The sequence below is a fragment of the Acinetobacter sp. SA01 genome (assembly GCF_011319235.1).
Taxonomy (GTDB): domain Bacteria; phylum Pseudomonadota; class Gammaproteobacteria; order Pseudomonadales; family Moraxellaceae; genus Acinetobacter.
Genome location: NZ_WXXM01000015.1, coordinates 1 through 57,671, shown reverse-complemented (window position 1 = coordinate 57,671; position 57,671 = coordinate 1). Strand labels below are relative to the sequence as shown.

The 57,671-nt window shown below is 42.0% G+C and carries 53 protein-coding genes, 2 rRNA genes and 2 pseudogenes (1 of these 57 running past the window's edge); 12 read left to right on the top strand and 45 right to left on the bottom strand.

The window, feature by feature from the left end:
• A protein-coding gene (locus GTU69_RS13100) for a hypothetical protein (protein ID WP_086196073.1) crosses the window boundary here: on the top strand, positions 1-22 show its end. Its footprint begins 266 nt before the window's first position; the window shows 22 of its 288 coding nt (coding positions 267-288); its start codon lies beyond the left edge, outside the window; its stop codon occupies positions 20-22.
• Between the two features lie 11 nt (positions 23-33).
• On the opposite strand, the gene GTU69_RS13095 is transcribed toward GTU69_RS13100, so the two are convergent.
• Positions 34-750: a GNAT family protein gene (locus tag GTU69_RS13095; protein ID WP_166171098.1), complete on the bottom strand. Its 717-nt coding sequence runs from the start codon at positions 748-750 to the stop codon at positions 34-36.
• Positions 751-1,128: 378 nt separating this feature from the next.
• Here GTU69_RS13095 and GTU69_RS13090 point away from each other — a divergent pair, with 378 nt between their 5' ends.
• The 3 genes and pseudogenes from GTU69_RS13090 to rluB form a co-directional block, all read left to right on the top strand.
• Complete coding sequence (locus tag GTU69_RS13090; protein ID WP_205683527.1) at positions 1,129-1,923, top strand: segregation/condensation protein A; 795 nt, start codon at positions 1,129-1,131, stop codon at positions 1,921-1,923.
• Positions 1,923-2,513, top strand: coding sequence for an SMC-Scp complex subunit ScpB (gene scpB, locus GTU69_RS13085; protein WP_166171096.1), 591 nt, complete (start codon positions 1,923-1,925; stop codon positions 2,511-2,513). Before GTU69_RS13090 ends, scpB begins: the two co-directional genes overlap by 1 nt.
• A 41-nt stretch (positions 2,514-2,554) precedes the next feature.
• Positions 2,555-3,409 (top strand): annotated as a pseudogene (rluB, locus tag GTU69_RS13080) (23S rRNA pseudouridine(2605) synthase RluB); the annotation flags it as partial.
• Between the two features lie 400 nt (positions 3,410-3,809).
• Here the strand turns inward: rluB and bioD are convergent.
• From bioD to GTU69_RS13055, 5 genes are all read right to left on the bottom strand, one after another.
• Complete coding sequence (bioD, locus tag GTU69_RS13075) at positions 3,810-4,454, bottom strand: dethiobiotin synthase (protein WP_166171092.1); 645 nt, start codon at positions 4,452-4,454, stop codon at positions 3,810-3,812.
• Complete coding sequence (gene bioC / locus GTU69_RS13070; protein WP_166171090.1) at positions 4,451-5,221, bottom strand: malonyl-ACP O-methyltransferase BioC; 771 nt, start codon at positions 5,219-5,221, stop codon at positions 4,451-4,453. Before bioC ends, bioD begins: the two co-directional genes overlap by 4 nt.
• Before the next feature lie 9 nt (positions 5,222-5,230).
• Positions 5,231-6,418, bottom strand: coding sequence for an 8-amino-7-oxononanoate synthase (locus GTU69_RS13065; protein ID WP_166171088.1), 1,188 nt, complete (start codon positions 6,416-6,418; stop codon positions 5,231-5,233).
• Positions 6,415-7,710 (bottom strand): adenosylmethionine--8-amino-7-oxononanoate transaminase, encoded by a 1,296-nt coding sequence (gene bioA, locus GTU69_RS13060; protein ID WP_166171086.1) that lies wholly within the window; start codon positions 7,708-7,710, stop codon positions 6,415-6,417. Before bioA ends, GTU69_RS13065 begins: the two co-directional genes overlap by 4 nt.
• Before the next feature lie 84 nt (positions 7,711-7,794).
• Positions 7,795-8,526 (bottom strand): hydrolase, encoded by a 732-nt coding sequence (locus GTU69_RS13055; RefSeq protein WP_166171084.1) that lies wholly within the window; start codon positions 8,524-8,526, stop codon positions 7,795-7,797.
• A 326-nt stretch (positions 8,527-8,852) separates the two neighbouring features.
• Here GTU69_RS13055 and GTU69_RS13050 point away from each other — a divergent pair, with 326 nt between their 5' ends.
• Entirely contained in the window at positions 8,853-9,422 is a 570-nt protein-coding gene (locus GTU69_RS13050; protein WP_166171082.1) for a peroxiredoxin, read from the top strand.
• An 83-nt stretch (positions 9,423-9,505) separates the two neighbouring features.
• On the opposite strand, the gene bfr is transcribed toward GTU69_RS13050, so the two are convergent.
• From bfr to GTU69_RS13015, 7 genes are all read right to left on the bottom strand, one after another.
• Positions 9,506-9,970, bottom strand: a complete 465-nt coding sequence (gene bfr / locus GTU69_RS13045) for a bacterioferritin (RefSeq protein WP_166171081.1) — start codon at positions 9,968-9,970, stop codon at positions 9,506-9,508.
• 402 nt (positions 9,971-10,372) lie between these two features.
• Positions 10,373-11,347 carry a 23S rRNA (adenine(1618)-N(6))-methyltransferase RlmF gene (rlmF, locus tag GTU69_RS13040; protein ID WP_166171080.1) on the bottom strand — a complete coding sequence of 325 codons (975 nt, stop codon included), beginning with the start codon at positions 11,345-11,347 and terminating at the stop codon, positions 10,373-10,375.
• A gap of 169 nt (positions 11,348-11,516) precedes the next feature.
• Complete coding sequence (ligA, locus tag GTU69_RS13035; protein WP_166171078.1) at positions 11,517-13,556, bottom strand: NAD-dependent DNA ligase LigA; 2,040 nt, start codon at positions 13,554-13,556, stop codon at positions 11,517-11,519.
• 91 nt (positions 13,557-13,647) lie between these two features.
• Positions 13,648-14,598: a cell division protein ZipA C-terminal FtsZ-binding domain-containing protein gene (locus GTU69_RS13030; RefSeq protein WP_166171076.1), complete on the bottom strand. Its 951-nt coding sequence runs from the start codon at positions 14,596-14,598 to the stop codon at positions 13,648-13,650.
• Position 14,599: 1 nt separating this feature from the next.
• Positions 14,600-18,052 (bottom strand): chromosome segregation protein SMC, encoded by a 3,453-nt coding sequence (gene smc / locus GTU69_RS13025; protein WP_166171116.1) that lies wholly within the window; start codon positions 18,050-18,052, stop codon positions 14,600-14,602.
• A gap of 10 nt (positions 18,053-18,062) precedes the next feature.
• Entirely contained in the window at positions 18,063-18,758 is a 696-nt protein-coding gene (locus tag GTU69_RS13020; protein WP_166171074.1) for a GntR family transcriptional regulator, read from the bottom strand.
• Positions 18,759-19,118: 360 nt separating this feature from the next.
• Complete coding sequence (locus GTU69_RS13015; protein WP_166171072.1) at positions 19,119-19,928, bottom strand: sulfite exporter TauE/SafE family protein; 810 nt, start codon at positions 19,926-19,928, stop codon at positions 19,119-19,121.
• Between the two features lie 30 nt (positions 19,929-19,958).
• On the opposite strand from GTU69_RS13015, the gene GTU69_RS13010 reads away from it, so the two are divergent.
• A complete protein-coding gene (locus tag GTU69_RS13010; protein WP_166171070.1) occupies positions 19,959-20,717 on the top strand; it encodes a biotin--[acetyl-CoA-carboxylase] ligase in 759 nt (252 codons plus the stop codon).
• 9 nt (positions 20,718-20,726) lie between these two features.
• A complete protein-coding gene (locus tag GTU69_RS13005; RefSeq protein WP_166171068.1) occupies positions 20,727-21,464 on the top strand; it encodes a type III pantothenate kinase in 738 nt (245 codons plus the stop codon).
• Positions 21,465-21,607: 143 nt separating this feature from the next.
• On the opposite strand, the gene GTU69_RS13000 is transcribed toward GTU69_RS13005, so the two are convergent.
• Positions 21,608-21,745: a hypothetical protein gene (locus GTU69_RS13000; protein ID WP_166171066.1), complete on the bottom strand. Its 138-nt coding sequence runs from the start codon at positions 21,743-21,745 to the stop codon at positions 21,608-21,610.
• A gap of 124 nt (positions 21,746-21,869) precedes the next feature.
• Entirely contained in the window at positions 21,870-23,273 is a 1,404-nt protein-coding gene (gene ffh, locus GTU69_RS12995) for a signal recognition particle protein (protein WP_166171064.1), read from the bottom strand.
• 138 nt (positions 23,274-23,411) lie between these two features.
• On the opposite strand from ffh, the gene ccsA reads away from it, so the two are divergent.
• The gene (ccsA, locus tag GTU69_RS12990) at positions 23,412-24,218 is read left to right on the top strand and encodes a cytochrome c biogenesis protein CcsA (RefSeq protein ID WP_086196095.1); all 807 of its coding nucleotides are present in this window, start codon (positions 23,412-23,414) and stop codon (positions 24,216-24,218) included.
• Between the two features lie 167 nt (positions 24,219-24,385).
• On the opposite strand, the gene GTU69_RS12985 is transcribed toward ccsA, so the two are convergent.
• On the bottom strand, positions 24,386-24,925 hold the full coding sequence (locus tag GTU69_RS12985) for a TetR/AcrR family transcriptional regulator (protein ID WP_166171062.1): 540 nt from the start codon (positions 24,923-24,925) through the stop codon (positions 24,386-24,388).
• Between the two features lie 94 nt (positions 24,926-25,019).
• Here GTU69_RS12985 and GTU69_RS12980 point away from each other — a divergent pair.
• A pseudogene (locus tag GTU69_RS12980) lies at positions 25,020-25,546 on the top strand (HPP family protein).
• A 357-nt stretch (positions 25,547-25,903) separates the two neighbouring features.
• Positions 25,904-26,839: a tRNA-dihydrouridine synthase gene (locus tag GTU69_RS12975; RefSeq protein WP_346764488.1), complete on the top strand. Its 936-nt coding sequence runs from the start codon at positions 25,904-25,906 to the stop codon at positions 26,837-26,839.
• Positions 26,840-26,875: 36 nt separating this feature from the next.
• Here GTU69_RS12975 and GTU69_RS12970 read toward each other — a convergent pair whose 3' ends face one another.
• The 14 genes from GTU69_RS12970 to GTU69_RS12905 all read right to left on the bottom strand — a co-directional run bounded on the left by GTU69_RS12970 (position 26,876) and on the right by GTU69_RS12905 (position 39,205).
• Entirely contained in the window at positions 26,876-27,535 is a 660-nt protein-coding gene (locus GTU69_RS12970) for a nuclease-related domain-containing protein (protein ID WP_166171060.1), read from the bottom strand.
• Positions 27,536-27,581: 46 nt separating this feature from the next.
• Complete coding sequence (locus GTU69_RS12965; protein ID WP_166171058.1) at positions 27,582-28,067, bottom strand: methylated-DNA--[protein]-cysteine S-methyltransferase; 486 nt, start codon at positions 28,065-28,067, stop codon at positions 27,582-27,584.
• 49 nt (positions 28,068-28,116) lie between these two features.
• Positions 28,117-28,434: a quaternary ammonium compound efflux SMR transporter SugE gene (gene sugE / locus GTU69_RS12960; RefSeq protein ID WP_166171056.1), complete on the bottom strand. Its 318-nt coding sequence runs from the start codon at positions 28,432-28,434 to the stop codon at positions 28,117-28,119.
• A gap of 236 nt (positions 28,435-28,670) precedes the next feature.
• Complete coding sequence (locus tag GTU69_RS12955) at positions 28,671-29,585, bottom strand: copper resistance protein B (protein WP_166171054.1); 915 nt, start codon at positions 29,583-29,585, stop codon at positions 28,671-28,673.
• Positions 29,572-31,479, bottom strand: a complete 1,908-nt coding sequence (locus GTU69_RS12950) for a copper resistance system multicopper oxidase (protein ID WP_166171052.1) — start codon at positions 31,477-31,479, stop codon at positions 29,572-29,574. The genes GTU69_RS12955 and GTU69_RS12950 overlap by 14 nt, the downstream gene beginning before the upstream one ends.
• 38 nt (positions 31,480-31,517) lie before the next feature.
• Positions 31,518-31,979, bottom strand: a complete 462-nt coding sequence (locus tag GTU69_RS12945) for a hypothetical protein (RefSeq protein ID WP_166171050.1) — start codon at positions 31,977-31,979, stop codon at positions 31,518-31,520.
• A gap of 394 nt (positions 31,980-32,373) precedes the next feature.
• The gene (gene rpe / locus GTU69_RS12940; RefSeq protein ID WP_166171048.1) at positions 32,374-33,060 is read right to left on the bottom strand and encodes a ribulose-phosphate 3-epimerase; all 687 of its coding nucleotides are present in this window, start codon (positions 33,058-33,060) and stop codon (positions 32,374-32,376) included.
• A gap of 163 nt (positions 33,061-33,223) precedes the next feature.
• A complete protein-coding gene (gene fghA, locus GTU69_RS12935) occupies positions 33,224-34,060 on the bottom strand; it encodes an S-formylglutathione hydrolase (protein ID WP_086197688.1) in 837 nt (278 codons plus the stop codon).
• A gap of 11 nt (positions 34,061-34,071) precedes the next feature.
• The gene (locus GTU69_RS12930; protein WP_086197689.1) at positions 34,072-35,484 is read right to left on the bottom strand and encodes a C13 family peptidase; all 1,413 of its coding nucleotides are present in this window, start codon (positions 35,482-35,484) and stop codon (positions 34,072-34,074) included.
• 123 nt (positions 35,485-35,607) lie between these two features.
• The gene (locus tag GTU69_RS12925; protein ID WP_166171046.1) at positions 35,608-36,414 is read right to left on the bottom strand and encodes a class I SAM-dependent methyltransferase; all 807 of its coding nucleotides are present in this window, start codon (positions 36,412-36,414) and stop codon (positions 35,608-35,610) included.
• A complete protein-coding gene (locus GTU69_RS12920; protein WP_086197691.1) occupies positions 36,414-37,235 on the bottom strand; it encodes an undecaprenyl-diphosphate phosphatase in 822 nt (273 codons plus the stop codon). The genes GTU69_RS12925 and GTU69_RS12920 overlap by 1 nt, the downstream gene beginning before the upstream one ends.
• 8 nt (positions 37,236-37,243) lie before the next feature.
• Entirely contained in the window at positions 37,244-37,912 is a 669-nt protein-coding gene (gene tsaB / locus GTU69_RS12915) for a tRNA (adenosine(37)-N6)-threonylcarbamoyltransferase complex dimerization subunit type 1 TsaB (RefSeq protein ID WP_086197692.1), read from the bottom strand.
• A gap of 131 nt (positions 37,913-38,043) precedes the next feature.
• Positions 38,044-38,574, bottom strand: coding sequence for a gamma carbonic anhydrase family protein (locus GTU69_RS12910; protein ID WP_166171044.1), 531 nt, complete (start codon positions 38,572-38,574; stop codon positions 38,044-38,046).
• A gap of 13 nt (positions 38,575-38,587) precedes the next feature.
• Positions 38,588-39,205: a CoA pyrophosphatase gene (locus tag GTU69_RS12905; RefSeq protein WP_166171042.1), complete on the bottom strand. Its 618-nt coding sequence runs from the start codon at positions 39,203-39,205 to the stop codon at positions 38,588-38,590.
• Positions 39,206-39,330: 125 nt separating this feature from the next.
• Between GTU69_RS12905 and GTU69_RS12900 the strand changes: the two genes are divergently transcribed.
• Positions 39,331-39,879: an NUDIX hydrolase gene (locus GTU69_RS12900; protein WP_086197695.1), complete on the top strand. Its 549-nt coding sequence runs from the start codon at positions 39,331-39,333 to the stop codon at positions 39,877-39,879.
• A gap of 61 nt (positions 39,880-39,940) precedes the next feature.
• Here the strand turns inward: GTU69_RS12900 and GTU69_RS12895 are convergent, their stop codons facing one another.
• The 6 genes from GTU69_RS12895 to GTU69_RS12870 all read right to left on the bottom strand — a co-directional run bounded on the left by GTU69_RS12895 (position 39,941) and on the right by GTU69_RS12870 (position 48,088).
• Positions 39,941-41,899, bottom strand: coding sequence for a hypothetical protein (locus tag GTU69_RS12895; RefSeq protein WP_166171040.1), 1,959 nt, complete (start codon positions 41,897-41,899; stop codon positions 39,941-39,943).
• 21 nt (positions 41,900-41,920) lie between these two features.
• Complete coding sequence (gene filE / locus GTU69_RS12890) at positions 41,921-43,090, bottom strand: putative pilus assembly protein FilE (protein ID WP_346764487.1); 1,170 nt, start codon at positions 43,088-43,090, stop codon at positions 41,921-41,923.
• Positions 43,091-43,122: 32 nt separating this feature from the next.
• The gene (locus GTU69_RS12885) at positions 43,123-44,787 is read right to left on the bottom strand and encodes an outer membrane protein transport protein (RefSeq protein ID WP_086197698.1); all 1,665 of its coding nucleotides are present in this window, start codon (positions 44,785-44,787) and stop codon (positions 43,123-43,125) included.
• A 12-nt stretch (positions 44,788-44,799) separates the two neighbouring features.
• Positions 44,800-46,035 (bottom strand): hypothetical protein, encoded by a 1,236-nt coding sequence (locus GTU69_RS12880; RefSeq protein ID WP_086197699.1) that lies wholly within the window; start codon positions 46,033-46,035, stop codon positions 44,800-44,802.
• Between the two features lie 47 nt (positions 46,036-46,082).
• Entirely contained in the window at positions 46,083-46,922 is an 840-nt protein-coding gene (locus GTU69_RS12875; RefSeq protein ID WP_086197700.1) for a C39 family peptidase, read from the bottom strand.
• 197 nt (positions 46,923-47,119) lie between these two features.
• Complete coding sequence (locus GTU69_RS12870; protein WP_086197701.1) at positions 47,120-48,088, bottom strand: DUF6160 family protein; 969 nt, start codon at positions 48,086-48,088, stop codon at positions 47,120-47,122.
• A 256-nt stretch (positions 48,089-48,344) separates the two neighbouring features.
• Between GTU69_RS12870 and pabB the strand changes: the two genes are divergently transcribed.
• A complete protein-coding gene (pabB, locus tag GTU69_RS12865) occupies positions 48,345-49,715 on the top strand; it encodes an aminodeoxychorismate synthase component I (protein ID WP_086197702.1) in 1,371 nt (456 codons plus the stop codon).
• A gap of 77 nt (positions 49,716-49,792) precedes the next feature.
• Here pabB and hisC read toward each other — a convergent pair whose 3' ends face one another.
• The 9 genes from hisC to GTU69_RS12820 form a co-directional block, all read right to left on the bottom strand.
• Positions 49,793-50,884, bottom strand: a complete 1,092-nt coding sequence (gene hisC, locus GTU69_RS12860; protein WP_166171036.1) for a histidinol-phosphate transaminase — start codon at positions 50,882-50,884, stop codon at positions 49,793-49,795.
• A gap of 218 nt (positions 50,885-51,102) precedes the next feature.
• The gene (gene hisD / locus GTU69_RS12855) at positions 51,103-52,404 is read right to left on the bottom strand and encodes a histidinol dehydrogenase (RefSeq protein ID WP_166171034.1); all 1,302 of its coding nucleotides are present in this window, start codon (positions 52,402-52,404) and stop codon (positions 51,103-51,105) included.
• 198 nt (positions 52,405-52,602) lie between these two features.
• Positions 52,603-53,298: an ATP phosphoribosyltransferase gene (gene hisG / locus GTU69_RS12850; RefSeq protein ID WP_086197705.1), complete on the bottom strand. Its 696-nt coding sequence runs from the start codon at positions 53,296-53,298 to the stop codon at positions 52,603-52,605.
• Positions 53,298-54,554, bottom strand: a complete 1,257-nt coding sequence (gene murA / locus GTU69_RS12845; RefSeq protein WP_166171032.1) for a UDP-N-acetylglucosamine 1-carboxyvinyltransferase — start codon at positions 54,552-54,554, stop codon at positions 53,298-53,300. Before murA ends, hisG begins: the two co-directional genes overlap by 1 nt.
• Positions 54,555-54,560: 6 nt before the next feature.
• Positions 54,561-54,812 carry a BolA family iron metabolism protein IbaG gene (gene ibaG, locus GTU69_RS12840; protein WP_004650949.1) on the bottom strand — a complete coding sequence of 84 codons (252 nt, stop codon included), beginning with the start codon at positions 54,810-54,812 and terminating at the stop codon, positions 54,561-54,563.
• Positions 54,813-54,949: 137 nt separating this feature from the next.
• A complete protein-coding gene (gene raiA / locus GTU69_RS12835; protein WP_086197707.1) occupies positions 54,950-55,282 on the bottom strand; it encodes a ribosome-associated translation inhibitor RaiA in 333 nt (110 codons plus the stop codon).
• Positions 55,283-55,454: 172 nt separating this feature from the next.
• Entirely contained in the window at positions 55,455-56,909 is a 1,455-nt protein-coding gene (locus tag GTU69_RS12830) for an RNA polymerase factor sigma-54 (RefSeq protein WP_166171030.1), read from the bottom strand.
• A 333-nt stretch (positions 56,910-57,242) separates the two neighbouring features.
• Positions 57,243-57,357, bottom strand: a 5S ribosomal RNA gene (rrf, locus tag GTU69_RS12825).
• A 177-nt stretch (positions 57,358-57,534) separates the two neighbouring features.
• Positions 57,535-57,671, bottom strand: a 23S ribosomal RNA gene (locus GTU69_RS12820); the annotation flags it as partial.

Sequence of the window (57,671 nt, the reverse complement as noted above, 5' to 3'; positions counted from 1 at the left end):
ATCCACCGCAACAGATCATTAAGCACAGTAAAGTTAAAGAACATCACGCAAGCGCATTTTTTGTTGCCCATTCTGATCAAAATTATCTGCTCTTAACCAGGCCCGATAGGCTTTTTCCAGTTCAGGCCACTCTTGATCCAAAATTGAAAACCAGGCGGTATTGCGGTTACGACCTTTGGCAATACGGTCTTGGCGAAAAGTGCCTTCATAATGAAAGCCAAAGCGCAAGGCTGCGCGTTTAGACGGCAGATTTAAGTCATCGCATTTCCATTCCACACGGCGAAAGCCCTGTTCAAAACACGCCTTTAATAATAAATAGATGACTTCTGTCGATGCTGTAGACTGTTTCAGTTGATGTGAAAAATAAACATTACCGATTTCAATAACATGATCGGCAGAACGCTGGTTCAGCAGGCCTACCCATCCTACAATTGCATGATTGGCTTCAACCAGATAATGGATTGAATTTTTGAACTTAAAGTTATTTTCAAGAGCAGTTTGCAATTCCGCTGCATTTTCAAAACCCGAATAAGGTAAATAAGTCCAGCAGCTGCGATCTATTTCACCATTTACACATTGCCAAACTTGCTTCAGCTGATCTTCACTCATGGCTGCTGAAGATAAGACATGCAGGGTGGCATATTTACCATAAAGGGTTTCAGCTAAAAAATGGGTCGGCAAAGGATGAGATACGGGAAGTCCAATAAACTGCCCATATTCATTTTCTTGTACTTTTTCATGATCTTTCATGACACAGGGAATCTCTTTTTTATTGGCATTCATATTGCCGAAAAATTTTGCTTTATTCTATATTCAGAATCTTCTTTTACTCTATTCACAATATGGGGCCTACTGCTATGCCCCATTTTTTTATACAAATCCAAAATCCAATCGGTTCGGTCAAAAAAATTAAAACCATACTCCCCTATGCATTTCACCTCATCAAGCCAGTTAAAAACCTTACTGAATTTCAGGTTTTTTTGTATTTGTTGACTTAACTAATTTATTTGAAGTCAAATTTCCATTACACTAGCGCTTACTAATTTACGTGCTTTTTCTTTCGATGCGAGATCGAGGCAAAAGCATCATCCTGCATGCCTTTGAAAATTCGCGTGGCCTAAAACTGCAATGAATCAACCTATCCATAATCCTATGGAGCCAAGCTCACATATCCGTGTTATGGATGAGTGGCAAGATACGATTCCAGAGGATTTATATATTCCTCCTGCTGCATTTGAAATTCTGCTAGAGCATTTCGAAGGTCCACTCGACTTCCTGATTTACCTGATTCAAAAAAACGGTTTCGACTTATTACAACTGGATATCGCTCCCATTGCCGCGCAGTATCTATCTTATATGGATGCCATGAAGTCGCTGAATATTGAGCTGACGGCAGATTATATGGTGATGGCTGCCTTATTGGCCGATCTTAAATCACGACTGCTACTGCCAAAGCCAAGCTCCAGCGTTATTATTGAAAAAGATCCCAAACAGCAACTGATCGACCGGCTGGAAACCTATTTACGGGTCAAACAGGCGGCAGAACGTTTAGGACACATGTCGGTACTGGAACGCGATACCTTCCCGGCCAATATTAGTCTGGGTCAGGCAGTGCAAATCAATCAAGGTTATGATGTCAGCCAGCTACGTGATGCGCTGTTTTGTGTGTTTAACCGTCCCGAACCGGTGATTCATCAAATTCAGCAAGAACCGGTGTTGCTTGAAGAACGCATCGCCTTTATTGAAAGCCGTTTACAGTCCGGTGAAGTGCTGCATTTTGAAGCCCTGCTTAAACCCAGCCAGGGGCGCATGGGCATGGTGGTTACATTTATGGCCATTTTAGAACTCACACGGCAACAAAAAGTAGCTATTATTGCCAGCGGTATTGAAGCACCACTTGCAATTCAAGGAGTAGCTGCATAATGGATCATCAGACGACAACATCTCTATCTGTTGCCGAGAATCAACATGAAGTGCTGATGCAACTGGAAGCCATTATTTTTGCCAGTGAAACAGCTGTTTCGCTTGCACGTTTGAAAGAAGCATTCCAAAATCAATATAATAAACAGGAATTGCGTCAGTTGTTACAACAGCTTGCCATGCTACAACATGGTAGATCGATTGAACTGGTAGAAACCGCACAAGGGTTCCGTTTCCAGGTTCGGGCTAAATATCGCAATATCATTACCCAGGTGTGGCCGGAACGACCAACTCGTTTATCACCCACCCTGCTCGAAACCCTTGCTGTGATTGCTTATCACCAACCAGTAACCCGGGCAGATATTGAACAGATTCGTGGAGTTTCAAACAATAGTCAGATCTTAAGATCATTGTTTGACTGGAACTGGATTAAAGAATCCGGCTTCAGAGAACTACCGGGAAGACCCGCGTTGTTAGTTACAACGCCACAATTTTTAAATGCTTTTGGTCTGACATCTTTAGGCCAATTGCCTCCCCTGCAGGATGCCAAGGAAGCTTTTATGGCGCTCGATGCTCACGCAGCGAAGTCGTAGATAGGTGAACTGTTGATGATAATTTCTAAGGTTATGCTGTCATGAGTGAAAAATTACAAAAGGTGCTTGCACGCGTAGGTTTGGGTTCTCGCCGTTATATGGAAGAAGTCATTGCCGCTGGTCGTGTCAGTATCAATGGACGTGTTGCCCAAGTGGGTGAACGCATTGAACCAGGTGATGAGCTTCGCATCGATGGTCGTAAAGTCCAATTCCAGATTGAAGACGAAATCCGTCGTCGCGTTCTGATTTATTACAAACCGGAAGGTGAAATTTGCTCACGCAATGATCCTGAACAACGTCCTACCGTTTTTGAACAACTGCCTGCAATTGCCAATGATCGCTGGGTGATGGTCGGCCGTCTGGATATTAACTCAACCGGTCTTTTACTGTTCACGAATGATGGTGAATTGGCTAACCGCCTCATGCATCCATCAAATGAAATTGAACGTGAATATGCAGTTCGTGTGATGGGTGAAGTGACACCACAAATCAAAAACAACATGCTTCAGGGCGTAGTTTTAGATGATGGTCCGGCGAAATTCGAATCCTTCTCTGAAATTGGTGGTGACGGCATCAACCGCTGGTATCAGGTGGTGGTTAAAGAAGGTCGTAACCGCGAAGTGCGCCGTATTTTTGAATCACAAGGTTTAAAAGTCAGCCGCCTGCTGCGTACCCGTTATGGTACCGTGATTTTACCGCGTGAACTTCGTACCGGCCGCTGGATGGAGCTGGATAAAGCTGATATCGACAACCTGACCAAATCTGTAGAGTTGAAGCCGCGTCAAGGTACAGGCCTGTTTGGTATGGCAAAACGCCGTACTGAACGTATGCAAGAAAAACCAATGGCAGCACGTCGTGGCGGTTATTTGCGTCAGCAACGCCGTGATAGCGAAGAAGGTGAAAACCAAAGCCCAATGGGCTATGCACAGCGTGATCGTCGTGAAAACCAGAATGGTCATGCACAACGTCGTGACAATACTGGCAATCTTTATGCACGTCGTGATGGCAATAATGGTAGCGGTTTTGCACAACGCGGTGAACGTCGTCAGGATGGCAACCCAAACACTTACGCTCAACGTGAACCACGTCAAGGCAACAGCTATGCACAGCGTGAAAACCGCCCTGAAAACTTTGGCAATCAAGCGACATATGGCCAGCGTGAACGTCGTGATGAAAATGCACCACGTAAACCATTTGGCAACAAAAGCTTTAAGAAGTTTTAATTTTTAAAACTTTCCTTTAAAAAGCCACTCAAATTTGAGTGGCTTTTTTATATCCTTCTCTTTTAAGCAGGATTTAGGATAAAACAGGAATATCAATCCACTGTGCATTCGGGAAATGTATCGCCAGATAGCGTTTCAGATAATCCGAAGTATCTCTGGAAATCAGCTGGTCCTGTGATTCGTCATTCAGGTTATAAGCCAAAGCATAAAGTTCCAGACCACGACTTTTCAAGGCTTCCAGACTGAGCAAAGTATGATTGATACTGCCCAAACGACCGGAACTGACCAGAATGACAGGGAATTTCTGTTCAGCAATATAATCAATCGTTAACAGTTCTGTAGTTAAGGGCACCATTAAACCGCCCGCACCTTCCAGCAACACTACTTCATATTTTTCAGTTAATTGCCGGGTCGCATCGGCAATTTTTTGGAAGTCGATTTCACGGCCATCAATTTTAGTCGCCAAATGCGGTGAAGCCGGATAAGTAAAAATTTCCGGCATGGTGAGTTTGCTTTCATCTTCCGGAAACCAGCCCATCTGCATCATTTTACGGTGCTGTTCAATATCTTCAGAAATATCGGTATTGCCGGTTTGCACCAGTTTTTGGGTGATGGTTTTCTTGCCCTGCTCATTCCATAACTTCGCCAGATAGCCTGTGGTATAGGTCTTGCCAATACCGGTATCGATGCCACTGATAAAATAAACGGGGGATGTCATGGCTTACTCCGTGCAATGCAATAAATAGGATGATAGCTCAGCTGATAATGATACTGGCCAGATTGATCCAGCTCCGAAAATTGCTGATAGTCCTGATAAAACTGCTGTAAAGACTGTTTGCTCCAACGATGCTGTGCGGCGGTTGCAGTGACCCCGGTGGCCTTTAAATGCTGCAGCACAGCTTTAGGATGGGAAAAATTCAGTATTTCCAGACTCTCGGAAAGATGTAGAATTTCAAAACCCTGTTTAAGCAGCTTGTGCTGAATCTCATCAAGAGTCAGATAATTCAGTCCTTGCCCAGTCAGAGCCTTAATTTCTTGCAAATTCTGCTGACCAAAAGTGGAAAAACACAAATAGCCTTGCGGTGTTAAAGCAGCTGCACTTTTTTTAAAGACCAAATCAATATCGCCCACCCATTGCAAAGCCGAACTCGAAGCGATCAGGTCAAGGGATTGCGGAAAATCCAGTTGTTCCACATCGCCAATCAGCCACTCCAAATTTTCCTTAGCTTGAAAATGCTGCTGAACTTCAGAATACAGATCATTTAAAAACACATGCTTTATTTCAAAATTTTGCATCAGCAAATGGCTTAAATTGCCTGAGCCACAACCGATTTCAAAAACACGGTTTAAGCTGGTACTTGGCAAATATTGCTGTATCAATTGCAGTAACTGTTGGCAAATCTGTTTTTGTACGATGGCATGTTCGGCATAGCTTTGTCCTGCCTTGGCAAAACGCTGTGCAACTTGAGACTTATTAATATTCACGGCTACAACTCATAGCAACGCCACCAGCTGCTCAAGGTCAGCCTGATTGACTTGAGAAGTCAGTGAAATACGTAATCTTGAACTGTGTTTCGGTACTGTAGGTGGACGCACCGGCATGATATAAAATCCGGCCTGCTGTAGCTGCCAGGCTTTTTCCACCGTCTTTTGTGACTCGCCAATAATCACCGGCACAATATGTGAAGTCGAAGGACAATCAAAACCTTTGGCCTGTACTGACTGTTGCAGATTTTGACTGATCTGTTGCAGATGCTGACGTTGCTGTTGTAAGCCTAAAACTTTCTGGAAAATAAAATCAGTCCACGCCATACACATGGGTGGCTGTGCGGTACTGAAAATCAGTGGACGCATGGAATTAATCAGATACTCCCGGATGATGGGATGGCAAATCAGATAACCACCGACCGATGCCAGTGCTTTCCCGAAAGTCCCAACCAGCAGGTCAATCTCATCAATCACCGCATATTGTTCTGCACAGCCCAAGCCTTGCTCGCCACGCACACCAATGGCATGTGCTTCATCAACATACAGCATCACTTTAGAAAATTGCTGTTTAATCCGAACCAGCTCAGCCAGATCGGTTTCATCGCCATCCATACTAAAAATGGATTCCGTGACCACAATAATGCGATCAAAAGCCTCATCTGTATGATATTGCTGTAAAAGTTGTTGCAGATGATTCAGGTCATTGTGCCGATAGCGTACATATTTTGCAGATGATAAACGGATACCGTCAATCATGCTGGCATGCACCAGTTTGTCGGCCAGAATCAGGGTCTTACTGTCGCTTAAAGCTGGCAGAATCCCGATATTCATGTGATAGCCACTGTTAAATAACAGCGCAGCTCGTCCATGAAAAGCCTGACTCAAACTGGCTTCTAGCTGTTCATATTCAGGAAAGTTTCCGGTTAACAGTCGTGAAGAAGATGAACTCATGACACGAAGTTCATTCGGTGTTTCATCAAAAAACTGTTCACGCAAAGTTAAGTCTGCTGCCAATCCCAAATAATCATTGGAAGACAGGTTAAGCATCGAATGCCCCTGGATTTCAATCATTCGGCCTTGCTGGACATTAGAGGTAAATTGCCGCAAATTGCCCTGCTGTTTGAGTTCATCCAGTTTGCTTGCATAATCATTTAACAAAGGGGCATTTAACAGCTGGTTATTTAACAATTTCATGCGTATACCTCTTGCATCTGCTCCACCACATTCACTAATTGTTCCAGCAAGGTATTCAGTTGTTGTTCAGTAATCACATACGGCGGCATCACATAGACCAGTTTACCAAATGGACGTATCCAGATGCCTCGCTTAACAAACTGTTGTTGCAGGCTTTTCATATCTACATTAAATGTCAGCTCCACCACACCAATCGCGCCCAGCACACGCACATCCTGCACATAATCCAGCTCTAATAGGGGTTGCAGATGGTGTTGCAACTGTTGCTCGATGCGCTGAATATTGGCTTGCCAGTCCTGAGCCAATAAAACCTCGGTACTTTTCACAGCCACCGCACAGGCCAGCGGATTGGCCATAAAGGTCGGGCCATGCATAAATACCCCCGCCTCGCCCCGACTGATAGTTTCAGCTACACGCTTGCTGGTTAAGGTAGCCGAAAGTGTCATATAACCACCAGTCAAGCCTTTGCCGATGCACATGATATCCGGCTCAACGCCGGCATGTTCCCAGGCAAACAATTTGCCAGTACGACCAAAACCAGTGGCAATTTCATCAAAAATCAGCAGCACTTTATATTGTTCACACAGCAATTTGGCTTGACGCAAATATTCAGGATGATAAAAACGCATCCCGCCCGCACCCTGCACAATCGGTTCCAGAATTAAAGCAGCAATGCTGGCATGGTGCTGTTTTAAGACCTGTTCCAATTCTGCAATATCATCCTGATTCCATTCATCATCAAAGCCGACCTGTGGGGCTGCAACAAAGAAACGATTCGGTAAACTGGAACCAAAAATCTGATGCATGCCTGTGACCGGATCACAAACTGACATGGCATTCCAGGTATCGCCATGATAGCCAGAACGCGGGGTGACAAAGTTGGTTTTCTGACTTTCACCTTGTGCAGTCCAAAACTGCACCGCCATTTTTAATGCCACTTCTACCGCAACAGATCCAGAGTCAGCATAGAAAATTTTATCCAGACTGGGCGGGGTAATTTTTAACAACAGTCTGCCAAGTTCAATCGCAGGATCATGAGTCAAACCACCAAACATGATATGCGACATCTTGTGTAATTGATCCGTCACGGCCTGATTCAGTTCAGGATGGTTATAGCCATGGATGGCACACCACCAGGAAGACATGCCATCAATCAGTTGCCGTCCATCTTCCAGCTCGATAATGGCACCATGCGCCTGTTTTACCTTAAAGGTCGGCAATGGATCGGTCATGGAGGTATAAGGATGCCAGATATGCGCAAGATCAAAGTCCTGGTCGTTTAATTCGGTCATCCCTTACTCCTGCAGACGCTTGAAAATCAATTTTTCATGATCTTAAACCTGCATGAACTAAAAATAAATTGCGAGATAAACCAGTTATCCGCTTGTTTGTTCTATTTTCTTTAAAAATTGGAAGATTTTGCCAGTTATTAGTTCAGCTTCAAATAAAGGAAAGCCATGTGACCCGCTAATCAGCTCTGTTTCCAAAAACTTTGCATTGAATTTCTGAAAATTTCTTTGAACTTTGTAACTAACTAAAAAATCCTGTTTTGCAAACACATGATATTGATGACCTGGGTAATTCATCAAGATATCGACATTATTTAAATACTCAAGGCATAATAGTCCTTGTCTTAAAGTTTCAATCGATTGTGCCTGAATCAAACTTTGTAAAGTGATGAAGTCAGCTTTGGTGGTTACTGTGCCTTGACACACCATATAGCCAAACTTTTTTAAAGTGGAAATTGCATCTTGCTCAAATGACTGTTTGAACTGCTGAAAGGTCGGCTGATCCATTGCCATTGGCCATGTATCGTTTGCTACGAAACAGGGGTTGGAACCCAAAGTAATCAATACTTTTTCCTGTCCATGCTGCTTTTGAACCTGATCGACCAACACTGTAGCCAACTGCCCCCCCAAAGACCAGCCGGCAATCACATCAAACTGATGCGCCAGTTCCACTTTCTGCTGTAGAACCTGTTCATCTAAAGCATTAAAAATGTTGCAAAGTTCAACCTCATATCCTTGCGCCGCCAAAGCCTGTTTTAATGGATCAAGCAGTTGGGTTCCACCGCCCCAGCCCGTGATGAGTAAAATACGTTGATTCAAGGTAAGCTCTAAAAAAACTAAATCATTTGAACAGTATAAAACCTCTGTCTCAATTCTCGCAGCAGCATTTCAAAATTCATTCATAATCCACTATCGTGAATGGCGACAAGGGAGTCGTTGTTGCTGAAGGATGATATGAATCTCCCCTTTGACCAACAGCGGGGTTTTGTTACTTTTGATCCATCAAAGGTAAATATGCAATCACAGGTAATTTTTAAAGAATTTCGTTCATAAGAAAATTTGAAATCATTGCAAACCTACACTGCAACGTCTCATCAGCAAATCTGCTAAGATTAATGCAGACATTAATTATAAAAGTATACGTCATGAAAACTTCAAAACTGCTGCAAATCAGCTTGATATCCATATCAGCATTCAACGCTTTCACGGTTCCTGCCTATGCCGAAAATTCGATCTTCGCTTCTCAGAAAAACACTGAAAAACAATGGCTCGGAAAAGCGGCACCTGCATTTAAATTGCAGGATCAAAATGGTCAATGGCATTCCTTGAGCCAGTACAAAGGCAAATGGGTGGTGTTATATTTCTATCCTAAAGACAACTCTCCCGGCTGTACCCAGGAAGCCAATCAATTTAAAGCGCTCTATCCACAATTTTTAAAAAACAATGCCGTGGTTTTGGGGGTGAGTCTGGATGATGTCAAATCCCATCAAAAATTTTCAGAAAAGTTAGGCTTAGCTTTTCCTCTTTTAGCAGATCACAAACACCAATTATCGAATCAATTGGGTATTGTGCGTAATCTGGGCATTATCCAAATTGCCAAACGGGAAAGCTTTCTGATTGATCCTCAAGGCACCATTGTTTACCACTATAGCAGTGTGAATACACAAACTCATGCGGCTCAGGTCCTGGCGGATATCCGGAAATTTTCTCAATAGCACGTCATTGCCCATCTCCATCATAAATTTAAACAAATAAAAAAGCCCGACTCAGGTCAGGCTTTATATTTCAACATTTAAACTTACATTTGCGATTGAATATAGTTTTGCAAACCAATCAATTCAATCAGACGAATCTGTTTTTCCAGCCAGTATGTATGATCTTCTTCCGTATCCGACATTTGCTGACGAAGCATATCACGGCTCACATAATCACCTTTCTCCTCACACAATTTCACGCCTTGTGCCAATTTTTCGCGTACATCATATTCGAGTTTTAAATCTGCTTTTAAACAGCTCACCACATCTTCACCAGTTTCGATGTCATCGCGGTTCATATTCGGTGTACCCTCTAAAAACAGTACACGGCGAATAAGCGCATCGGCATGAGCAGCTTCTTCCTGCATTTCATGATCGATCCGTTCAAAAATCTTGCTTAAACCCCAATCTTCATACATACGAGAATGAATCAGGTATTGATCACGAGCTGCCAGTTCGCCACCAATCAGCATATTTAGATAGTCTACGACTTCTGGATTGCCACGCATTTTCAATACTCCATACCCTTTTTGCGTATTATGGACAAAACTAAACATCAATGCAAAATAAAAATTGTGTAAGTTTATGATTTTTATAAAATTAAAATGAGAAACACTTACATTTACAGTTTTAGTTGAATAAATTCCCATTTATAAAACAATGTCTTGCACTCAGTACTCAGCTTAGATGAACAAGATCAAAGTACTTTTATAATGTATTGGTTTTTTGTAACTAGATTCAAAATCATTGTGGCATATATTCATTGAACTATATGCGTATCAAATCAGAAACGCTGAGTGCATCGGCATCAGGTTATTATATATAAGCAAAATTGAGCTTGTTCATTGGTATAAGCAGGCCAAATCTTAGTCATGCACCGACAAGCTCACTCATCCTCAGCGAAAATAGGCTTAAGCTGAAGTCCAACGTGCATTTCTCCATGCTTGTTGTTGCTTTAAATCTAAAAAAGTCCAAGCGACAAAACGACTTTCTTTTTGCCCCTGCGTCATTTTAATGGTTTTCACATCCACTGCTCCGCTCTTACGCAACGCATTTAAAAGCACAGGCAATGTTGTTTTCTTGGAAACCAGTGTGCTAAACCAAAGACATTGCTCAGCAAACTGTATGCTCTCTTGTACCATTTGGCAGACAAAGCGTTCTTCACCACCGTCACACCAGAGTTCATTTTTTTGACCACCAAAGTTTAACACCACCTTCGTCCGATCAACCGGCTTGCCAAGTTTTCTTAATTTTTGAGTTGCTGTGGCATTTGCTTCATCTTGCGAGGCATGAAATGGCGGGTTACACATCGTCAAATCAAAATGATCTGTGGGTTTAATCACACCTTTGAAAATATTGCTTGAGTTCTTCTGCAATCGAATCTGAATCCCTTTACGCAAATTTGGATTCGCCTCCACAATGAATTGAGCACTTTTAAAGGATGTAGAATGAATGTCTGAGCCGACAAATTTCCAACCATAGCTACGATGACCAATGATCGGATAAATACAGTTTGCTCCCACCCCAATATCCAACACTTGAACGGCATGCCCTGTTGGAATCTGACCTTTATTATTGGCACTCAACAAGTCAGCCAAATAGTGGATATAGTCAGCTCTACCCGGAATAGGCGGACAAAGAAAATCTTGAGGAATATCCCAATATTGAATGCCATAAAAATGTTTCAGCAATGCTTTATTGAGCATTTTCACAGCCTGTGGATCAGAAAAATCGACTGAAAGATCGTTATATTTATTTGGGCTAACAAAAGGTGCAAGTTCCGGACAAGTCTGCATTAACTGAGGAAAATCGTAACGACTGCGATGCAGATTTCGTGCATGTAATTGCGATTTTTGTTGCGGAAAAGTTTTCTTTGCTTGCGCCATGTGTATGCCAATAATCAACGGGAGAACAGAATCATCTGATAAGACAGGCTCAATACCTGTCAATAGATCGATATTGTACGTGAATTCAGCTCATCATGACGATCCCAACCCAATCAAGCCATAAAAAAGACATCCGAGGATGTCTTTTTTAATTCATGCTTAAGATCGATTAAGCAGGAAGTTGACCATGCTCTTTCATCAAAGCAATAAACTGTTCTTCGTTGATCACAGCGACACCGAGTTTTTCTGCCTTATCCAGTTTGGAACCGGCTTTTTCACCAGCAACCACACATTTGGTTTTACTTGAAACGCTACCGCTGACCCGTGCACCTAAGGCCTGGAGTAATTGTGTCGCTTCATCACGTCCCATAGAACTTAAAGTCCCCGTCACCACCCAGCTTTCACCATTCAGTGGCTGACGTATCGGTGCAACTGGAGCATCCCAGTGAATTCCTGCTTCGAGCAAACGCTTGACCACTTCCAGATTATGCGGCGCCTGAAAGAAATCGATAATCCATTCAGCGGTAATCTCCCCGACATCCGGGGTTTTCTTCAAGGCTTCAATATCGGCATTTTGCAGTGCTTCAAAAGTCTGGAAAGTATTGGCCAGCATACGTGCAGTGGTTTCTCCCACGCCACGAATCCCCAAAGCATAAATGAAGGAAGCCAGTGTGGTTTTCTTGCTGTTTTCAATTGCATCAAACAGGTTTTGTACCGATTTTTCACCCATTTTTTCAATGTTTAAAAGCTGTTCACGATGTTCGTGCAAGCAGTAAATATCCGCCACATTTTTGAGCAGGTCGAGATGGAGTAAACATTCCACCCAGCGATCGCCCAGACCTTCAATATCCATGGCCTTACGCGAAACAAAGTGGCGAATGGCTTCAATCCGCTGCGCTGCACAGTACAAACCGCCAGAGCAGCGTGCCAATGCCTCGCCTTCAGGCATCACCACCGGCGAATCACAAACAGGACAATTTTCCGGTAAATGAACCTCTAGTGCCTCATCCGGGCGGAATTCCGGCCAGACTTTTTCCACTTTCGGAATCACGTCCCCGCTACGGTATACGCTGACGGTATCGCCAATTCGGACATCCAAACGGTGGATTTCGCCAATATTATGCAGGGTAACATTGGACACCGTGACCCCACCGACAGCGACAGGGTTTAAACGTGCAACCGGGGTTAAAGTTCCAGTACGCCCCACTTGCCAGTCAATATTTTCTACCGTGGTTAAAGCCGCTACCGCCGGGAATTTATAGGCGGTTGCCCAACGGGGTTCACGGCTCAAAAACCCGAGCTGTCTTTGCTGTTTTAAGTCATCGACCTTGATCACCAGACCATCAATTTCAACACTTAAATCGGCACGTTCTGCATTGATTTTTTCATAGGCTTTTTGTACATCCTGAATCGTGTCACAAATAAAATGACTTTCCCCGATGGTAAAACCAAACTGGGTTAACCATTCCAGACTGGCATACATGGTGGTCTGGCCATGATGAGGTTCGCACTGTGCTATACCATAAGCATAAAAGGCCAGTGGACGTGAGGCTGCAACATTTGGATCGAGCTGGCGCAGACTGCCTGCCGCTGCATTACGCGGGTTGGCAAAGGTCTTTTCACCTTTGGCTTCATTTTCGGCATTCAGCTTTTCAAAACCTGCTTTAGGAATCAGCACTTCACCACGCACTTCAAGCAGTGTCGGTACCTGAGCCTGTGCAGAGCTTAGCACTTTCGGCAGGTTACGGATGGTTTTGACATTATGGGTAATATCTTCACCGGTTTCACCATCACCACGGGTCACCCCCCGAACCAGCACGCCATTTTCATACCACAGGGAAATGGCCAGACCATCGAATTTCAGTTCGACATCGTATTGAATCTTCTGGTTTGGTAAACGCTCTTCGATACGGCGGGCAAAAGCGAACAATTCTTCCTGGTTAAAGACATTACCCAATGACAGCATCGGTACGACATGGGTCACGCTGGCAAATTTAGTAAGCGCTTTGCCACCCACTTTATTGGTCGGAGTATCCGCCTGTATATATTCGGGATATTTTTCTTCTAAAGCCTTGAGCTGATGAAAGAGCTGATCATATTCACTATCTTCAATGCTGGGTTGATCCATTACATAATAGGCATGGTTATGCTTGGCTAAAATTTGAATCAATTGACGCATTTGCGCTTTGATAGTTGAATCTTCGGTCATATCTACACCATAAAAAAGGGCGGTCTATTTCCGCCCTTTATAACTATTTGATCTACTCGCTATTATAGAAATCGAGTCCGTCAGTTTCAAACTAAACTTCTGTGCTTTGACCTGCACGGTAATCAATCGCGAAATGACGCCATTGTTCACGTAATTGTGGGGTAAATTCCTGATTGTTCTGGTCATACACGGTGCCGTCAATTTCACGGGCAATCAGACGCGAAATGCTGTCCATGGTATCGAAAGCATTTTGCACATCGCTGTGTGGCAATGCCAGGAAGAAAGCCAAGCCTTTCACCTGTTCAGTCGACAAAGTTTCCAGATCAAAACCGGCTGCACCTTCGTCAGTAATCTGCAAAACAGAAAACAGTAACTTGCTGCCGTCTTCAGTATAACGATGGAAACAGGCCATTTCACCAAAACGCAGGCCATATTTCAGCAAGACTTTTAAGGTTTTTTCCCCGGAAAGCACCCGACGTTCCGGATAAATATTTAAGGCAATAAATTCAGCTGCAGTCGATAAGGCACTGGCTTCATCCACGCGTTGCTGTTCATGCAAATGCTCATCCAGAATGCTGCTTTCATCTTCAAAGTCTGAAATTTCGGCTTTTTCAATGCTGCTGTTCAGGTTAAATTCATCTGCTTTTTTATCGTCACCCTGTTGAGCCTGCTCTGAGCTGGCTTCAGATTTTACTTCTTCTACAGCGGTAGCATCTGCTTTCAACTCCGCCTGAGCGAGTGCTGCTGCCTGTTCAACCTGAGCGGTTTCAACCTTTTCTGCTTGCGCTTCTGCCTGCTGAGCTGCCGGAAGCTGTTCAGCCGCCGTTTCAGTTAAAGTGGGTTCAACACGTTCGGCTTCTTTTGCACTTTGTAGTTGATCACGCACATGACGAGGAATGACCGGTTGCTGGCTGTCAGAATTGACATGAAGTTCCGAATCTAGTGACGGTGCTGCATCCCCAGGTTTTTTAAACAATAATCTTAAACCGAATAGCATAATGATGATGGCGATAACTATGCCAACAATCGTAGTGACTTCCATACTATGACTCCGCAACTAAACCGTATTCTTTTGCCTGTTCCAAATCGACAGTGACTAATTTTGAGGTGCCCGGTTCTGGCATGGTAACACCTAACAAATCGGTTGCCATCGTCATTGCAACTTTATTATGGGTAATGTAAATGAATTGCACCTGTTCAGAAAGTTCTTTTACCAGATTACAAAACCGTCCCACATTGGCATCGTCCAAAGGTGCATCGACCTCATCCAGTACACAGAACGGTGCCGGATTTAAACGGAAGATGGCAAATACCAATGCCAATGCTGTTAATGCTTTTTCACCACCAGAGAGTAAGGCCAGAGAACTGTTCCGTTTACCCGGTGGACGCGCCATTAGTTTTACACCCGATTGCCAGTCATCTTCAAGGCTTAAACTGGCTTCCCCGCCATTAAATACTTTCGGGAACAGGTCTTGCAGTTCATGATTCACCTGATCAAAGGTGGTCATAAACAATTTGCGGGTTTCCTGATCAATACTTTTCATGGCGCCCTGTAACTGATCGACTGTTTTTTTCAGGTCTTCAATCTGATGACTCAGTTCTTCAAAGCGACTGGAGACTTCCTCATATTCCTCAGAAGCCGCCAGATTGACCGCACCCAGTTTTTCAAACTGCTGCTGCGCTTTTTCCAGGGTTTGTTGATGGCTGGCAATATCAATACTCAGCCCCGTGAGCATTTCACTATTCATCTCTTTTAACTGTTCAGAATAATGCTGCCAGTCAGACTTGGCTGCTTGCCAGGCCAGTCGCTTTTCTTCCAGTTGAGTACGCAGCTTTTCATCTTGCTGCTGATACTGATGACGCTGTTCGGTCAGGTGCTGCTGTTTTTCTTGAACACTGTTCAGTTCAGCCTGCCATTCATTCCAGGTCTTTTGCAACTTCTCGGTAATGTGTGCCTGCTCACTGAATTGAGATTCCAGTGCTGGTAATTCCAGCTGCACCGGATCAACAAACTTTTTCGCCTGCTCCATTTGCGCAATAATCTGTTGATATTGTGCTTTTGAGAATGAAGCATCTTTTTCCAGCAATTCAATTTGCTGCCGGCTTTGCGTGGCCTGACGACGCAGCAATTCCAGCTCCTGTTGTGCTTGCTGCCAGGTATGCTGGGTATTTTCCAGCTGCTCGGTCAGTTCCTCAACCTGGAATTGTAGGGTTTTATAATTCGGTAAAGCCTGTTCCAGTTTCAGGTTTAAAGCATGCAGATCAATTTCCAGATCATCTTTCTGCATGGCATCCTCTTCCAGCTGCTCATCCAGCTGTTGCAGCTGACTGGCCAATTGCTGTTTCTGAAGCGAAAAAGCCTGAGCCGTACTTTGTACTTTGGCAATGTTGACATCCAGCTGCTGCAATGCTTTTTGCTGTAGCTTTAACTGGTCTTGCTGATCTTGAATGTTTTTTTGCAGCGTTTGAATCTGTTTTACCAGTTCCGGCAACAGCTGTTCCGCCGTTTCAAGCTGTGGCAACTGCTGTGCCAATGCTGTTTCAATTTCTTCCAAACGGATACGGTGACTCAGTGCCCCTTGTCCTGCCTGACTGGCTTCATCGTAAAACAGACCGATCACCCAATCTTGAGCCACCTGATAACCATCTAGTGTCAAGATAGACTGACCAATACCCAATTGAGACTGTAAAGCCAAAGCCTGATGAAGATTGTCTGCAACGGCCACCTGTTGCCAGATGGAATGCTGCGGTGATTCAATCCATTCGGCCAGACATAGCAAACCGGCAAGCTGAATCTGCCCTTTTGCCACCTGAACTTTCAGCTGACGGGCAATACTTTCCGTGAAATCAGCATTCGCATCTAATACTTGTGCAGAGAGCCATTTTGCCAAAAACTTTTCAATCAGATGGGCATGGTCTTTGGCCTGATCTTTGAGCTTCAACACCTGCATCAACTGCACGGCATCATTCTGGACTTTCGTACTGTTCTTGATCAGCAACTGATAGAGATTTTTCTGTTCCGATTGCAACACCTGAATCGCAGACTTTAAGGTCGCAACATCATTTTTCTGCTGCGTATATTGTGCTTGCACTGACTCTAATGTTTGTTTCTGCGTTTGAATGGCTTGTTCTAACTGTTCAATCTGCTGGCTGAGTTGAACTTTGTCATGCTCAAGCTGCGTAATATCATCTAGCTGATCTTGATGCTGAATTTGTGCAGCTTGTTGTTGCAAGGTCTGTTTTTGCTGTTCAATCCGGGCAATATTTTTGGCCAACTGCTCACTTTGCGCCAGCATCTGCAGTTTTTGCTGCTGCTGTTTTTCAACCTGAGCTTTGACCAGTTCAAATTGCTGTTGTACCTGTTGCTGTTGTGCTTTCAAATCGCCCAGACTTTGACTCTGGTCCTGTCCCTGACTTTCGTGCTGCTGTAATTGTTCAGTCTGCTGTTCATGCTGGGCTTGCAAAGTTTCAATTTGCAATTCAATCATTTGCAGCCGTTCTTTGGTCTGTAGTTTTTGCTGTTCCAGCTGACTCAAAGTGGTCGTATTCTGCTGGAACAAGGACTGCTTCTGTTCCAGCGTCATTTTCAGTTCAGCTAGTTTTTTCTCGGCCTGTTGCCATTCATTTTGCAGTGGCGTGGACTGCTGAATCAGACGCTGAAATAATTCACTGGTTGCAGTCAGGTCATGTTCTAGGGTAGTGAGTTCGGAACGCACCAGCTTGAAGGTTTCGCCCAGCTCATTCATCTGCACAGTATATTCTTGCTGTAAGCGGCTGCTTTGTTCACATTGAAATGACAGCACTTCCACTTTTATGGTGCGAATCCGGGTTTCCAGTTCTTTATATTGAATGGCGGTTTCGGATTGACGTTTCAGGGTTTTCAGCTGGGATTTCAGTTCCGCGGCAATATCTTCAAGGCGGGATAAATTTTGCGTGGTGTGATCCAGATGCAATAGGGTTTCACGGCGACGTGCCTGATAACGGGAAACACCGGCAGCTTCCTCAATAAACACCCGCATTTCTTCAGGTTTGGCATCGACCAGACGGTTAATCATGCCCTGTTCAATGATCGCGTAAGAGCGCGGACCCAAACCGGTTCCCAAGAAAATGTCGGTGATGTCACGACGACGGCATTTGGTGCCATTTAAAAAATATTCGGACTTGCCATCACGGTTGACCTGACGACGTACAGCCAATTCGTTATAGGCATTATAAGCGCCACCGAGCTTGCCATAGGTATTGTCAAAACGCAGTTCGACACTAGCGACCCCGACCGGTTTACGTTTCGCAGTTCCGGTAAAAATCACATCCTGCATGCTGCCGCCACGCAGCTGGCGCGCACTGGACTCTCCCATTACCCAGCGGATGGCATCAATCACATTGGATTTACCACACCCGTTGGGTCCCACCACAGCGGTACGATTCGCCTTGAAATGTAAAGTTGTACTATCGGCAAAAGATTTAAAGCCGGAAAGTTTTAAGCTGCTTAAACGCATAATGTCCTGATCAACGTCGTGAACGTCTTGCCCATGCAAGTTCGATTTGTTTCATCCGTGTCAGAGATTCCAACACAAGGTTGCGCAAGTGTCGACAAAAATCATCCATAAATAAAGTAGCTTGTTGTGATTTTCGGATCAAAACTGCATCAGTCACCAGCTTAAACAATTCAAATGATTCCTGCAGTTCGCGATGCGATATATTTAAGGTTAAAAAATAGCTACGGCGCAGTGACGGTAACAGTTCCTGGTAGACTTTCATTAAATAAGGATTGCCGACCATTTCATGCTGGCGAGACAAGCCCTGAAAGATTAGATCATAAAATTTTTCAGTATGACCGTGACGGGTTTCTTCCTGCAATTGTTGCAATAATGCCTGAATGTTTTCAGCTTCATGCGGACGCCAGGTTTCGGCCATGCGTTGCACGATTTGCCCACACAGCAATGCACACATTTCAAACAGGGCACGTACCTGCTGGGCAGACATTTCCGAGACAATCGCCCCACGACGAGGATAAATTTCGATTAATTGGGTACGCTCCAGCAGCAGTAAGGCTTCACGCACCGAACCACGACTGACATCCAGTTCAGAGGAAATGCGCAATTCTTGAATGCGTTCCCCTTCTACCAGTTCACCGCGAATGATTTGCTCACTAATATGCCTGGCAATCTGCTCGGACAAACTGTCCTTTTCTTGTTCTTGCATACTGTTCCTATCTTGTTTTTATAAGATGCAATCAAAAAAATTGGATAAACCCTGTGGATAAATCCTGATTGTTACGTGCTTTTTTACTTGATTTTAATTGCAAAAAATATGACATTGTCAGACAATTTTCAAGTCGATAAAGCCAATATCAGTTTGTGATCAGTAGATCGGATAAAACTGTCTATTTCCGTCAAATATCCTGCTCTAGACTCACTTCAACCTAAGTGATTCATTTAAATTATAAAATAAAACTTATTCTTAGTTCAGCACATCCTTAGAAAAACAGCAGGATAAGTGATCTCAAGGTGCGTATGCAAAAACCATAGCACACCTTTTCATCTCTTTTATATGGTTTTTAAATTAAAAAAAGGCTGAAAAACCTTGATAAATAAAATACGAACCGACAGTTGCCAACAGGCAGGCAAAACATCTTTTCAGCATAGCTGGCGATAGTTTATGCGCCACTTTTGCACCTAATTTAGCCGTCATAAAACTCATGACACTAATACCAATGAAGGCATAGATATGCACATAGCCAATGCTATGCGGTATTTCAGTTTCGGTATTGGAACCAAACCACATAAAGCCTAACGCACCAGCAATGGCAATCGGTAAGCCACCCGCAGCCGAGGTGGCTACCGCTTTCTGGATCACTACGCCATGACGGCTTAAATACGGTACGGTCAAACTACCACCACCAATACCGAATATGGCAGAGGCGATTCCGATTCCGCCGCCAGCCAGAATCTGCATGGCTCTGGAAGGTAAATGATGATTCGGGTCCACCGCTTTGCTTGCACCATTAAACATGGAGTAAGCTACCCAAAGAGCAAAAAAGCCGATCAATAATTGCAAGCCCTGACCCGACATATAGTCCGCAATACCAGCTCCTAAAAACGCCCCTAAAGCCAGTCCCGGGGCTAAATTACGAAATACATCCCACATCACCGCGCCTCTTTTATGGTGCGCTGTGACCGAGCTGATGGAAGTGACAATAATGGTCGCTAAAGATGTACCCACCGCCAGATGCATAATCACCGATGGATCATAATGTAACTGGGTAAATACAATATAAAGAATGGGAACAATAATCAGGCCGCCACCAACACCAAACAGCCCGGCAGCAAAGCCCGCCATTGCACCAATCAATAAATATATGATTAACTCCATTATTCACATTCCACGGTTACTTAGATTTAAATGGATTTAGAGACCCGACAGCTGCAAAAAATCCTCGATGATGCCCATCAGCTTCCTGAAGTTTTGTTACTCAAACCCGTCACCACGTCGACCAATGACGATGTACGTGAAATTGCACTGAAAGGCGTGCACAGTGTTCTGGTTTGCAGTTCCAAACAGACTCAAGGTCGTGGACAGCGTCAACGACAGTGGGTATCGCCTGAAGGCAACATCTATTTAAGCACATTGCTGAATACGCGAACAGCCATTGATGGCCGGCTTGCGCTTGAAATCGCTTTGAATATTTTACAAATGCCGAGTTTGCAAAATTTAGATTTGCAAGTGAAATGGCCGAATGACCTATATAGTCGACAAGGTAAATGGGGTGGCATTCTGGTTGAACCGATTTCCCCTCATCAGGTCATTGTCGGTGTCGGGATTAATCTTGAACCTGTTCTCAAAGCACAGATTGACCAGCATGCCACCTCACTGCGTGAATTGGGATTACAGGATATTTCCCGTATTCAGCTGATTGCTGAACTGTATATGGCAATTCAGCAAGCCAGTGCATGGTTTGATCATGACTGCTATAACCTAGCGGCACGCTTTAATCATTATGCGGCTTTTATAAACCAGGCTGTTGAATTTGAAGACCATTCGGGAGTATGTTCAGGTATTTTCCAAGGCATTCAGGATGATGGTTCGGTCAACATTGACACCCCTGACGGTTTAAAACAGTTTTATCAAGGGCGTTTACGCCGCCTGAGTACCTCTCTTTAGAGAAATGCAATGAAGAATTTATGGCTGGATATCGGCAATACCCGACTCAAATACTGGATTACTGAAAATCATCAGGTAATTGAACATGGTGCAGAACTGCATCTGCAATCCCCTGCCGAACTGCTCCTCGGTTTAATCCAGCATTTTAAAAGTCTGGATCTGCAACAAGTCGGGGTATCTTCGGTTCAGGACAAAAAGAACAATGAACGCATCCAGAAAATTCTCAAGTTTTTAAATATTCCGGTAACTTTTGCCAAAGTACATGCCGAATATGCCGGCTTACGCTGTGCCTATGAAGATACCAGCAAGTTCGGGATTGACCGCTGGCTGCAAATGCTGGCTGTCGTGAACAATCCGGAGCAAAAATATTGTGTGATCAGTTGTGGAACTGCACTGACCATTGACCTCACCGATGGCTTGCAACACTTGGGCGGTTATATCCTGCCGAACCTGTACCTACAGCGTGATTCCCTGATTCAAAATACCAAAGGCATCAAGATTCCCGATGCCATATTTGATGAGCTTAGCCCAGGTCGCAATACCATTGATGCCGTTCATCATGGCATTCTGCTCAGTCTGGTCAGCACCATTGAAAAGGTCCTGGAAAAGTATCCAAGCCAACTGATTTTAACTGGTGGTGATGCACCGCTATTTGCTAAATATTTGACAGCTTATCAGCCTGTTATTGAGCCGGATCTATTGCTGAAAGGGCTGCAAAATTATATTTATTCCTTGGCTGAAGCCTGATTTTGTCGAATCAAATAAGGCTGAATAAGCTGTCAGACTTCAGGCAGCTCGGTACAGCCTTTTATAAAAATGAATGGCTGAATGTGTGCATCCGGCAATTTACCTCATTACTTGCATAAAGATTGCAATAGATTCCCACCAGATTAATGCAGCAGCAAAGGTTTTAAAACATCCCAGACCTGGTTATGCGCAACAATAATACTTTCCGGATCTAAACGAGGTATTTGCAGGTGTATTGCTGTTTGCCAGTTCTGAAAATTCGGTACATTCGGATCGGGCAAGATCAGCAGTCTTGCCTGATGTCCTGCGTGCTGGATTTTTTTTTAAAGTATTTTAGGAAAGAAAAAAAGGCAATAAAAAAGGCGCATTACGCGCCTTCTTGGGATTGATCGTCAAAGCTTAAGCTTATTTCTGATCTTTATTACCAAATAGTGGGCCCATACCGCCGCCACCGAATTGTTTTTGCATATTGCCCAATGAACGCATCATTTTTGCCATACCTGACGGATTGGCAAATTTCTTCATCATTTTCGCCATTTGCGCGTGTTGCTTGATGAGTTTATTCACTTCAGCAACATCCATACCGCAACCTGCTGCAATACGTTTTTTACGGCTTGGGTTCATCAGGTCCGGGTTACGACGCTCTTTAATGGTCATCGACTGGATAATCGCTTCCATTTTTTTCACTTGCTTTTCAGGGTTCGCCTGTGCAATCGCATCCTGAATACCCGAGTTGCTCATGCCTGGAAGTTTATCCAGGAAGCCCATCATACCGCCCATTTTGTTCATTTGCTCAAATTGCATCAGCATATCTTCAAAGTTGAAGCTGCCGCCTTTTTGCAATTTTTTCGCCATTTTTTCGGCTTTTTCTTTGTCGATCTTGCGTTCAACTTCTTCGACCAAAGAAAGTACGTCACCCATACCCAAAATACGTTGTGCGATACGCTCAGGATGGAATGGCTCTAGAGCATCGAGTTTTTCACCCATACCCAGGAATTTAATTGGCTTGCCGGTAATTGCACGAACTGAAAGCGCCGCACCACCGCGTGCATCACCATCAGTTTTGGTCAGGATCACACCTGTTAACGGTAAGGCATCATTAAAGGCTTTGGCTGTATTCGCAGCATCCTGACCAGTCATGGCATCGACCACAAACAGGGTTTCAGTCGGCTTGATGGCAGCATGAAGCTCTTTAATTTCGTCCATCATTTCGTCATCGACGTGTAGACGACCTGCGGTATCGACAATCAGCACATCAGCAAACTGGATTTTTGCCTGTTCAATCGCACGATTAGCAATATCAATTGGTTTTTCATTGGCATTCGATTCAAAAAAGATCGCGCCAACTTCACCTGCAACAGTCTGAAGCTGTTTAATCGCTGCTGGACGATAAACGTCGGCAGAAACCATCGCCACTTTTTTCTTTTGGCGTTCTTGCAAGAAGCGTGCAAGTTTTGCCGCAGTCGTGGTTTTACCCGCACCTTGCAAACCTGCAAGAAGTACAACCACAGGGGGTTTGGCTGCGAGGTCAAGGCTTTCATTGGCCTCACCCATCATTTTGGTCAGTTCGTCATGTACAATTTTGACGAACGCCTGGCCAGGTGATAACTGAGTCATCACTTCTTGGCCCAATGCCTCTTCCTTAACTTTCGCGATGAACTCACGAGTTACAGGTAACGCCACATCGGCTTCAAGAAGTGCCATACGCACTTCACGTAACGTATCTTTAATATTGTCTTCGGTTAGCTGCCCTGAGCCAGTAACATTTCTTAAACTCTGCGTGAGTCGTTCTGTTAAGGTATCAAACATTGCAAATTCCGCTTAAAATAGCCGTGAGCAAAAAATTGTTTCTTAAAATAGAAAATTTATGCATAGAATGCTATAGGATACTGTAGTTCGCATCGAATTTATATAAATGAATATTCATCATCCTGAAAAAGGTTTGACATGATTAGCCTGCCCTTGGTTTACACGATCTTAGCATTAATCGCTTATACCTCATCTTTCTGGTATCTGTTTATCCACTTAATGTCAAAACGTGATCCAAACCATTGGCTTATTGGGCTGGTACTGGGTTTAGGGGTAATGTTGCACGGGGCTGTGCTGTATAGCGATATGCTCACCCCTTTAGGCATCAATTATGATGTTTTTGTGCTGATGTCATTTACCTCCGGTCTGATGCTGCTGCTCAGCCTGCTGTTCAGTACCTTTCGCCCCATTTTGGCACTGAATTTACTGGGTATTCCTGTTGCTGCAATCGGTCTCATTTTAGGTTTTACCTTAAGCAAGACCAATCAGGTGATTGAACAACATTCTCTGGGCCTAGACATTCATATTATTTTGTCTTTATCCGCCTATGCTGTTCTGTTGATGGCCACCATTCAAGCTGTAATTTTGTGGTTTCAGAACCGTGAATTAAAAAATAAAACCAAAAGACTATGGGTCAATTTATTACCTTCATTCCAGGCCATGGAATCCTTGCTGTTTGATTTAATCATTACCGGTTTTATCTTGCTGACTTTAGCGCTTGGTTTTGGTTTCTTTACCATTGAAAATTTCTTTGCCCAGCATTTGGCGCATAAAACGGCGTTTAGTATTATTTCCTGGTTTGTTTATGGCTTCCTGTTGATTGGCCATTATAAATTTGGCTGGCGCGGTCAAAAAGCCATTCGCTTTACTTTGATTGGTTTTATGCTACTGGCGATTGGTTTTATTGGTTCCAAGTTTGTACTGGAAATGATTTTGGGTAAGTAAGACCCTTTTGTTCAGTGTGTCTAATTAAAAATGTGGAACATGATAAATCATTAAAAAGGCCCAACCCTTATGGTTTGGACCTTTTTTTCATACGATATATCATTGATTAAAAATAATAAATTGATATTTTCATATAACTTGTATATGTTAATTTTAGAAAATCTTAATCATCGCTCAAATAAATTATTAATATTTTTCTTCAGAGTACTAGCAATATTAGAATCAAATCCATCTACTAAAAATCTACTCATTAACCCTTCTATTAAAGTATAAATTAGCTCGGATAAATCTTGATGATCCGCTAATAAGCAATTTTTCGATACTAAATCTTTTATCCACTGCTTATGCTTTTTAGAAACGGAAATTATATCTTTTTCATTTTGACCAGACTCAGCTACAGCTCTCACGAATAAGCACCCTTTGAAAGATTCTTGTTGAAACCATTCCATATGCCAATCAAAAATTTTATTAATTGCACAAATACCTTCTGCTGTTCCAATATATTTGAATAAGCTCTCTTTAAATTTTTCATCACGAGCTCTAAGAACCGACTGAACCAACTGATTTTTATTTTTGTAGTAAGTGTACATAGTGGTTTTAGAACAACCAGATTCATCTCGAATTAGATCTACCCCGACGCCAACAAAGCTATTTTGATTAAATAGCCTTTCTGCTGTATCTAAAATTTTTAATGCTGATTTTGACATTTGTCGCACCCCAAAAAATAGTACAGATCTGTACTATTTTTTATTTTATCTATATTATGGTTTGAAAACAATATTTTGAAAGAGGGATATAGACATGTTTTCGATTTTTGAAGGAAAGGAAAAATTAGCTGCATTTCCCAAAAGGCATGAAGTTCTTAGAAGTTTATTTGGAGGAACGATCAGCATCTTTCTTCTACTTTTACTTACTAAATTAACAGGTAATCTCTACATCATGGCTCCTTTTGGTGCTACTTGTGTAATTCTATATGCTGTTTCACAGTCACCATTAGCACAACCTAGAAATGTTATATTTGGTCATTTCATTTCAGCCTTTATCGGCCTATTTTTCCTTAAATTTTTCCCTGATTCTATTTTGACTATAGCTTTATCTGTAGGCTGTGCAATTGCCTTAATGCAAGTTTTTAAATGTGTACATCCCCCAGCTGGAGCTAATCCATTAGTGATACTTTTAACAGCAAATTCTATCCACTATGAATGGAGTTTCTTGGTTTTTCCTGTGTTATTAGGATCTATAGCTTTAGTTTTGGTTGCTACTGTTATAAATAATATACTAATAATAAGTGGCCTCTATATGGCTTAGGTTTAATCAGAACCAAGTAATAAATTGACTGAAGGTTAAATCTATTTAACAGAGTGGCACTTATACGAAATGCAAATGTAAGAAACCATTTAAAGTATGTGTATTCTTACTAATTAAAATGTCTAGTCTATGATATACATCAACATCATGGATTGAATATGCATTTGAGATGCTGATCACTATGTCTAACAAAGAGATTTAAATCCTGTTTTTGACTCTTGCAGTTTAAAACAGGACATTTCTACTTAGGAATAACAATACGAAATATAAGAGTTAAGACCTATCTCACACTACAATATTTCAAAGCCTTTTACCTAGACAACCTAGATAAAAAAACGTATAACACCGTTTTTCAAATTTAACGGGCAAACCTCACTGTGAAACTCATCCTTGCACCCATGGAAGGCTTAACAGACCCCATTATGCGTGATGTACTCACGTCTGTGGGCAGCTTTGACTGGTGTGTAACCGAGTTCATTCGTGTCACCGATTCAGTGCTTCCCGATCATGTCTATCATAATTACTGCCCGGAACTCCTCAATGAAGGTAAAACCGCTGCGGGTACACCTGTGCATGTACAATTTTTGGGAAATAATCCTGAAATGCTGGCAGCCAATGCCTTTCGTGCCGTGGAACTCGGGGCTCCTGCGATTGATATGAATTTCGGTTGCCCTGCAAAAACGGTTAATCGTCACCGTGGCGGTTCAGTGCTGCTGGATGAACCCGAAGTGGTACATCTGCTTGTAAAGGCTGTACGTGATGCCGTACCTAAACATATTCCGGTTTCTGCCAAAATGCGCTTAGGATATATGGACAGAAAATTTACCCTGGAAAATGCTCATGCCATTGAGGATGCTGGTGCTGCCTGGGTCACAGTGCATGCACGTACCAAGGCGGAAGGCTATACCCCTCCTGCATTTTGGGATCAGTTGCAACCGATTCGTGAAGCCTTAAACATCAATGTCATTGCCAATGGTGAAATTTGGACCAATGCAGATGCCAAACAATGCCAACTTGAATCTGGCTGTGAAGATTTGATGATTGGCCGAGCTGCTGTAACCACACCGGATATCACCCAATGTATCCGTCAGAATACTGACGAAGCATTGATCACCTGGAATGAATTATTGGCTTTGCAAATTCGTTTCCTGAATGGTCCCTATAAAAAAGAAGTGAATATGGTGGGACGCTATAAACAGTGGCTCGGCATGATGTCCAAACATTATCCAGAAGCCAAAATGCTGTGGGATGAAGTAAAACGCATCAAGCAACTGAATGAAATTATTGAAAAGTTGAATCTGCTACAGCATTAAAAATAAAAGCCTTTGCATATGCAAAGGCTTTTTAATTTAGCTGCTTTCTTTCCGCTGTTTTAAATTTTCCACATGTAGGCGATTGGTTTTCCAGGACTTCTCTAAAACTTCTTTTTCAATCCGCAATTGAATCCGTTTTAGTTTCATGGCGGGTATCACTTCCTCCTGAAAACCTTTGACATAATCCACCCATGCAGCACCACGAAATACATTACTTGGCATGGCTGTTTTAAATTCACTTTCCGGCATAAACACAATCACTGAATGCAGGTACTCTGGCTCAACAATATCAGACAATACATTTTGCAGTACTTTCATGTGCTTATAATTCTGATGCAATGGATTTTGAAATTTATAGCTTTTCTTATAAATCTTCTGTGTCCACATTTTTTGACGTTCACCACCAAAAATCCAGCCTTTATAATTTTTGGTTTCAATCACGAAAATCCCAAAGGGACTTAACAAAATATGGTCAATTTGCGTCGTTCCTGCCTGTTCATCTGGCAAAGTACAATCATTTAATAAAATATATTGTGGATCTTTCAAATAAAGTTTGACGTGTACAGCTACCGCTAATTCCCCAACTTTTCCTTTCAAAAAAGGTTTAAATATCTTAAAAAGAACAGCGGCAGCAAATAATAAAATGATCCACCACAGCTGTGAAAAAAGTGGTATAAAAATTTGAGAAATGTTCATTCAATGAAGTTCATATTATATTTTTAATAACAATAACATAAACTTATTAAATTAGTGAAGATTCAAGTTTCAATAAAATTTCTTTGTTGTCCAGTCCACCAGCAAAACCGACCAGTTTACCATTGGCCCCCACCACACGATGGCACGGCGCAATAATGGAAATGGGGTTTTTACCATTGGCTGCACCCACGGCACGAACTGCTTTGACATTACCGACTTGCTCGGCAATGTCACGATAACTACGGGTTTCGCCAAACGGAATAGTCAGCAAGGCTTGCCAGACTTTCTTCTGAAATTCAGTGCCTTCAAAATCTAAAGGCAAATCAAACTGCTGTCTTGTTCCTGCGAAATATTCAGTTAACTGTTTTTGAGTTGCCAATAAAATAGGATGATTAACCTGTTCAATCAGTTCGGCTAAACATAACCGTTTAGGATTTTCATTTTCCCAAAGTACTGCCACCAAAGCCGTGTCATTGGCGACCAGTTTTAAAGTACCGACAGGAGCAGCCATTTGCATAAATGAAAGTTTCATTGTCTTCTCCTGTAGTGCAATAAATAAGTGATATAGTGAGGAAGAGTCATTATGATGATGACAGTTTCATCAATACTAATCCAGAAATAATCAGTACCGCAGCGAGCATCCGCATCGCCGATGCAGGCTCACCCAAAATAAACACCCCGACCAGAAAAGAACCCACTGCTCCAATCCCGGTCCAGATGGTATAGGCTGTACCCAGTGGCAAAGTGCGCATGGCATAGGCCAGTAAAGCAAAACTTAATACCATAAAAACCAGGGTAATAATACTCGGTGTGAGACGGGTGAAACCTTCTGAAAGTTTCATGGCATAGGCCCAGACAATTTCAAAAAGACCGGCTAAAACCAGAATTACCCAAGCCATGACGACGATGCTCCATTTGATCAGAGTCAGGTCGTCCTGACGAATTTTCTCAGTGCAACAATCAATCTGATTGCACCAAGGGAGGTCGTTCCTCCTATAACTTATTAGATAATTATATAAATAATTGAGCTAAACAGGTGCTTGTTTTACATTTTTTGACCAATTACTCACCTTAAAAGTGCGAATAAAATACGACTGGCCTAAACCAGTCGGATTTTCTGAATCATCACATCGAACTAAAATTTAAAACGTATCCCGGCACCATATAACCATTCCTGATCAGATGCTGATTCCGCTTGCCAATCCGTCTGTTCATGCCCCTGTTTGTATCCATAGGCCACATCAATAAAAGGCATGACCTTTTTATTGATTTCATAACGGGTTTCCAGTCCTAATTGTGCGCTGCTTAAACCGGTTTTTTGCGCATAACTGGAGTCATCACTCAATACCACATTCAAGTCCAGATAAGGCTTAACAATCAGTTTTTGCGTCAGTAGTACATCGCGTTCGGTTTCCAGACTCAAAGACGTTTGATTATCCTGACCCACATATAAATAAGCATTGGTTTCAAAGAAATACGGTGCCAACCCATGCACACCAATCACGGCATCGACCTGATCCTGATCGACTTTTCGATTCTGGTCATTGCGATAACGTAGACCGGCCTGCACATCCCAAAAATCGGCAACATTGCGACTGTATAACACTTTGGCATCATATTCAGCTTGCTGTGATTCAGCATTATCGGCATGGACTTTGATAAAAATCTTGTTTTCATCTGTGCCGATACGGGTTTCCAGTTCCGACTTTAAAACTCCTTCTCCATCGTTATTGCGTAACCAGCGGCTTTCAAGCGTGGTTTGCTGATACATCTGCCCACCATGTTCTTTTATATGCTCGGCAGATGCAGCATCGTTTGCGTTCGTATTTTCATCCTGTACAGAGGGTGTCTGTTTTGCTTCAACAGGTGTTTGGGCTGTAGTTGACACGACGTGATGCTGTGAATGATCGACCGGTATTTCATTTTGTGGTGACGTCTGCACTTCCGCCATCGACATGGTTTGATGACCTGGTTGTGCAAAACTTGGTCCAGAGAGCAACAGTATCGAGACACTCAATGTGCTCATTGCAAAGAAATTAATGATGCGCATGTGAGTCTCCTTGCTGAACTTGAGCTGGCGTAGCAGGTGAAGCAAGCATTTTATTTCTATCGACATTGGCCACCACCAGTTTACTCATCATCCCGGATGACATGTGATAGATCAGATGGCAATGAATCGCCCATTCTCCCAATTCATCCGCGGTCAGTAATGCCGTTACCGTTTTACCCGGTGGTACAATCAGGGTGTGTTTATTCGGCATATTGGCGCTACTTTGCCCATTTTCCAGCTGCATAAACATGCCATGCAGATGCATCGGATGCGCCATCATGCTGTCATTAATAAATTTCAGCCGGATACGTTCGCCATATTTCACCTGTAACGGTTCAACTTCTGTAAATTTCTTGCCATTGATGGTCCAGATATAGCGCTCCATGTTGCCACCCAAATGTACTTCCAGCTCTCTCTCTGCAGGACGGGTATCAGGCTGTGGAGTGAGTGATTTCAAATCGCTATATTGCAGTGCCTTATGCCCTGTGGGTGTAGATGCATTGGCCCAGCCATAAACCACTTGGGTATTTTCATTTAAGGCTGGTTTCACAGAGGTATGGGCAGAATGATTCATTCCTTGTTGTGGTTCTGAATCAGACTTTGCTTGATATTGTGAATGGTGATTCATATTCATCTTAGTCAAGTTCATATGCGAATGATCCATCGTCGTTGAATCATGTTTCATCGATGAATGATCAATCATTTGATGCTGCATTGAGCTTGCACCACTTGGATCTGCACTGCCTTGATTTTTAATACTTTGATGATCATCCATCTGGGCATGATTCATGTTCGCATGATCACCCGATGCCGAACCATGCCCGATATCGTCCATCGTAAGTAATGCACGTGGACGTGGTTTCGGCACAGTAATGCCCTGCTTTATTGCTGCCTGCTCATTGTGCAATGAACCAATCGCAAACCCGCTGCGGTCAATCGATTCGGCTTCAATCTGATAATGATTGGCCTTGGGTTCAACCATAACATCATAAGTCTCAGCGGTTCCGATGCGAAATTCATCGACAGGTACCGGTTGCACAGGCTGGCCATCGGCACTAACCACCGTCATCTTCAAGTCAGGAATACGCACATCATAAAAAGACATGGCTGAAGCATTGATAAAACGTAAACGGACTTTTTCATTTGGCTTGAACATGCCCGTCCAGTTCTGTTGCGGCGTTTTGCCATTGATCAGGAAGGTATAACCGGTGACATCGGACAAATCGGTTTTCAGCATGCGCATCTGATTCCACATGGAACGGTCTTGCCAGGTACTTTTGAGTCCATCACGCTTAACTTGCTGCAACACGTCGGCCACAGTTTCACGCCGATTTTGATAGTATTCAGCCGACTTTTTCAGGTTCTTCTGAATCTGGTTACTGCTGGACTGATGAAAATCGGACAGCATCACCACATAATCACGATCAGCCTGTTCATGCGCTGCTAGGGGCTTTTTCCCTTTCGGATAAATCACCAGAGCGCCATATAAACCGTCCTGTTCCTGTCCTTTGGAATGCGCGTGATACCAGTAGGTGCCGTTTTGCCGCACCTTGAAACGATAGACAAAATCAGCTTGTGGTTTAATCCCTTGAAACTGGTTAAAACCCGGCACCCCATCCATCAGTCCCGGCAGCAATAAACCATGCCAGTGAATGGAGCTATCCTTGTTTTTCAGATTGTTATGCACATGAATAACGGCATCATCGCCTTCTTCAAATTCCAGAAGGGGTGCTGGAAATTGACCATTTACGGTAATCCGTTTTAAGGACTTTCCGGTGATATTCACACTCTGTTCATCAATATTCAGGTGATATTCTTTGACCGCAGCAAACGTCCACGATGATGACACTAAACACACCCCGATCACGAGGCTTTGACTTAATTGTATAGACATGACTAAACCTATAATTTAAAAATAAAAAGTTTTTTAAATCACGGTAAAGCTTTGGGGGGACGTAAAATCTGCTGCCAGAAACCGCTTAAATGCTGGGCAAAATAAGCAAAATTCAGCTGTGGATGTTCTTGAATGGCTTGCACATGTACCAGAGGGTGTGCTTGAGAATCCAGCCAGAGACTGAGACTCTGACAATGCAACTGTAGGCAATCATTACAACTGAAATGTTGCTGTTGATCGCTCATGCCCTGATGACAATCCTGATCATGTTGCACTTTTAGCTGTTCGACAGGATGCTGCTGTATGTGCGGTTGAGTATTGGCTGAATCATGACAACCTGACATGGCCGCCATAGGCATTTTATCTTCATGCTGAATCGCCAATTCACTCATCATTTGCTGATGCATCGGCTGTTCAAATGCCAAGACAGCATTGCTCCACCCGATGGCAAAAACCATCAGGAACACAAACCAAGCCTGTTTGCGTAATGAAGTGGGCACAGTATTGTCCTTAGCCGATGCACAATAAAAGATAAATCATGTTCTTTTGATTTCAGTCTACCAGCATAACCAAGATATAAGTTATACACAATTTTTAAATTTATGCTAAACAGTGTCAAGTCCGGTTGAATAATGCCAACTTAAACAATAAAGTTATTTTTTAAACAGTATTATTTTTAAGCATAGATGAATAAAGCATCATATTTTTTAATGCCTTAACAAGCTAAAAAAGGACTCATTTGAGTCCTTTTTATACATTTAATGTCTAATTATTAAACTATTGATCTACAATTGTTTATAAACTAATCAAGTTATCCATACAGTTATCTACACAGATATCCATATGGTTATCCATAAAGTTATCCACAACTTAGCGATCATTAATTGTAGATTATTAGAGATTAACTGAGCCTACTTTTGCCAGTTCTGAACGCATTTCATCAATGACAGCTTGATAATCTGGCTTGCCAAAAATAGCCGAACCGGCAACAAACATATCTGCGCCTGCTTCTGCAATTTCGCGAATATTGGCTGGAGTCACCCCACCATCAACTTCTAAACGGATGTCACGGCCAGAGGCATCAATGATCTTGCGTGCCTGACGAAGTTTATCCAAAGTCATGGGAATAAATTTCTGACCGCCAAAGCCCGGGTTAACACTCATCAACAAAATTTGATCAACTTTGTCCAGCACATAGTCCAGGTAATGCAATGGTGTGGCCGGATTAAACACCAGACCAGCTTTGGCACCACCCGATTTAATTAACTGTAAAGAACGGTCAATATGATCCGTCGCTTCCGGGTGAAAAGTAATAATGTCAGCACCCGCTTCCAGGAAATCGCCAATCATACGGTCTACCGGTGACACCATCAGATGTACATCAATCGGTGCCTGAATCCCGTATTTTTTTAATGCCTTACACACACCTGCACCAAAAGTCAGGTTTGGTACGTAATGGTTATCCATGACATCAAAGTGTACGACATCGGCACCTGCTGCAAGCACATTTTCAACTTCTTCACCTAAACGGGCAAAGTCGGCAGATAGAATGGAAGGTGCAATTAAATATGGCTTGGACATGGAGAGAACCTGGCTATGCATTTGAATTGATTTTTCACATTATAACAAATTGCATCTTAGTGCTGTGATTCAATCCTGTTTATTCAGGCATTGATGACAGCAAAAAAAATAAGGAGCTGTTGTGCTCCTTATGTTCTGAGTAAATCTGATGTTCAATCAAATGTTATACATCAAGTTGTACCGCATGAAATTGCAGATGGTCATCCATAAAGGTCTGAATAAAGTAATAACCATGATCATAACCGGCATGTTCACGCAAGGTCAGGGACTGACCTGCTTCGGCACAGGCCTGTTTAAATAATGCTGGATTCAGTTGGCTATAGAACTGGTCCTTAGCCCCCTGATCAATCAGAATCTCCTGAAACAAGGCACCTTTGGACTGAACCAGAGCCGTTGCATCATGCTTTTTCCATTCGGCCTGATCTGCACCTAAATAATTTGAAAATGCCTTTTCACCCCAAGGACATTGGCTCGGCGCGCAAATCGGAGCAAAAGCAGATACCGATTTAAATTTTTCCGGATATTTAAAGGCCAGTGTCAGTGCACCATGTCCTCCCATGGAATGCCCGAAGATGCCTATCGCATCTGCTTGGACTGGAAAGTTTTGCGTCACCACAGCATAAAGTTCATCGGCAATAAAGCTTTCCATTTGATAATGCTCAGCCCACGGTGCCTGATTAGCATTGATATAAAATCCGGCACCCTGACCGATGTCCCAGGAATCCCCTGCTGCAACTTGCTCGCCTCGCGGTGAGGTATCCGGACTGATCAGGATAAATCCCAGCTGTGCTGCTAAACGTTGCGCATGGGCTTTTATTGCAAAAGTTTCTTCAGTACAGGTCAGACCCGCCAGGTAAAATAGGGCGGGACAAGGCTGACCCGTTAAGGCCTGATGGGGCAAGAAAACTCCAAATTTCGCCTGCCCTTTTAAGCTCTTGGAATTAAAGGCATAAATTCGCTGTTCCCCATCAAAGCATCGATTAACTTGCGTTAATTCCATCGTTATTTTCCTTATTGTGCTGCCACACTTAATTGTGGGCTTTCTATTTTCATATCTGTCTGAGTTGTAGCTGGAAATAAGCGTTGCTCGAGTTGCGGCAACATAAATTCCATATTCTTGCCAATCGACCATTGCGGTTCAGAGGCTTCAAATCCTTGTGCTGTTTCCCATTGTGCCACTGTTTTTTTGGTCTGCTCAAAAGCACTTTCTATAGACATCTGCTCGCGCATGGCCTGATCAAAGAAAGCCCGTCCAAAATAAGTATAATCCGCTTCACTCGAACAGCCAAACGATGCCCGATCAGCCGCAGATGCGGTAATAATCAAGGTATTATCATCCTGCAAAGCGGGAACAAAACTCCCCGAATAACAGGCTGAAATTACGATTACCCGCCAACGGATGCCGGATTTATCCAAAGTATCTTTAAGCCATTTAGGATCGACATCATTTAAATCAATCGGGTCATTTTCCATTTCAAACTGATTCGGCAAACCATGTGAAGTCATGTATAAAAATAACACATCACTTTCTTTATTCATTTGCTGCCCGATACGGCGTAAAGCCATTTCCATACTGGTGCGTGAAGCAATCGGCATTTGAGTGCGGGTTTCAGGATTATTAATCAGGGCCATGGAACGGCCAAAAGTCCCAAAACGGGTATCAAACTGTTCTTTAATCCGTTCAACTTCCGACTTAAACACATCCTGATAACCTGCCCCAGCAACGCCTAAAAAGTACCAGTGCGACTGGGCAAACTCCCCATACTGGATCGATTCCAGCGACTTGTTCAAGATCCTGTTTTGCGCATAAAAAGCATCTTCGGCAAATGTCGGCGGGCTTTCTTCAACTTTCCAGATCGGCTGGCTTTTCACCGACATTTGCCACACCACAAGGGTGAACAGTGTCGCAGCGACAATCAGTGCCCGCTCCCACCATGGCCATTTCAGTTCACGGGAAAAGACCCATACCACCGCCAAGCTCTGCCAGACGAACAGCACCATAAAGATAGTCGGCAAATAGTCATACAATATATAAGGCAATACATCAATAAGGCCCAGATACTGGATCAGACTTTGCAATAAGGCGATATGGGTATCCAGTACCAGCCACAACAAGGCAGGTACCAGCATCAACCGTGGATTATTGATCCGCTGGGAAAGAAAAATACCGACGATGAGTGCAATAAAAGGCCATAAAGCATAACTGATCAGGCCTTGCGGGTTAAACTCCCCCATCTCCTCCGCACTGAGCCAACTGAATAAGCTGTTGGCACTGCCGCCTAAAATTCCCCAAAAAATCAGTTGCAGAATCGAGGGACGTACAATTTGCAAAGATCGGCGTGAACCCAGAAAAAGCCACATCCCGGCAGTTTGGTTGCTCTTAAAATCATGCCAAAAATTGATGGAGGGTTTAAAGTCGATCATAAGATTTTCGGGGGGCTTTAGCTCGCGAGTTTACACTCTAAGTTTATGCTTGATGGAATTTTTATCAATGCTGCTTTGGGACTATATAACAAATTAATGCACATTATTGAAACAATTACCAAACTACTCGGGAAAATGATGCTGAAAGTAGGCATCAAAACGACAGGCATCTCCCTGCCATTGATGATCCGGTTCCAGGTTAGCCAAATAGACAGCCAGACGCGGCCGCTTCACCACCACACGTTTTGCCACTTTTTTTGCCAAAGTTAACAGATTATCACCCAGATCCATTTCCCCATGTTCAGGCAATAACAGATGTAATAATTGCATCTGTTTTTTCACTTGTGCCTGTTTTTTAATGGCTTGTTGATTCTGGTCACGCTGCGGAAACATCGGATCAAGGTAAACCACATCTACCACTCGCTTCTGTTCAGCCTGCTGCACTAAATAGTCGGCAGAATCAGAGAAAACCAGATGAATTCGTGACACTACTGAACTGAGAAAAGCATCATTTTGCGCATGGTTTTTGCTGTCTTCCAGTAAGGTAAACAAGACCGGATGCCGTTCAACCAGGGTGACTTCAGCACCCAAATGGGCCATTAACAAACTGTCATGACCTAAACCGGCAGTCGCATCAATTAATGTAGGCTTTTCACCCAGATTACAGGCACGTGCAATCATTTCAGATTTTAACGATGAACGTTTTAAACGCGGCACTTCAGCTTGCCAGTCGGGCTGCATCTTCATGCCATTGGCACACAACCACAGTCCCGATTCATCTACACATAAAGCCAGTTCCGGATTTAAACGTAAAAATCGGGCATTCAGCTTTTCAATGATCTCAACATTTACACTGACACCACGTGAAGAAAGCACAGCAGAATACTGCTGTGCTTGTGCTTGAAACTGAGCTTCTGTAAACAAATGCATTACCAAGAAACCCAGCCTGTCCACCAAGTTGCCAAAATAAACAGACCGAAACCTATGCGGTAGTATGCAAATGCAGTGAAATCATGTTTCGATACATAGCGAATTAATGCACGAATCACGATAAGTGCAGAAATAAATGCCACAATAATACCCACTGCTAGAACAGCCATATCATTGCTATGCAAATCAGCCCTCATTTTATACATATCGAGTAAACCAGCACCCATTAATACAGGAATACCCAGAAAGAAGGAAAATTCTGCTGCTGCTTTACGTGATACACCTAAAAATAAAGACCCGATAATGGTTGAACCTGAACGTGAAGTCCCTGGAAATAAGGCTAAACATTGAATCAGACCAATTAAAGTTGCTTGTTTATAGGTCAAATCATCCACTTCTTGAGTTTCAATGCTATGCGGACGGCGTTCAGCCCATAAAATAATAAAACCACCCACAATTAAGGCAATCGCGACAGTAATTGCATTAAACAGGTACGCCTTGATGATATCACCAAACGTTAAGCCAATAATGATGATTGGAATTGAAGCAATAATTAAGTTAATACTTAAACGGCGGCCCTGTTCTTGACCTTTTAAGCCACCGATTAAAGCGCCCCAAAGTTTGCCCCAGTACTCGTAAATCACAGCTGCAATTGCACCAATCTGCACTGCAACCGCAAACATATCTCTTTTTTCAATGGTCCAGAAATCTAAAAGCTGACCTGCTAAGATTAAATGCCCGGTACTTGAAATCGGTAGAAATTCAGTAATCCCCTCTACCAAGCCCATGATGGCCGCTTTAAATAATAATAAAAGATCCATATCTAACCTTAAGTTGCTTTAATTTGTTCTGGAATTTTTTTCCACGCATTATCACGTAAATACACTGGTAGTGCTTCTTCAGCCGCAACCCAATGCTGCTGTAATGCAGCAATACGTGCAATTTGTGCAATATCTTGTGCTGTGGCAACAATCTCTTTAAATTCTATAGCTTCAGGCTGAATTAAAGCTGAACCTGAACCAACAAGTTCAAATCTGACGGCCTGACTGGCAGCACTATAATTCAACAGTTGCTCTGTATCCACAGCCTGCATAATACCCTGCTGATCCAGCTGAAAACTGGCAATATAGACTTCATTCATACGCGCATCTAGTACTGCAGTCACTGCGGTTAAACCTGCCACACGGTATGCTGCCTGTGCCAAAGCTTGCAAGGTTGAAACAGGAATAACAGGTAGATCATTGGCCCATGCCAAGGCCTGAGTCACGGCAGCATTAATACGTACCCCACTAAAAGAACCGGGACCACGGCTAAATGCAATTGCAGTTAAGTCAGCAGCAGACAATCCAAGCTGGGTAAAAGCCTGTTCAATCATTGGGAGAATCGTTTGCGTTTGTGCTTTTGCTCGCGCATCTAATTGAAAAAATAATTCTTGAGTGTCATCTACAATAGAAACGGAACACTGCTCATTGGCAGTTTCCAATGCCAGCAACTTCATGCACAACCTTAATTTATTTAAATATAAAAAACGTCGGATATCATACTCCACTCATGCGTGCGAGGCGAGATTTTCCATCTGCAGGATACAAAAAAGCCAAGCTCTCGCTTGGCTGAATATCGCGTTTCAAATTACAGTTCAACCGACTCTAAATGCTGAAAATTTTTGAAATGCTCGGCATAGTGCATGGCACTCATTTTGAGTTTGGCTTCAGCCGCCTCATCCAGAGTTTTGACGATTTTGCCTGGTGAACCCATGACCACAGAATTGTCCGGAATCACCTTACCTTCTGGAATTAAGGCATTAGCACCAATAATACAATTTCTACCAATCACGGCATGATTTAAAATCACGCTATTAATGCCGATCAGCGTGTTATCTCCTACGGTACAGCCGTGCAACATAGCCTGATGGCCAATCGTGACATAGCTGCCGATCTGCATTTCAATGCCGGCATCGGTATGTAAAACAGCATTTTCCTGCACATTGGTAAAATCCCCTAACGTGATTTTACTGTTATCGCCCCGAATCACGGCGCTAAACCAGACACTGACCTGCTTGCCCATTTCTACCTGGCCGATAACGGTCGCATTATCTGCCACCCAGCCATCCCAAGGTTGATGCGTTGCTTGAGGTATATATCCTTTAAATTTATAAATCATGAGGTGAAATTCCTTATTTACCGTATTTAATCTTATTGCTATGAAAAGTGGGCGAATTTAATAAAAATGGCCATTCCTTTTGATAATCCAAACCATACTGAAACAGTGAAACCAACATTCGTGCCGTCAATCCCCAAACCACCTCATTTTCCACGCGCATGCTGGGAAAATACAAAGACTGATGAGCATAACGCACTTCATAGGGAATGGGCGGTGCATTCATTAAGCTATTCAGTGATGCAAAAAAGATTCGATCAATTTCAGCTGGTTGAGGAATAAGTTCCACTTCAGGCGGAATCAGCCCGACCACGGGTTTGACCAGCATCCCATTGCGGGCTTTTTGCATGGGCAAATCGCCAATCAGTTGCACATCAAATGGATTCAGTGCGGTCTCTTCATAAGCTTCGCGCAAAGCCACCACAATATTACTGGTATCTTGCGGATCTCTTTTCCCCCCCGGAAAAGAAACTTCCCCGGCATGATTGGATAAATATAAAGAACGGCGCGTGAGCAAAACTTTGGGATCAGACTCATCAGTAATGGCAATTAATACAGCAGCATGAGCAGGCTTAACACGTGTAGAAAAGCGTAATCTATGCTGTAATAATTGTATTAATGAGTAGTCATCCATGTGCTACTGCTCCTGCCTCATGCTTTATTTCATCATAGCTGAATTTTTATTCCAAAGGATAGAAATGATGCCAAAGTTGCATTTTTCAGTTATGCTGATCAACACCTTTATCATTGACGATGAATATGAATTTCTGTGTAATTTGCGGACATAAAACAACGGAAAAAATTCCACTCGGCGACCATCAATTACGCCGCGTTTGTACAGATTGCGGCAATATTCATTACGTCAATCCCAAAGTCATTTGCGGGGCACTGGTGCTGTGGGAAAATAAGGTTTTGCTGTGCCGCCGTGCCATTGAACCGCGTTATGGGCTATGGACCCTGCCCGCAGGTTATATGGAACTGTTTGAAACCATGGAACAGGGCGCTGCCAGAGAAACCCGCGAAGAGGCTGAAGCTGAAGTCGAAATCGAACAGCTCTACTGTATGTACAATATTCCCCGAATTGGACAAATTTACGTTCTGTTCAAGGCCAATCTCGTCAATGGCATATTCGGTGCTGGTGAAGAAACCATTGAGTCGCGTTTATTTGATGAACATGAAATTCCTTGGTCTGAACTGGCTTTTCCCAGCGTAGAACGGACCTTAAGACATTATTTTGAAGACCGTAAAACTGCTTCATTCAGCATGCATTTAGAAACTTTAGGTACCCGCTTAGATCATACCGGTTAAAGATGCGATAAATTTGCAATTTAATAAAAAGCCCATCATATGATGGGCCTTATTTTTTTGCTTACTTCTTTTTGACTGTATAACACGGAGCCAAAGCAAAAGTTAAACTGCCTCCACTTAACTTCGCAAGATCTGCATCTTGAGAAGTGTGCGATGTATTATTGGTATTATAAACTTTCTGGAAACTTGATAATGAGTTTGCCCATTTTACCGTACCAACAGCAGAGTCTTTAAATGTAATATCAGCTGTACCCGAAGTAAGATTTAATAAGTTAGCTACATTAAGTAAAGCACCACCCACCACAATACTATCTCCAGATGTTGAAGTCTTGATATTGGTATTCATTCCCACTAAAGCACCGTCAATTTTTTTCAAGTTTGTATTTGCCAATACCATACGCAAGGAAATATTCTTATCATTGGTGAAAGCACGAGAAACTGTACCAATCCGGTATTGTTGAACTCCATACTGGTCTATATAAGTGGATGAATTAAAGCCTGTGGTATCACAAGCACTTTTTCCTAAAACCAACTCCTGATCCAAAGCAGTACTCATATCATCTTCAGTATAACTAGGCTTCATATTGGTTCGAATGTTGCCTTTTTCATCAATCACTATTCCCAATACAATATCTTTCACACTGGTATCGGTAAATTTAAAGGTCAAATTTGCGTACATCGGGAATATATAAGCTTCGCCAGATTTCACATTATTAATGGATTTAAAAACCCTTTTATCTAGATAAGTGATAGGAAAGGTTTTATATAAATCGAGTGTACCATTAAAATTTTCGCTACCAATGGTCTGCCTCCATAGACCAAAATCCAGCTTATCAGCTGCAGTGACTTCTGTTTTCCTAGTAAGCAACTTATAGAATGCTTCTTTGCCGGCAATCATATAATCATTATATAAAGTTCCCTGATAAATACTTAAAGGTGTGGTGACTTGATCGACCTGAAAATCAAAATTTTGATCAATTTTCTTGGTTACCGGATTAATCCAATGCTCTTGTGCATTTGCAGTCATTCGAATCGGTCGGGTGGTGGTCAGCAATTTGGTATTTAATCCACCTAATGTCGAAGTGCCACTGATGCCTGGACCACGCCATTGTATGCCACTACCAAAAGTATAACCGTCACGATCGGTAATCAACATGAAATGTCCTAACAGATGCTGCGTTGAGCTGTCCTGAGGATTACACGTATCTTTATTACAACCAACTAAACCATCTGAACCACTTAAACTACTAATCACTCCAGAGGTTGAAAATAATGAAAATTCCGGTTGATATACCCCGGCATTCGCAATATTCATCAACATACTGACAGTAGAAAATGCCTGCTCATTGGTTATATTTGAAATATTAATCCAAGGTTGGATCAATAATTCAAAATCGGAATCTGTGGTATTTGCAAAGGTTTCTTGAGGAATTGACTGACTGATTCTCTCCAAATCTACACGCATTTGATCCGTAATATATAAGGCTTGAATATCGGCTGGATCAGCAATCCCCCCATTTTGTAGCGCAAGTGCCTGTAATATTTTTGCCAACCGCATAGCGACCTTCACTGTGCTATCACTGGCATCCAGAGACTTAGCTGATGTACCGGAAATTCCGGAGGCAATGTCCAAAATAGTCAAACGAGGCAATTGTGAAGTACTTACCTTGGCAATTTTATTTAGGTCTAGCGTTCCCAAATTAATTTGCTTATCTTTTTCCCCCTTCAGGAAGAAAGTAATTTTGTCACCGACTTTACATGCCCCAGTTGCTGCCCCATCTTTCAAATCTAAAGTGGTTACAAAGCTATTTTTAGTATCACTACTACAAGTAAAATTTAATCCATTTAATGGATAATCCAAGGCAAATCCAAGACATCCACTAGCACCTATCGTACACGTTCCATTCGTTGTACTACCTTCATAAACTTCAGGAATAACATTGGCACTTTCACCACCACACCCCGTTAAAGCTGCCATCAATGTGGTGAGGGCAAAAGGGAGTAAATATTTATTTTTCATCCGAGTTCTCTTCTTATATCCTTAGCGAATTGCTATTAATTTTAATTGACCCTGATTGGTGAGTGCTTTGTTTTCTAGATCTATCGCACTGGCTAAAGGAGTCAACAACATATATCGGCTTTGAGAAGGAATATGAATGATTCCTTCAATTTTTTCATGGCTAGTAAATGACTCGGCAGTTTCATGATTTTTAAAGCCTCCTGCTCCCTCAAGTACACATCCATTGGTATCTAGAAAAACCACAAATGGCCAATAAAAGGTCGGATTCTGTTGTCGCGAAGCATACGAGTTAATCTGCACATTCTGAATTGCATTGGAAATCTTCACAATTTCAAAATCAAAATGCTCTTTTAATGGTGCACGTGGCCAGACATTGACTTCCTTATCCAGACTGACTGTTTTCGCATTTTTAATTTTTTTGTACTGAATACATTGTTGACCTAAACTATTCACGGCATCAGCCTGGGAAACCCGGTAATAAGTCGATGACAAGATAATAGGACCACTATCCTGTTTTTGATTCTTTTTAAAAAATGATTGCAGTAGGGATTTACTCAGCCCTTTTTCACGCTCGACCATTTGTAAGCGTGTCGCTCCATGTTTGGTATCAATGATGCCTTCAGGCATAGCATAAAAACGTTTTTTCCCTTCCAGATTAAATTCCTTGTCTTCCAGGTATTCATTTTTTATATATTGCGTACCATCAACCGTGACATAGTTTTCTGCATCTTTAGCTTCTTTCAGTTCTTTAGGCGTACTGGTAGCGAGAGGTACGATTTCTTCCACCTTTTTAGGCAGGGGTTGAGGCTGCGCTAAAACTTTTTGCTTTTTCTCAGTTTCAGGTTCTACATAGGTCGCTTGCGTTATTTTAGCGGTATTCACTTGGGTAGAAGCTTTTTTTGTAGGGCTTTGGACTGCTACTTTATTTTTCACCGGTAATTGCGATAATGGTGTAGTTTGAGTTGCAATAACCTTGATGTCTGGCTGATTATTGGCGGAATGAGTGACCGAGTGAGTTTCTTGAACTCTCACCTCTACTGAGGAAGATTTACTTCCTTCAGTTTCTTTATTTTTGGGCGCAGATTTTTGTTGCACGACCATAGGCCTACCATCTGGCCCAATAATGGTGTAAAACTCTCCCGCATGAGAAAAAGATACCTGCACCACACATAGCGTAAGTATCGATTTCACACATAAATTCCCTTTCATTATTTTCAATTTCTCTACCATCGTGTTCTATAGTTCAAGCCTAAAATTGTGACTTTGGTATTCGTTTTAACATTTAAACCTGCATATGGATTTAGTAGAATATTATTCACACCCGTTTGGTTTGCTAAACTACTGGTATTTGCTGGAATGTTATCTTTACTGCGTAAGAAACCAATCGATAAATCCAGATCGGTATCTGCATCGAAACGATAACCTACCCCCAAGCCAAACAATTGTGCATTGTTAATCGGCACCATTGTATTTCGCTTATTATCAGGAATTGCACTAGTACGCGGTTCATATCCGGCACGTAATTTCAGACGATCTGTTGCAGAATATTCCAGACCTATCCCATAATTCCAAGGTGAAGTAAATTCCAGTGGAAGTGCCAGAGAAGAATCACCAATATTTTCAGAAAGTAATTTGGCAATTTTTAATGCTGAAATTTGTCGGTCAAATTCAAATTTAAACTTGTCCCACGCTTTATAATCTGTCCAGCCCACATCAAAATTGACTTGTAAATCAGGTAAAAGCTTATATTTTATTCCTGCTTGAAAATGGGCTGGATATTCAAAATCCATTGAAACCAGACCTGACTCACTTGCAGGAATATTATTAGGAAACCCCAAAATTGCCGCAAGAATTTGACCTGTAGGAGATGACATTAAACCATTGATCAGCTCACGTGGTGCCTTTGCGTTATCAATGTGATATTTACCTTTCAAACGCATTTTTGCCGCACTTTGATATACCATACCAAAGCTAAAATCCTCAGTCGGTTCCCACAATACGCCCAGGTTATAACTTGGGCTAAGTGATTGTTCCAGAGCAAGCTGCATTTGCCCGAACCTGCCAAATGGGTTCATACCTTCTTGGGCATTACATATACCTAACAACAGAATGTCAGTAATAATGTCCGAGTTTTCTTTAAAAGGTGTACAAACGACTTCATCAATCATTCGTAACATACCAATTAATTCATTGGGAAAACGCAAATCCGTTTTTAAACCAATGGCTTGATATGACATACCTATAGAAGCACCCACGGATAACTCATCATTCACTTGATAGGCAATAGATGGAGATAAATAGGTAATCCTTTCTAGAGCAACCTGTTGCCCCATGTAATTCGCAGGATTACCATTTTCCGCACCAAAACCGGCAACCAAAGGTGCATACATTGCAGTTGCAAAAGTTGTTTTTGAACCTGGTGGATTGTAAGCAATGCCTGCTGTAGGTGCAGCCATGGGTAGACCTTCACCAAGATCCACCATTTTTTTTAATACTGGGACGTATAGACTGACGTATTCAACATCCCCATTCACTGTGCCTTTAAAGTCTGTACATAAATCGGAAGAAATCTCTGGCCCGTCATTACACACCATCGGGTCATCTGAATAGCCAAATACGTTATAACCAGCAGGAACAGAAAATTCCCGTTGAATATCAAAATTAGCAAGAATCCCCTGCACATCGGTTTGCAAACCTTCAATTTTGGTCAAGGCTGCAGGGTTAAAATGAATTGCACTAATACCAGGAGGATCTGCAGTAACCGCATTTCCCATACTCAATGATCTGACATCAACAGATAAGTTAGTACCTAATTGAGCGAAAGTTGCACTTGAACAGCCCGAAACGATAATTGCTGCAGCTAACGGGCGAAGTCGAATCTTATACATACGACTACCCTCTTAGCGTAGTTTCTTACCGAAACCTAAAATATCCAGTGGGAATGACAAACCTAAAGATACATCTGGCGCATCTTCTGTCAGGCCTATACCCACAGTCCCATTGACAATAGTTTCAGGTGAAACACGAACACCCAATGAAATTGCTAAAGTGGAGCTGGTCTGGTCAGCTGGTGAATAACTCTCACCCGAAGTATAAGTAAATTCTGAACCGGTATTAAAACTTTGCTGATATGACATCGTCATAGACACATCATAGTTAAATGAATAGGCAAAACCTAAAGCAAAACCTCCACTGATCCCAGGTTGAAACTCATCCAGTACTCGTAAACCACGACGTTGATTTAAACCCGTTTCTTTAAAGCCATAATTGGCAGATACGGAAGCAAACAATACCACTGGATCGATATATTTACGCGTACTTGCACCAATCCCAGCAGAGTAATAACCTTTACCAGTTGCTAGATCATTAGTCGCATTAATTTCATAAGGACTATCACCAGTTTTAGTAGAAATATTACCGAATAAGATCAGGGGTAGTCTGCCAGCTTTTAGAGGGAAAGGCTCCCAACGCGTACCAAAAGAAATATCACCTAGACCTGCTGTAGAAGTATCTTTTAATAAATCTGTTTTAGCGACTAAAGGTACTGAAGCCGTAAAGGTTAAATTATCTAGAATGCCATACTGCGCAGTAAATGTATTGGTAACAGAGTGAGTCGCATTTTCTTGAACACGGAGTTGATACAGTTGTCCACTCGCCATTTCAGCATCAATCTGTGTATCACGATAATAGGTATAATCAATATCGTAATAAGATGAAATCTCACCTTTTTTAATTAAAGAATATTGTCTTTCATTTGAGGTAAAGACTTCTTGTAAGTTAGCTTCTTTACTTGCATCCCCTTCTTGCTGCTGTAAAGCAGAAGAAGCTTGCTCATTTGCATTAACAGGTTGTGGCTGTGCCGCTGGAGCACTATCGGCAGATGAGGTTGCTGCTGGCTCGTCAACCTGTTCATCAACCACTTCATATTCACCGAGTGCTGATTCTTCCACTTGAACATTTGCGGTTACTTCAGGTTGTACATTTGCAGACTGTGATGCTGTAGATTGAACTTCTGTTTCCTGCTGATCTACAACCTCGTATTCTCCGAGTGCCGGTTCTTCAGCTGCATATACCACCCCTATTGCCATTTGAACACTCAAAGCCAATAAAGTTTTGTTCATCCATTTACGATTCATATTCCATCCCACCATTTTTATTTTTTTAATCTACTTACTTTTATACTTTATTTACTTTTGTAATAAAGACGTAAAAAATTATATGTCGATTCCCCAAATTTTTCCGAGTCTTCATTTAAATTCTTGTCTAAACGAATCGTTGATGCCTTATCGGCAATTTTATCCATATAGAACTGCGGATATTGCATGTTAACGAAAGCATAGCGATTAACGGTTGCATCTTCGACATGTCGTAAGTCTGTATCCTGAAGTGCTAATAAACTTTTTCTCTTTTCAGGTGCGACATTAATTAAAAATAGGGTGTTGTTTTCCCAGATATCTTTGAAACGTGTTTCATCGAAACTAATATTACCCACTGCAGGATCAGCTACATAAACACGGCCATTCTTGTATGCTTTAAACACCACAAAATGTTTAAATCCTGCATAAGAAATTGGCACAATGGCTGGTTGTCCCTGTTTCACTAAATCGGAAAATTCGCCTTTATATCCCCCGCTTTCGAAACCGATTGCTCCGACAAAGCGTTTCATATCAAGTAAGGAAAAACTACGTCGCTCAACGATTTTCTCGGTCTCACCAAATTTAAGCAAACCATTCATAACTTGTTGTTCTGTCATAGTTACACCAACATCAACATAACCATTTAACAAGGTCGTTAATGCTGCTGATCCACAGCTATAGTCATAAGCTTGACGTACAATACCCCTAAATTGATCTTCTACAGCAGGTTTAATGAGGACTGCTTCTCTATGCATTCGAGTGAATGAATCTTGGCGAGAGTCTAAGGTTTCAGTGTAATACACAGCTTCCGCTGGCTTTTTTTTAATTTCAAAGGCTTCTTTGGCAGCGTAATACATCAATGCCGAGCCTAACGCGATCTCTAACATATCTTCTGACTTTTCTAGTTATCGGCATGACGTGCCTTTGCTCATTATTTTTCTAGAGTTATTACTCTACATCCATGTAAAAAGGAAGATAACCTTTTTTATAAAAAAAAACAGCTTTTTTTTAGTTTATTTGAAAAATTTAACATTATTTTTGTAAAAAAAAGCGCGTGTAAACACGCGCTTTTTGACACGGAAACTTAGTGACCGCGAATTGTAATGATCGCGCCTGGTACATATTGACCTTGCGCTGGGCTGAAGTAAGTTTGCATACCTTGAACTTCTACATCACCGATAGAAGCAGCAGTCTTGCTACCCAAATGAATGGCTTTAACGTAATTATCGTGCGCGCCACTTGTGCTCACAATACGTACATAACCTTTATTAGCACCTTCTTCACCAAACACACTGATAGATTGATTAAGTGTTAAATTTGTAGAGTTTGCATCTGCAACCTTGATGCTCTCAACAAAAATTTCACCGGCTGCACGCGTTGCAGTTTTGGTTGAGTTATCCAAGATACCCAAATTTGTGATCTCTAAACCACCAACCATAGTTGTATTCAACTTAATCATTGCGCCTTGCGGTGCAGCACCTAATTGGATGTTTGCAGCCATTTGACCAGTTTTTACAGAAAGACCTGATAGAATCGCGTTTTCAGTGCCGGTACCACCACGGCGGATATTTGCTGCACCAGCAGCTGGAGCAGCAGCCGATCCAACTACACCAATCTCGCCGATGTTAATATCTAGGCCTGATACTTGTGCAGCGATGTTGATGAATGGATTGCCGCCACCTGCATCTGAGTCAATTGTTAAGTCTGCCAAGTTACGGCTAGCAAGTAAATAAGCACCGCTATTATCGTAGTTTGCACCAATTACAATACCATTAGTTGCAGTAGCACCAGTCCCATTTCCTTTAATATAAATTGCACCAGCTGCACCAGTACCACCAAAACCAGGTTGACCTGCTGTTCCAGCTGCAGCTAAACCATCGTTATCGTGAATGAATAATTTTTCGATTTCGATTTTTGAAATACCGATCCCAATGCTTAAACCATCTTGACCAGTAGTAGCACCCAATGAAGTATCATCCATTGCTTGCATTGCCATCGCATTTGCGCTGATTGCTAATGAAGAAACTAAAGCAAGTTTAGTAAATTTTTTCATTTCGTACTCTCCCAAGAGTATTATTTTTTTGATTGTTAACTACTCGATTTCACTAATTGTTTTTTATTTTTTGACAATAGTGAGGCTTTCCTTGAGCAGCTGGTTTGCCCTAGCTAAGTTATCTCTGTGTCATTTTTTGTTCAACTGCTGTTGGTCGCAATCTGCATGTTACCGATAAACGGTATTTACAGTTTTTATGCATCAACAATGTTATAGAATAGACCATCTATGTATCGAATTTATTAAGTCACGTCGTATGAATGAGCCTGTTTTTTTTCAAAAATTGCTAACCAAGCAACAGCTTAATCCTACTGAAATTCTTTTATGCTTATCGCATCTTAACCATGTGGTTTACTTAAAAAATGTAAAGCAACCTGTCATTGCAATTTTGGCTTCTGAATATATGCTGATGCAAAATAACAAAATTCAGAAATTTACCAGAACATCGTTAAACAAATATCAACAAAAAAATGAACCAATTGATTTCAATCAATTTTTTAAGCAGGATTTGCAAAATCACACCTCCGATTTCAATGGTGGTTTAATCGGTTTTATCAGTTATGATGAAGCTGCCCAACAACACGTCAATATTCAATCCAAGAACCAGCCCTCTTTATTTTTAGGCATTTATTGCAGCTATATTAAACTGACCGATCAAGGCTGGACCTTTTTTAGTCATGAACATGAGGCTGAAGCGATCTTTCAGGTACTTCAAAATGCCTTGCAAAACAAAAACAAGCCAAGTAAAGAAAATCAAAATTTCACCCTCACTCGACCTTGTACCGCACGCTGGACTAAAAAACAGTATGTGAATGCCTTTAATCAGATTCAAGATTACATTCGGGCAGGTGACTGTTATCAAATTAATTTAACTCAAGAATTTACAACCAAAGCACAAGGTTTGTTGTTAGATACAGCAGAAGCGTTTTGGCAATTGACTGATGCACCTTATTCAGGTTATCTCAAAATCAATGATTTTGAATTATTAAGCTGCTCTCCCGAACTGTTTATCAAGTTTGAAGCAAATCGGAAAATCACCACAAAACCGATTAAAGGCACTATGCCCAGATATTCAGATGTTGCGCAAGATGAGCAATCCAAGCAAAGCTTAATTCACTCTAAAAAAGACCAAGCCGAAAATGTAATGATTGTTGATTTACTGCGTAATGATTTGAGCGTATACGCTGAAACAGGCTCTGTTAAAACACCAAAACTTTTTGAAATTGAGTCATTTAATCAAGTTCATCATATGGTGAGTGAAGTCACTGCTAGATTAAGGCAAGATATCAATCCTTTTCACGTTCTGATGTCAGCTCTTCCGGGCGGTTCAATCACAGGCGCTCCCAAAATTCGTGCCATGCAAATTATAGAGGAACTTGAAGGTGCTCCACGTGGTGCCTACTGTGGTTCGATGGGGTATTTTAATTTTGATGGTACAGGTTCATGGAATATTTTGATTCGCTCAATTCAAAAATATCAGAATGATATTTCTGTTTGGGCTGGCGGAGGGATCACCATTGCATCAGATTGCGATGCCGAATATCAGGAATGTTTTGATAAAGTGTCTGCCATGCTGGATTTGCTTAATACCTGGTATAAGCCAAATCAACAAAAAAGCGATTCCTGAGAATCGCTTTTTTGACTTCAAATCCCTCCTCCCTTTATAAAAGGTGAGGAGCACTGCTCCGCAAGGGAGGTGTTTAATTAAGCTAAAATATCATTTCTCAAGGTATCGACTAAACGCTGGTTTTGCTCGTCGGTACCAATGGTAATACGCAGGAACTGGTTGATACGGGGCTTATTAAAATAACGTACGATAATGCCACGTTCGCGCAATTCAGCAGCAAGCTCAGCTGCATCTCTACTCGCTAATGACGCAAAAATAAAGTTTGCACTCGATGGCAAAACTTTAAAGCCAAGCTCAGCCAATTGGGCAACCAACTTTTCACGGCTTGCAATCACTTTCTCATTTTGCGCTTCGAAGTATTCTTGATCTTCAAAAGATGCTACAGCTGCTGCAATCGCAAAACGATCGATCGGATAAGAGTTAAAACTGTTCTTCACCGCTTCAAGGGCAGCGATGAGATGTGGCTGTGCAATGGCAAAACCGACACGTAATCCCGCCAGTGAACGAGACTTAGATGTAGTTTGGCAAACCACCAAGTTATCGTATTTCTCAACCAGTTTTACCGCCGATTCAGCACCGAAATCCACATAAGCTTCATCAATGACGACCACTGAATCTGGATTGGCCTGAAGCACATCTTCAATGGCTGACAAACCCAGTGCGATACTGGTCGGCGCATTCGGATTGGTAATAATAATCCCGCCATTGGCTTGTTTATAATCATCCACCACAATTTCAAAATCATCATTCAATGGCAAAACTTTGGTTTTTACCCCAAAAAACTGACTGTAAACCGGATAAAAACTATAGGTAATGTCAGGATAAAGCACTGGCAACTCTTGGACAAAAAATGCTTTGAAGATATGTGCCAATACTTCATCAGAACCATTGCCAACAAATACATGATCTACCGAGACATGTTGCTGTTTGGCAATCGCCTGTTTTAAAGCCGATGCATCCGGGTCTGGATATAAACGCAGCACATCTGCTGAATTGGCCAATACCGCTTGAACCGCTTCGACCACTTTTGGTGATGGTGGATAGGGATTTTCATTGGTATTGAGTTTTAATAAGTTTTGGATTTTGGGTTGTTCACCGGGTACGTAAGGTTCAAGTTCACGTACTTCAGGACTCCAAAAACGCATTTGCTCTGTGGTGATAGTCGACATTTTATTTTCTCTTATTTCCCTCTCCTAACCTCATCTTGCGCTTTGCTTTAAAGCAATCCTTAAAGCTCACTCAGGGAGCGGAATCTACACCTCATGAAGATAGAATCAAACGTCAAAGTCATTCTCATCATATGAGTTCCCCTCTCCTTTCAGGAGAGGGTTAGGGAGAGGTTTATAATTTTAGAAAACCAGATTTTTTCTATCTAGCCTATGATTGATTACTGATAACGATAACGTGCTGAACGTGCATGTGCATCCAGGTTTTCCTGTTGCGCCAAGATATCGGCCGTTTTCGCTAAAGTTTTCACGCCTTCTTGCGAACACATGATCAGGCTGGAACGCTTCTGGAAATCATACACCCCGAGTGGTGATGAGAAACGCGCTGTGCCCGATGTCGGTAATACGTGGTTAGGACCGGCACAGTAATCACCAATCGCTTCAGGCGTATAACGCCCCATGAAGATGGCACCGGCATGGCGAATATTTTCCGACATTTTCTCAGCTTCATCCAAGCAAAGCTCTAAATGTTCTGGCGCAACCTGATTGATGAGGTCAATCGCTTCCTGACGATCTTTCACCAAAACCAATGCCCCACGGTTAGCAATTGAAGTACGAGCAATTTCAGCTTTTGGCAAAGCCGCCAAATGTTCTTCAATCGCCTGTTCAACGTCGTTTAAAAGCTGTTCATCCGGTGTGATGAAAACTGCTTGGGCAACGGTGTCATGCTCGGCTTGGGACAAGAGATCCATCGCCAGCCATTTGGCATTGTTTTCGCCTTCAGCATAGACCAAAATTTCAGAAGGTCCCGCAATCATGTCGATACCGACCTGACCAAAGACTGCACGTTTAGCCGCTGCCACGAAACGGTTACCCGGGCCGGTAATCTTATCCACAGATGGAATGGTTTCCGTACCATAGGCCAATGCTGCAACCGCTTGCGCACCACCAATGGTAAATGCACGATGCACACCAGCCAGATATGCCGCGGCCAATACCAATGGATTTAACTCACCATTCGGCGCAGGAACCACCATGATAATTTCAGGCACACCGGCAACATGCGCAGGCACGGCATTCATCAATACGGAAGATGGATACGATGCCAACCCACCCGGTACATAAATACCAACGCGATCGAGCGGTGTAATTTTTTGCCCTAAGGTATTCCCCAAAGCATCAACATAGGTCCAACCATCCTGCTTTTGCGCTTGGTGGAATTCACGAATACGATTGGCTGCCAATTCTAGAGCTTCTCGAACTTCTGTGGTTAAACCTTCAAAAGCCGCTTTAAGTTGTTCTTGAGTGAGTTCTAGATCAGAAAATTGATGCGCTGGATGTCGATCGAACTGTTGAGTGAGTTTAAGAACATGAGCATCACCATGCTGACGTACGTCAGCAATGATTTGGTCTACGGTTTTTAAAAGTTCAGGATCACTAACTGTCTCAAAAGCCAACAAGTCTGCAAAGGCCTGCTTAAAGCTTTGATCTTGAGTCGATAAACGTCGCATCAATTTACCCACAAGGTTTCAATTGGAAAACTTTAGTTTACCTTGTTTCCCAAACTTTGTGGGTATCAATCACACATCTATTCACATAGTTTCATAGGAAATTACTTTCTGAATTATCGAATAAATTCGCTGTTTAGCTCGGGATGGTAAAAATAGGCATAAAAAAACCGCCACAGGGTGACGGTTTTTCACATCTGAATGCAAAAAGACTTATTTTTTGCTTTCGCGTTCTTCAACTGCTTTTTCAAGCTGTGCAAGAATAGGATTCAATAACGCTTGCTTACGCTTGAAACTGGCTTTGTTCACAATTAAACGTGAAGATACTTTGCAGATTTCTTCCAAAGGCTCTAAACCATTGGCACGTAGGGTATTACCCGTATCGACCACGTCAACAATGTAATCACCCAAACCAACCAATGGCGCAAGTTCCATCGAACCGTAAAGCTTAATCACATCGACTTGCTCGCCCAGGCTGGCATAGTATTGACGTGTAAGATTCACATATTTAGTGGCAATTTTTAAACGGCCTTTCGGACGAACCATACCGACTTTACCCGCTGTCATGAGTTTGCAGTTGGCAATTTTTAAGTCCAATGGTTCATATACATTTTGTGCGCCATGTTCCATCAGCACATCTTTACCTGCAACACCCAAATCCGCTGCACCATTTTCCACATAGGTCGGTACATCAGAAGCGCGTAAAATTAAAATACGGACCTGTTTATGGGTCGTTGGGAAAATCAATTTACGGGATTTATCCGGATCTTCCAGTAAATTAATTCCTGCTGTTTCTAGCAGAGGTAAAGTTTCTTTTAAAATACGTCCCTTACTTAATGCTAAAGTTAAACCATGATCAAAATTGCCCATAACATCAAAGTTTGGATCATCGTTTCTCATATCGCTCATTAACTTACTCGCTTAATTTGGGCACCTAAACCTTGTAACTTCGCTTCAACATCTTCATAACCGCGGTCAATATGATAAATACGGTCAATCAGGGTTTCACCTTCGGCAGCCAACGCAGCCAAAACCAAAGAGAAAGAAGCACGTAAATCTGTCGCCATTACAGGAGCAGCCGAAAGTTTTTCCACACCTGTAACCACTGCATCGTTACCTTCAACCTGAATATTTGCACCCATACGTGCCAATTCAGGCACATGCATAAAACGGTTTTCAAAAATCGTTTCAGAAATCGTAGCAAAGCCACGACCAATCGCGTTGACAGCCATAAGCTGAGCTTGCATATCAGTTGGGAATTCTGGATGTGGCAGGGTCTGGAAACTAACAGCTTTTGGACGTTTACCCATCATATCGAGTTCAATCCAGTCATCACCACGGGTCACTTCCGCACCCATTTCTTCAAACTTATCCAAAACGGCTTCAAGTAATGCCGGATCGGTATGGGTCGTTTTTACTTTACCACCGGTAATTGCCGCGGCAGCCAAATATGAACCTGTTTCAATACGGTCGGCAACTACAGCATATTCACAGCCATGTAAATGCTCAACACCGGTAACCACTAAAGTCTCGGTATCCAAACCTTCAATTTTCGCACCCATTTTAATCAGCATTTTTGCCAGATCAGTGATTTCAGGTTCACGAGCTGCATTACGGATAGTCGTGACGCCATCGGCCAATACGGCTGCCATCAGAATATTTTCAGTACCGCCAACAGTCACCATATCAAAGACCACTTCGCCACCTTTAAGACGACCATCGACTTTGGCATTGACATAACCGGCTTCAACTTCAATTTCAGCACCCAAAGCTTCTAATGCTTTAAGGTGTTGATCGACTGGGCGTGAACCAATGGCACATCCACCAGGAAGAGATACTTTTGCACTACCATAGCGCGCCAATAACGGACCAAGCACCAAAATAGAAGCACGCATGGTTTTGACCAGTTCATAGGGGGCAAACTGATTATCTAATGTAGACGTATCTGCTTTAACGGTATCGCCTTCATAAGAAATTTGAACACCCAAACCAGCAATCAGTTTTACCAACGTGTTCACATCCTTAAGATTTGGAACATTGGTTAATGTGGTGGGAGTTTCAGGGAGAATCATTGCAGCAAGTAATGGAAGTGCTGCATTTTTTGCACCAGAAATACGCACTTCACCTTCGAGCTTAACACCGCCCTGAATTAAAAATTTATCCATCTAGTTCTAAGCTCCGAATAAGCTTGCTTTACGCCATTCTTCTTTGGTCATTGCACGAATAGTTACCGCATGTACTTCACCGCTGGCAATATATGAATTTAACGGAGCATAAACTGTCTGTTGGCGTGCCACCGGACGTTTGCCTTCAAATTGTTCATCTACAATGCGAAGATCAAATTTCCCGCCTTGCCCACTAACTGCAACTTCAGCCTCTGGAAAAGCAGCTTTTAAAATTTCAGTGAGCTGTTCACTATTCATCACAAAGACCTCTTATAGGACCAACGGTGTAAAAACCTGCCATTTTACTATAAATATGAAAAATAAATCATTAAGCTATAACATTTAATATATAAAAAAAGAGGTCATAAAAAACCTCTTTTTGTTCAGCAACAAAACTATGCCATTAAAGATGGGGATGCAACCTGCATTTTTCTATGCTTATGCAACTGTCTTTTAAGTTTTTCTGTTAATTTTTTTATTGATGTATACATATCATCAGCTGTTGCCTGTGCAAACAATTCTGCCCCCGGTACACGAATAATTGCTTCTGCAATATGATTCAAACTTCCTTTTCTTGATCGTTTATCTACTTGATGATCTTTGCTCAATTTCACCTGCATACTATTGACCTGATCTAAATGTTTGGTCATTTCAGCAAATTTTAAACGAATATTATCTTCAATTGCAGGGGTGATAGTTAAGTGATGACCACGAATTGTTATTTGCATAATTCTATCCCTCACCTTCTTTAGGATTAGTTAAAGTCATAGCCGAAATGATCTGCTGACAGAACCTAGAATTCTGCAATTTACACTTTAAATCATTTCAACCACACCTTTAAAAGAAAAAAGATTCATTATGTTGTCATAATGAATCCTTAGAATAATCAGATTTTAAAAATTAGATCAAGACTTTTCGTTCAGAAGATGAAGGAATATGTAACGACTCTCGATATTTAGCAACAGTTCGACGTGCCACATCAATGCCATCTTGTTTTAACAAATTGGCAATAATATTGTCAGATAAAGGCTTGCGTGGATTTTCTTCAGAAATTAACTTTTTAATTTTTGCCCGAATGGCAATCGAAGATGCCTCCCCACCCGAAGTCGTTGCCACATGACTGGAAAAAAAATATTTCAGTTCAAACAAGCCGCGTGGGGTCAGCATGAATTTATTGGTCGTCACCCGAGAAACCGTAGATTCATGCAATTCCACCTCTTCCGCAATATCGCGCAATACTAAAGGTTTCATCCCTTCCGCACCTATTTCCAAAAACCTTTTTTGATGTTCCACGATACAGGTAGCCACTTTTAATAAAGTTTTATGACGCTCATCGACACTTTTAATAAAATTTTTGGCATCCAGCATTTGATTGCGTAAATATTGATTATCGTTACTTTGATCTGCACGTTTAATCATACTGGCATAAAAAGAGTTGATCCGTAATTTAGGCATGACATCTGGATTTAACTGCACTTGCCAATGATCATTCTTTTTCATGACTACCACATCGGGAATCTGATAATCAGAGTCTTTTTCTTCAAACTCCATTCCAGGATAAGCTTTTAAGGTCTTTAACAAATCAACTGCACATTTCAATTGCTCAGGATTCAAACCCGTTTGTTTGATCAATTTCGGCAATTCATTCGAAATAAGTAACTCATAATGATTTAACAATTTTATCGCTTCACAACGATAAGCTTGATGTACAGGCAAGCTTTCCAATTGCACCAATAAACATTCTGCCAGATTACGTGATGCTACACCTGGAGGATCCAGATGTTGAATATGTTTTAAGACAACAAGGACTTCATCATCTTCCACTTCATCCTCATAATCCATAGTTTCCAATAAATGCTGCACAGATGCCGTGATTTCAGCAATTTCAGCATCTAAAAAACCTTTTTCATCTAAAGAATCAACAATACAATGCGCAATCAAGCGATCTACATCAGAAAAATGCAACAAATTGATTTGTTCAAGTATGTGTTCTTTTAGACCAAGATGTCCCTGACGGTTATCTTCACGCTCTTCATATTCAGGGGAACCAAGACTCGTCGGTTGATGGGTATAGACATCATCCCAATCAGTATCGACAGGTAAATCATCAGGAAGATGGTTTGCATTCAGCTCATTCGTTAAATCTTTATTATCGCGTTCCTGATCTTGTAAGGTGGATAAACTTTCAATCGAAGATTGCTCTTCAACCTTCTCTAGTAAGGGGTTACTATCAAGTTGAATCTGAATTTCTTGCTCTAATTCAAGACTAGAAAGTTGAAGCAAACGAATGGCTTGTTGTAACTGCGGTGTCAGCGACAAGGAGTTTGCAACTTTTAATCCAACCGATAACTTCATATTACCCTACTCTTTTTAACTGCTATTTATGAAAACACATCTTGTAAGCAATTTTTGTGCCGTTTTAATTTTTATATCATAGATACACATAAAAAATATACAAATTTAAAATTTTTTAATTATATTTTCGATAAAATACTCACGAAATATTAATAAATATTTTTATAAATTAATAACTTACTCAAAAGATAAAATCTAATTATCTAAATAGCAGAAAAATCAATTCCGTTAAAGAATCTAATTTCATTCATCATCAAATAATAATTTTAAGGTTTTAATAATCTAGGCAAAAAAAAAGCCCCTGCTTTATGCAGGGGCTTTTTAAGAATAATGAGCTGGCGATGACTTACTCTCACATGGGTAATCCCACACTACCATCAGCGCTAAGAGGTTTCACTTCTGAGTTCGGGAAGGGATCAGGTGGTTCACTCTTGCTATGGTCGCCAGCACAACTGTTTATGACTTTGCGTTTGGTCTTATTTATATGCCAATGCTTGGTCAAATAGAATTCATTAACAGGTATATCTGAGCTGTCATATTTTGTTCTTTAGCGTTCACTAAATCAAGCTGTTTTGCTTAATATCGAATCAGTTGATGCTTTATACAACAACTGTTTGGGTGTTGTATAGTCAAGCCTCACGAGCAATTAGTATTGGTCAGCTTCACATATTACTATGCTTCCACATCCAACCTATCAACGTCGTAGTCTTCAACGGCTCTTTAGGAGACATAAAGTCTCGGGGAAATCTTATCTTGAGGTAG

Bases quoted from the DNA above. Each gene is read 5' to 3' on its own strand.
- GTU69_RS13095 (WP_166171098.1), bottom strand. From the start codon at position 750: ATGAAAGATCATGAAAAAGTACAAGAAAATGAATATGGGCAGTTTATT.
- GTU69_RS13090 (WP_205683527.1), top strand. From the start codon at position 1,129: ATGAATCAACCTATCCATAATCCTATGGAGCCAAGCTCACATATCCGT.
- scpB (WP_166171096.1), top strand. From the start codon at position 1,923: ATGGATCATCAGACGACAACATCTCTATCTGTTGCCGAGAATCAACAT.
- bioD (WP_166171092.1), bottom strand. From the start codon at position 4,454: ATGACATCCCCCGTTTATTTTATCAGTGGCATCGATACCGGTATTGGC.
- GTU69_RS13065 (WP_166171088.1), bottom strand. From the start codon at position 6,418: ATGAAATTGTTAAATAACCAGCTGTTAAATGCCCCTTTGTTAAATGAT.
- bioA (WP_166171086.1), bottom strand. From the start codon at position 7,710: ATGACCGAATTAAACGACCAGGACTTTGATCTTGCGCATATCTGGCAT.
- GTU69_RS13050 (WP_166171082.1), top strand. From the start codon at position 8,853: ATGAAAACTTCAAAACTGCTGCAAATCAGCTTGATATCCATATCAGCA.
- bfr (WP_166171081.1), bottom strand. From the start codon at position 9,970: ATGCGTGGCAATCCAGAAGTCGTAGACTATCTAAATATGCTGATTGGT.
- rlmF (WP_166171080.1), bottom strand. From the start codon at position 11,347: ATGGCGCAAGCAAAGAAAACTTTTCCGCAACAAAAATCGCAATTACAT.
- ligA (WP_166171078.1), bottom strand. From the start codon at position 13,556: ATGACCGAAGATTCAACTATCAAAGCGCAAATGCGTCAATTGATTCAA.
- GTU69_RS13030 (WP_166171076.1), bottom strand. From the start codon at position 14,598: ATGGAAGTCACTACGATTGTTGGCATAGTTATCGCCATCATCATTATG.
- smc (WP_166171116.1), bottom strand. From the start codon at position 18,052: ATGCGTTTAAGCAGCTTAAAACTTTCCGGCTTTAAATCTTTTGCCGAT.
- GTU69_RS13020 (WP_166171074.1), bottom strand. From the start codon at position 18,758: ATGCAAGAACAAGAAAAGGACAGTTTGTCCGAGCAGATTGCCAGGCAT.
- GTU69_RS13015 (WP_166171072.1), bottom strand. From the start codon at position 19,928: ATGGAGTTAATCATATATTTATTGATTGGTGCAATGGCGGGCTTTGCT.
- GTU69_RS13010 (WP_166171070.1), top strand. From the start codon at position 19,959: ATGGATTTAGAGACCCGACAGCTGCAAAAAATCCTCGATGATGCCCAT.
- GTU69_RS13005 (WP_166171068.1), top strand. From the start codon at position 20,727: ATGAAGAATTTATGGCTGGATATCGGCAATACCCGACTCAAATACTGG.
- ffh (WP_166171064.1), bottom strand. From the start codon at position 23,273: ATGTTTGATACCTTAACAGAACGACTCACGCAGAGTTTAAGAAATGTT.
- ccsA (WP_086196095.1), top strand. From the start codon at position 23,412: ATGATTAGCCTGCCCTTGGTTTACACGATCTTAGCATTAATCGCTTAT.
- GTU69_RS12985 (WP_166171062.1), bottom strand. From the start codon at position 24,925: ATGTCAAAATCAGCATTAAAAATTTTAGATACAGCAGAAAGGCTATTT.
- GTU69_RS12970 (WP_166171060.1), bottom strand. From the start codon at position 27,535: ATGAACATTTCTCAAATTTTTATACCACTTTTTTCACAGCTGTGGTGG.
- GTU69_RS12965 (WP_166171058.1), bottom strand. From the start codon at position 28,067: ATGAAACTTTCATTTATGCAAATGGCTGCTCCTGTCGGTACTTTAAAA.
- sugE (WP_166171056.1), bottom strand. From the start codon at position 28,434: ATGGCTTGGGTAATTCTGGTTTTAGCCGGTCTTTTTGAAATTGTCTGG.
- GTU69_RS12955 (WP_166171054.1), bottom strand. From the start codon at position 29,585: ATGCGCATCATTAATTTCTTTGCAATGAGCACATTGAGTGTCTCGATA.
- GTU69_RS12950 (WP_166171052.1), bottom strand. From the start codon at position 31,479: ATGTCTATACAATTAAGTCAAAGCCTCGTGATCGGGGTGTGTTTAGTG.
- rpe (WP_166171048.1), bottom strand. From the start codon at position 33,060: ATGTCCAAGCCATATTTAATTGCACCTTCCATTCTATCTGCCGACTTT.
- fghA (WP_086197688.1), bottom strand. From the start codon at position 34,060: ATGGAATTAACGCAAGTTAATCGATGCTTTGATGGGGAACAGCGAATT.
- GTU69_RS12930 (WP_086197689.1), bottom strand. From the start codon at position 35,484: ATGATCGACTTTAAACCCTCCATCAATTTTTGGCATGATTTTAAGAGC.
- GTU69_RS12925 (WP_166171046.1), bottom strand. From the start codon at position 36,414: ATGCATTTGTTTACAGAAGCTCAGTTTCAAGCACAAGCACAGCAGTAT.
- GTU69_RS12920 (WP_086197691.1), bottom strand. From the start codon at position 37,235: ATGGATCTTTTATTATTATTTAAAGCGGCCATCATGGGCTTGGTAGAG.
- tsaB (WP_086197692.1), bottom strand. From the start codon at position 37,912: ATGAAGTTGCTGGCATTGGAAACTGCCAATGAGCAGTGTTCCGTTTCT.
- GTU69_RS12910 (WP_166171044.1), bottom strand. From the start codon at position 38,574: ATGATTTATAAATTTAAAGGATATATACCTCAAGCAACGCATCAACCT.
- GTU69_RS12905 (WP_166171042.1), bottom strand. From the start codon at position 39,205: ATGGATGACTACTCATTAATACAATTATTACAGCATAGATTACGCTTT.
- GTU69_RS12900 (WP_086197695.1), top strand. From the start codon at position 39,331: ATGAATTTCTGTGTAATTTGCGGACATAAAACAACGGAAAAAATTCCA.
- GTU69_RS12895 (WP_166171040.1), bottom strand. From the start codon at position 41,899: ATGAAAAATAAATATTTACTCCCTTTTGCCCTCACCACATTGATGGCA.
- GTU69_RS12885 (WP_086197698.1), bottom strand. From the start codon at position 44,787: ATGTATAAGATTCGACTTCGCCCGTTAGCTGCAGCAATTATCGTTTCG.
- GTU69_RS12880 (WP_086197699.1), bottom strand. From the start codon at position 46,035: ATGAATCGTAAATGGATGAACAAAACTTTATTGGCTTTGAGTGTTCAA.
- GTU69_RS12875 (WP_086197700.1), bottom strand. From the start codon at position 46,922: ATGTTAGAGATCGCGTTAGGCTCGGCATTGATGTATTACGCTGCCAAA.
- GTU69_RS12870 (WP_086197701.1), bottom strand. From the start codon at position 48,088: ATGAAAAAATTTACTAAACTTGCTTTAGTTTCTTCATTAGCAATCAGC.
- pabB (WP_086197702.1), top strand. From the start codon at position 48,345: ATGAATGAGCCTGTTTTTTTTCAAAAATTGCTAACCAAGCAACAGCTT.
- hisC (WP_166171036.1), bottom strand. From the start codon at position 50,884: ATGTCGACTATCACCACAGAGCAAATGCGTTTTTGGAGTCCTGAAGTA.
- hisG (WP_086197705.1), bottom strand. From the start codon at position 53,298: ATGAGCGATATGAGAAACGATGATCCAAACTTTGATGTTATGGGCAAT.
- murA (WP_166171032.1), bottom strand. From the start codon at position 54,554: ATGGATAAATTTTTAATTCAGGGCGGTGTTAAGCTCGAAGGTGAAGTG.
- ibaG (WP_004650949.1), bottom strand. From the start codon at position 54,812: ATGAATAGTGAACAGCTCACTGAAATTTTAAAAGCTGCTTTTCCAGAG.
- raiA (WP_086197707.1), bottom strand. From the start codon at position 55,282: ATGCAAATAACAATTCGTGGTCATCACTTAACTATCACCCCTGCAATT.
- GTU69_RS12830 (WP_166171030.1), bottom strand. From the start codon at position 56,909: ATGAAGTTATCGGTTGGATTAAAAGTTGCAAACTCCTTGTCGCTGACA.